Consider the following 56106-nt stretch of genomic DNA (forward strand, 5'->3'; position numbering starts at 1 on the left):
AACTGGCTGGATTTCTCTGCTCATCTGGCCTACTTATAGTTGATCACACACACTGTAACGGACATTCCTACCTGACCCGCCCATTCAGCAAGATCACGTACCTCCGTTGCATAAGTGGTCCACGACACCAAATATGATGGAAAATTCCCGAAGAACCTAACGGTGTCGACGACGCGTGAATAATGACCCTCTAGTGACGGATGAATATTGACCCCATATTCGTTCAAGCTAGGAGGCATGATTAGTATGGAAGATTGGGCAGAGATCCGTCGGCTGCATCGAGCCGAGGGCGTTGCTATTAAAGAAATCGTTCGAAGATTAGGGATCAGTCGCAATACGGTGCGCAAGGCGTTAGCCTCGGATGAGCCCCCGAGATACCAACGCAAATCCAAGGGATCGATTGTCGATCCGTTTGTGCCCCAGATTCACAAGTTGTTGGCTGATTCACCCAGGATGCCAGCCACGGTGATTGCCGAGCGGATCGGTTGGCAACGATCGATGACCACGCTCAAAGATAAGGTGCGCGAATTGCGGCCGTTGTACGTGGGGGTGGATCCAGCTGATCGGTTGGTGCATCGACCTGGTGAGGCAGCCCAAATGGACCTATGGTTTCCAGAACCGGTGATCCCTGTGGGGCATGGTCAGTCGCGGATGTTGCCGGTGTTGGTGATGACGTTGACGTTTTCTCGTTGGCTGGCAGCCGTGATGTTACCGTCGCGGCAGTCTGGGGACCTGTTGGCGGGTATGTGGCAGCTGATCTCACAAGTCGGGGCCGTGCCGAAATCACTGGTGTGGGATCGTGAAGCAGCCATTGCCCCCAAGGGCAAACCGTTGCCACCGGTGCAAGGATTTGCTGGCACCGTGGCGACGAAAATGGTCATTGCGCCACGACGGGATCCAGAATTTAAAGGCATGACGGAACGCAATAACCAATATTTTGAGACCTCGTTTTTACCCGGTCGGCGTTTCAGGTCACCTGATGATTTCAATATCCAAATGCGGGATTGGCTGGCCCAGCGTGCCAATCAGCGCAAGATCCGTTCATTGGGTGACCGCCCGACCAACGTGTTGGCAGCGGATCTGACAGCTATGACTGTGTTGCCTCCGCATCCGCCCTCGACGGGTTTCTCGTGGCAGATCCGGCTTGGGCGGGATTATTATGTACGGTTTGATACCAACGACTACAGTGTCGACCCCACGATGATCAGTCGGCTGGTGCAGATCACCGCAACTTTAGACCGGCTCATGGCCGTCTGTGATGGCACCGTCGTGGCTGATCATCCGCGCTGCTGGGCTCGTCAGCAGATCATTACCGATCCTGCCCACGTGACCACAGCCAAAGCGCTTCGGGCTGATTTCAATCGGATCCGCCGGCAACCCACCAGACCTGGCGAGGTGGTCTATCGACCGTTGAGTATCTACGACGAACTCTTCGGCCTCACCTCCACCACAGATGGTAGCGATGATGTTGGCCAGGAGAGCGCATGAACCAGCTGTCACCTGACGAAAACATTAACGCCACCCTGGCGCACCTTGCCAAGGCGCTCAAGACGCCAACCATTGGCCGGGTCTGGCAACAACTCGGCAACACCGCACGTGAACAAGGCTGGTCACACGAACAGTATCTGGCCGCTGTCTTGCAGCGCCAAGTCGCTGACCGTGAAGCCAACGGCACCGCACTGCGGATGAATTCGGCCCGCTTTCCAGCACGCAAGACTCTGGAAGATTTCAACCCCGATTACCAGCCAAGCCTGCGTCGAGACGTCTTAGCTCATCTGGCTACCACCAGTTTTATCCCTACCGCCGATAACGTGATCTTGTTGGGACCGCCCGGAGTCGGCAAAACCCATCTTGCCATCGGGCTAGGCATCAAAGCCTGCCACGCCGGTTACCCAGTACTCTTTGACACCGCAGCCGGCTGGATCACACGGCTTTCCGCCGCCCACGATCAGCATGGTGGCCTCGACAAAGAACTCAGAAGGCTCCGCCGCTACAAGCTGCTCATTATTGATGAACTGGGTTATATTCCATTCGATGCAGACGCTGCGAACTTGTTCTTCCAACTGGTGGCATCAAGATATGAACAAGGCAGTCTGCTGATCACCTCGAACCTGGCCTTCAGCCGCTGGGGCGAGATCTTTGCCGACGATGTCGTAGCCGCAGCCATGATCGACCGACTCGTCCATCACGCTGAGGTCATCTCACTGGACGGGGATTCCTACCGCACCAGAACCAGACGGGAACTCCTCGAAACAAACACCACCAAGAAACTATAACCAGCACAAGGGGGTCAATTTTCAAACGTCTAAAAGGGGTCAATTTTCACGCGTCGTTGACAAACGGCCCTGTTGCCTTGCATATTGGCCATTATCCCGCGTGCTGCCGTCATTAATTTGATGACGTACGTGATCAAATTCGTGACACAATAGCACGCCATACGCGCTCCATCAGACCTCTCGTGACCGTGTTACCTCTAACTCACAAGTGGATGAGCACGCCCGTACCAAAGACACCCTGAGCGGCGATAATGCATCCGATTTCGATCAACATGCCGAGCCCCATGGACCTAAATACAGCAATCGAGGCCTACGAGGCTACCAAGGGGACGCGGTGTCGATAGTATTCCGCGCCGCAGAGCACCGCGGTGAAGCCAATCAAGATCCCCAACAAGAAAAATGATGTCCAGATCGCCGATGGCGGCCAGTAGGGAGCGTATTAGGGATTTGTTGGTGACGCATGCTGCGACCGGAATAGCAGCGAGGCAGTCTAGCCGTGCCCTCCCCGTGTGCGCAGCCAGGCGACCTCTCAAGTGTTTCTTCCGGCTACTCGATGCGATTTTCTTTTGGTCCAGAAAAGCCCTTGGCCGGACAAATGCTGGTCTAAAACACGATTTGGTTACATCAGCCAAGGAAAAACTGAGTGTTCTTTGTTCGGGTAAATTATCCTAACGAGGACAATACTCCGACCACGATAATGATCCCAACCACCAAAATAGGTAACAGAAGCTGACGTAGCCCCGGCTGATCGGTTCTATTATCCTGCGCCGTAGTGAAGCCTGTCGATCGGGCATTATAGTTTGGGGATTCCACTTGGTGAGGATATTCCGATACTACATCGTTGAAGTGCGGATAATTCTGGCTTGAAAGGGAACCACCAGTATTTAAATCGGCATGCTGTCCCTCGTGGGTACTACCGGAATAGTAGTCCCATGCAGTGCCAGAGGTTACGTCGTCGTTGAAACGCGGCTGAGTGGTCTGGCCCTGATACGGCGTTCTGCCTAGGCCATAGGTCTCGGAGTTATTCGGCGGGTTTGGAAGCTTCTGGTTCGTTCTGGATCCGATATCGATCTTCCCGGAAGAATGGTCTCGGCTATTACTCGTTGATTCAGACTGCGCGGTTTGCCCGTCGGCATCTAGGTTGAAATCAATGCTGATGCGGTTGCGTTTCCGTTCCTGCGCGCGGTCTATCTCGTTGCGAGGTTTTGCCCATTGCATTGCTGGACCGATCCGGCGCTTCTCTACCGGTTTTTTATCACGTTGCATTCATTACCTCTAAAGACTTGTATGATGCCATTCTTCAATCTAGCTGGTGCTTAGGCAACCCTCCGCCTCTTGGGTACGGTAGTTAAACACTTGAGGGCCTCGGCCAAAAGGCTGAGGCCCTCAAATACAGAGGATAGGCACTACTGTTTAGTGCTTGTGTTCTCCCTTGGAAAATTCAAAGACCCAACCGGTCACGAAGAACATTCCGAGGAAGATACCGATGATGAAAATCCACCAATCGATAGCGACACCGAGAAATACGACGGCTACCGCAGCGCCGAGGCCGAGTGGCCACCAGCTCCATGGTGCGAAGCGGGTATAGACTCCGGCATATTCTCTAATTTCGCCGTCGTCCTGATCGTCAACACCTGTCTTGTATTCCTTATCCACGAGGCGCAGGTAGTACGCGATCATGAACTGCATAGCGGCCAGAGCAAAGAGGCCGGGAATACCAACCCATTCGGTTCCACGAGTCCACACCGTATAGGCAAGTGCTACAACGACGAAAAAGATTCCTAGAATCGTAAATAGTTTGACGCTAATTTTCATGCTAGACCCCTGCCTTTGTTGTCATCTGTTCGCGACGTTCGAGCGGAATGAGTTCTGGGTGGTGTAGATCCAGAGCTGGGCGTTCCGAACGAATTCTTGGCAGTGCATGGAAGTTGTGACGAGGTGGTGGACAAGAAGTCGCCCACTCGAGTGAGCCACCAAAGCCCCATGGGTCGTCCACGGTTACCTTCTTGCCATAGCGTGAGGTGTAGTAGACATTCCACAAGAATGGGATAATCGCCGCACCGAGCACCATTGAGGAAACTGTGGAGAACTGGTTCATCGCAGTGAAACCGTCTTCAATCATGTAGTCGGCGTAGCGACGTGGCATACCCATGACACCGAGCCAGTGCTGGACCAAGAAGGTTCCGTGGAAACCGAGGAACAGCATCCAGAACTGGATTTTGCCCCAGGTTTCGTTCAGCATCTTTCCGGTGAATTTAGGCCACCAGAAGTAGAACCCGGCGAACATTGCAAAGACTACGGTACCGAATACAACGTAGTGGAAGTGTGCAACAACGAAGTACGTATCAGAGACCTGGAAGTCCAGTGGTGGTGAAGCCAGGATAACACCGGTGAGGCCACCAAACAGGAAGGTCACCATAAATCCGAGGCTCCACAACATTGGAGTCTCGAAGGCAATCGATCCTCGCCACATGGTACCGATCCAGTTGACGAATTTCACACCTGTGGGCACTGCAATGAGCATAGTCATCAGGGAGAAGAACGGCACGAGGACGGACCCGGTGACGTACATGTGGTGAGCCCACACAGTCATGGAGAGTGCTGCGATCGCTGCGGTCGCAAATACGAGCGACTTATAACCAAAGATTGGTTTACGAGAGAAGACCGGGATGATTTCCGAAACAATACCGAAGAACGGCAGAGCGATGATATAAACCTCAGGGTGTCCGAAGAACCAGAACAGGTGCTGCCATAGAATGGCTCCCCCGTTTTCTGGGTCAAAGATATGTCCACCGAAACGACGGTCAAGTCCGAGTCCGAACAATGCCGAAGAAAGCGGGGGGAACGCCATCAGCAGGAGAATACCGGTGATCAGAGTGTTCCAAGTGAAGATCGGCATGCGCCACATGGTCATACCTGGTGCACGCATCGAAATGATGGTCGTGATCAAGTTGACACCACCCAGAATCGTACCGAAGCCCTGAAGGCCAAGGCCGAAGACCCAAAGGTCACCACCGATTCCCGGGGAATATGTTGCGTTAGATAATGGCGCGTATGCGAACCAACCAAATGATGCTGCACCCTGCGGGGTGAGGAATCCTGCAACGGCGATCAATGAGCCGAAGAGGAAGAACCAAAACGCGAGAGCATTCAGACGTGGGAAGGCCACATCAGGTGCCCCGATTTGTAGTGGCATGATCACATTTGCGAAACCAATAAACAATGGTGTAGCAAACACGAGCAGCATCAGTGTGCCGTGCATCGTGAACAATTGGTTGAACTGCTCTTTGGTCTGCAGTACCTGCATACCTGGAGAGAACAGTTCCGCGCGAATCAGCAACGCCATGACGCCGGCGAGGCCGAAGAAAATAAACGTCGTGATCAGGTACATGTACCCGATCGTCTTATGGTCAGTCGAGGTCAACCAGTTGACGATAATACGGCCCTTTGAGACCGGTACTACCTGTGGTCGAACACGCGACTGAGAGTCGTCTTGTGTGTATTCGTAAGTAGTCATGTACTTTTACTCCTCGATCCGTTGTGGATCGCCCAAAGGTACCTCTTGGTCCTGCTGACCATCTGGGTTTTCGTTCGGGTTACGGTTGAGCTCGGAACCCGAGAGTCCTTCTGGAAGCTGACGAATTTCATTCAGGAATTCGTCTTCTTCAACGATTTCTACGTTGAAGAGCATTTCAGAGTGGTATTCACCGCAGAGCTCGGCACATTTCCCTTGGAAGTGTCCGGTCTCCCCCGGGGTGAGGTACATACGGTTTGTCTGTCCTGGAACGATGTCCAGCTTCTGTAAGAATGCTGGTACCCAGAACGAGTGGATGACGTCGCGTGATTTCAGCTGGAATTCAACTGGTACATCGACGGGAAGGTACAGGGTTGGCAGTGTATCTTCTACGCCCTCTTCGCCGGTCAGTTGTCCTTGAATGCCGTACAGGTGACGTTCTTCACTCTGTCCATCTGGGGTGGTGTACTCGTAGTCGAAGTCCCATGCCCACTGCTTACCGTGAACGGTGACAGTCAATGGTGAGTCTTCAACGGGTGTTCCGATTTCACGCTCGACGCGGTCGGCAAAGCCCCACAGTGTGAGCACCAAAATAATTGGAATCACCGTGAACATGGTTTCCATTGGCATATTGTAGGCGAGCTGACGTGGGTAGCCTTTATCGCCTTTGCGACGGCGGTACGCCACGATGACCCACAGCAGCAGAATCCACGTAATCACACCAATAACGAGTGCAGCGACCCAGGTGCCTACCCAAAGATTGGTGAGCAGCTCGTTGTGATTGGTGGTCTCGTTGGACCCGGGATACCAGCCTCGTTTGGCTTGCTCAGAACACGCAGTTAGAACAAGCAATGCCGTGGCGCCAATGACTCCCCCCTTTAGGAGTCTCTTGCCGCGGCTGCCGGCTTGTTTTAGTAGTCTCACAGACGGCCCTTCCTCTTCTTTTTCCAGTGCGAGTGTTTTGCGTGAAGTCTACAGACTGTTCTCATGACGCTCTGAGAATAAGCACAGCAAAACAACTTTGGCTGAACACTAGCTTAGTGCTTTTTTATCCTGAAATGTGGACCATGACAGCAAAACGGCGAGTCAGCATCGTATGTGACGCCAACTCGCCGAGTGCCCAAAAATTTGTATGATCTACGTCTAGTGGAAAGAGTCCCCACAGGCGCATGAACCTGCTGCTTGCGGGTTGTCTATCGTGAAACCAACCTTTGTGATGGAGTCCTCAAAATCAATTGAGGCGCCGGACAAATACGGCACTGACATTTTGTCGATAATGACTTCGACGCCGTCATAACTATTCACAGCGTCACCATCCAAGACGCGTTCGTCGAAATACAGCTGATAAATCAGCCCAGAACACCCACCTGGTTGCACGGCAATCCTTAGACGGAGGTCTGGACGGCCTTCTTGCTCGAGCAAGTCGCGAACTTTTCCGGCGGCCACATCCGACAGTGCGACTTCGTGGGAAGCTAGTCCTTCGGCTGGAGCTGCTTGCGGCAGCTGGTCGGCGATACTATCTGTCTGTGACATCGTTTTCTCCTCAGTACATCTAACACCAGCGGTCAACAGGGTGGACACGCCAGAGGCTATTTCTATTTCACCTGGTAAAGGCCATTCTGGCAAGTACCAGTACCTGTGCTTCAATCGCATGGCGTAATACTGACAAGTCTAACGACTCATTTGGCGAATGTGCCTTGGTATCGGGATCTTCAACACCGGTCAGCAGAATACTTGCGTTGGGGAAGGCGTCCACGAGATCAGCGACGAACGGAATTGACCCGCCCAGCCCGGTCTCGATCGCAGCGGTCCCCCACGCGTCCGATAGCGCGTGCTTCATCATGTCCGTCGCTCGAACATTCGGTTCGACGACAAATGGGCGTCCGACTTCGCCCGGATGCACCTGGACTTCAGCGCCCTGGACGTCCAGGGCGCCGATGTGGCGGCTCACCGCTTGCATCGCCTCGTGTGGATCCATCCCCGGCCCCAGTCGCATCGAAAAGCGGGCCTTCGCGGTAGGCACGATGGCATTGGCGGACTCTGGGATCGGCGTGGCATCGATACCGATGATATTGAGGGCTGCTTTATTCCAGAGCCGGTCTGCAAGATTTCCGGTGCCGGCGAGTTTGAGCCCTTCTACTGCACCGGTTTGATTTCGAAAATCATTCTCGTCATAGGTAACGTCTGCCCACCGTTGTTGTTTCAGCCCTTCAACGGCAACGTCGCCGTCGGCGTCATGCAGGGATGCTATAACCCGAGACAGAACGGTGATGGCATCAAGCATCGGTCCCCCAAACAGTCCCGAGTGCACCGGGTGGTCGGCTACTGTGACCTCTATGACGCCGTCTATCATGCCGCGCAACGAGGTCGTCAGGGCCGGAACATCAACCGACCAATTGGAAGAGTCGGCGACAATGATCGTATCGGCGGCTAATAAGTCTCGGTGATTCTGCAAGAACTGGGCGAAAAATGGTGACCCAATTTCTTCTTCACCCTCAATAAACACGGTCACTCCGAGGCCGTGGTCTGCGCCAAGTAGATCATTGAGCGCCTTGACCGCCGCGTGATGGACAATAATCCCCGCCTTATCATCAGCTGTACCACGGCCATAGAGCCGTCCCTGTCGCTCGGTGGCAACCCAGGGATCGGTGTGCCAAGCGCTCAGATCCCCCACCGGCTGGACATCATGGTGGGCGTATAACAACACCGTTGGCTTGTCACCGGATGCGGGTATACGGCCGATAATGGCTGGACCAGAAGTGTGGTCAGCATCGTCGATTTCTGTCACCTGGTGTAATTCTTGCAGTCCAACATCACTAAAGAGTTCTGCAATAGCGTCGGCAGAAGCGTGTAGTGCGGCCCTGTCATACCCGTCAAAAGCTAGTGACTGATGCGCAACCAGTTCGGCGAGTTGAGATTGGATGGATATGAAGTGCTCGTCAACCCAATCTTTGACCGCGGAAATGAACTCCGAGGAGTATGGATCTGGTTTTTTGCCGGGAAACAGTGAAGCGTTCATGCTCATTAGAGTAGTCGGAGTGACAGCCCTATTTGAAGTCTTAGAATAGAGGCAACAATCATTCGACCATGTTCTAGCAGAAGAGTAGCAATGACCGAAGAAGACCAGGGTATTGGCCAGCAGTCCGAAAGGAAAGGTCGTCCAACGCCAAAGCGACGCGACCAGGAAGCGGCGAATCGGCGTCCGCTTATTTCCGATGACCGGAAGGTTGCCAAACAGCAGCACAAACAGGCTGTTGCCGAAGAACGCGCCCGGATGCGCCGTGCTCTCGATACCGGAGAGGAGAAATATCTACCAGCTCGCGATAAGGGACCCCAGCGTCGGTACGTGCGCGATTACGTGGATGCCCGTTGGGGTGTCGGTGAATGGTTGATTATCGGCGTGCTGGTCTTTTTAGGCCTAAGTTTCGTTCCCGTGCCTGAAATGCAACTCATTTCGACCATAGGCATGTTAACTTTTGTCTTCCTCGTGATTTTCGAAGGCTTCTGGGTTGGTTTCCAGGTCAAGAAGCGCTTGGAAGCAAAATTCGGCGCAATGGAACCGGGCTCACGTTGGTATGCGGCCATGCGAGCCACACAAATGCGTCGGATGAGGCTACCAAAACCACAGGTCAAGCGCGGTCAGTTCCCTGAGTAATGCCCCTCCAGGGCAGCGTTGATACGTCCTGCCCATAGCGGCCCCTCATAGAGGAAGGCGGTGTAGCCCTGCACCAGGGTGGCACCAGCTTCCAACCGATTCAAAACGTCGTCACCGGTGGTCACACCTCCGACCGAAATAATACTGGCATTGGTGAGATGGCGAGCAAGCAGTTCTAAGACGGCGAAAGACCGATCTGCTACTGGTGCTCCGGAGACGCCCCCAGCACCCATGGCATCAATCTCGCTTGGATCGAGGGTCAGTCCCTCACGGGAAATTGTTGTGTTCGTAGCGATGACGGCGTCCAAGCCAAGATCTGTGACCATATCGGCGACCGCAACGACGTCGTCGTCAACAAGATCCGGCGCAATTTTTACGGCTAACGGCACGTGCCGACCGGTCACGGCATCGGCGGTTTTCGACACAGCAGACAACAGCGGCGCAAGCGACTCGATGGCTTGCAATTGTCGTAGGCCCGGAGTGTTAGGGCTAGAAACATTGACCACCAAGTAGTCAGCGTGACGGGCCAAGAGACGGGTGGACACCAGATAGTCTTCTATGGCGTCGTCGAGCTCGACGACCTTGGTTTTGCCAATGTTAACGCCCAAAATAGGGCGGTGCTGGCCGAATCGTCGGGTCAGGATATTGCGTGTTTTGGCCAGTCGAGGTGCAATGGCTGCGGCACCGTGGTTGTTGAATCCCATGCGGTTGATCAGTGCACGGTCCTGCGGGATGCGGAATAAACGCGGCTGTGGGTTGCCTGGCTGCGATTGCCCGGTAATGGTGCCAACTTCAATATGTCCAAAACCCAATTCGGCTAGGGCACTGGTACCGATACCAGCCTTGTCGAATCCTGCTGCCAGGCCAAAGGGCGAGGGAAAGCTCAGCCCCATTGCTTCGGTTCGAAGACGCTCGGCTGGTTTAAACGTTGCGCGCAGAAGTCGTGAGGCCCCAGTTTTGTCGGCAGTCCGGATAGCACCGAACCCAATCTCATGTGCCCGTTCGGCGTCCATATTGGAAAAAACAGCGTCAAAAATTCGAGGATACAGCAATGGCGTCTGGCCCGCGAGGCGTGCAGCGATTAGGTTGGTCATAGGTGGTAGTCAACCATAATCGTGAGCTGTACTCGCAACTATTCACGCGTCTTGTCACATGTTTAGGGGGCCTGAAATGCATTACGGATTACTTGAAGATGCCCCGCCAGACACGTGGGTACCGGACGTACTGCCCGGTTTCTCACGACGTACGCTGTCGCTAGGCCAGGACGCCGAGGGCCCCGTGTCAGCCACCCTGGTACGGTATGATGCGTCAAAAGGGACACCGGTGTTGTATCTTCACGGGTGGTCAGACTATTTCTACAACACTGAGCTCGCCGCTGCCGCGACGCAACGTGGTTATGCTTTCTATGCGCTGGACTTGCGCAAATATGGCAGGTCGCTGCGCCCAAAGCAATCTCCCGGATATATCGATGATCTCGCCCAGTACGACGATGAGATTGGTGCAGCCCTCGCGCTGATCAAGTTGGACCATCCCGGTACTCTCCCGGCGATCATCGCCCATTCGACAGGGGGGCTTGTCGCCGCGCTGTGGGCGGAGAACCATCCCGGACAGATTGGTGGGCTGGTGCTCAATGCGCCCTGGCTGGCTTTACAAGGTAACGAATGGTTGCGCGGGTTTGCCACCACAGTAGCAGCTCCGATTTGGCGGTCCGCCCCCGAACGGAAGTTGATACTTCCCAAATTCGATTTCTTCTACCGTTCGATTTCAGCCAACGAACACGGAGAATGGGTCTTACACCCGCTGTGGCGGCCCAGATATTCATTTGATATTCAAGGCGGGTGGCTAGCAGCAATCTTAGCCGGGCATACTCGAGTACGACAGGGATTACACATTGATGTCCCGGTGTTAACCCTGACGTCGACCAAATCGCATTTCAGCACAAAATACTCCACAAAAATGCAGCACGCTGACTCAGTGTTAGATGTTCAGGCAACAGCTCACCGAGCAGTACAGCTGGGCAACCGTGTGATGGTCCACAAGATCCCCAATGCCCTCCACGATGTGTATGCGTCGCCGGAACCTATACGAAACAAGGCTTTTGACGCCACATTCGCATGGTTGGACTACTTCAACGACTTGTAACCGACTTATCAATTGCTCCGCCATATCGGCGATCCCGCGATGCATAAATCTCGACGGCGTCCCAGAGCGTTTTCCGATTCACATCTGGCCACAGCACATCCAGGAAGACCAGCTCGGCGTAAGCGGATTGCCACAGCAAAAAATTCGATAGGCGCTGCTCACCGGAGGTACGCAGGAACAGATCTACATCTGGCACATCAGGTTGCCGCAAATGCTGCGTCACAGTTTTTTCAGTAATTGCCTTGGGCTTCAATGTGCCGTCTGCGACCTGCTGAGCAATGTCCTGAACGGCGTCGACAATCTCAGCGCGGCCGCCATAATTCACACACATGATTAAATTGGTACGGTCATTATCTTTCGTCAATTCTTCGGCGGTCTGTAATTCCTTGATGACTGATTTCCAGAGTCGCGGAGTACGCCCATTCCAACGCACCCGCACTCCCCAAGCATTGAGTGTGTCTCGTTGTCGACGTAACACATCGCGAGAGAAACCCATCAGAAACGCCACTTCGTCGGGTGAACGCTTCCAATTCTCGGTGGAAAATGCGTAGACGGAAACGTACTTGATGCCCATCTCGACCGCGCCGGCCATGACGTCCAGCAGGGCGAGTTCTCCGGCGCGATGGCCTTCGGTCCTTGGGAGCCCGCGTTGGTTTGCCCATCGCCCATTGCCGTCCATCACAATACCTACGTGTTGTGGAATGAATTTCTGGTCGATGTGGGGCATCACGAAACCATCCGGATGTGGGCCCGGATTTTCGTATGGCATATGTGTGACTCCTGTGGTGTTTAGCCCTGGTCCATCACGGAAAGTGACTGCAGATTCTTTTCTAAATGGTACTGCAAATATTCGGCCACAAAGCTGGTTGCTTGCCGACTGTGTCCCGATTGTGCTTGATCGACTTTCGGCCAGTCTCCCGCGAGCAGGGCTTCCAAGAGCGTTACAACGCCGTCGGTGACATAGGTAGTTTGCGGCGGGGCACAGTCGTTACAGACCACTCCTCCCATGGGTACCGAGAGCCAGTTATGCGTCCCATCGATCCCGCACCGACTACATTCGCTAAATCTTGGCGCCCAGCCAGCGACTGTGAGCGCACGTAATAAATACGAGGTCAACAGCATCATAGGGGCGGCAGCTCGACGCGCAAGTGCGGCGATCGCACCGTGGAGCAATCTATACTGCGTAGCGCCATCTGCTGCGTCGTCATCACGGGTCAGTTGTTCTGCGGTTTCGACCATGGCCGATGCGGCACCGAACGTATCGTAATCGTTGGCTAACATCATGCCGTAGGAGTGAATCGTTTCCGTTTGGGCAATCACGTCCATACCGCGTCGGGGAACTAGCTGTAGTCTGGTGTGCATGAATGGTTCCAGCATGGAACCAAATTTTGACGTTGTCCGGCGAACACCTTTGGCTACCGCACGGATCTGACCGTGATCAGCGCTCAGTACGACAATAATACGGTCGGCTTCGGCCAACTTATAGGTGCGCAGAACAATCCCGTGGGTCCGGTAACTTTGGGCAATATAAGTTCCGGAGCCACGGGATTTCTTACGCGGTGTCTTATTCAGTTGCTTCTTCAACCTCTTCATCACGCAGGTACCGGTTGACGGCGGAGGTAACTGCCTGTAGGGAGGCCGTGGAGGTATTGTAATCCAGCCCAATACCCCACAGGATGCGCTCGCCGATCGCTGCTTCCACGTAGGCTGCAGCCATCGCTTCGCCACCTTCGGTCAAAGCATGTTCAGCATAGTCAAGGACTCGAATGTCGATACCGGCCTGGTTGTACATTGCCACCAGAGCTGAAATCGGGCCGTTTCCAGTAGCCGATCGAGTGATGGTTTCACCTTTGCGGTCCATCTGGACCTCCATGGAAAATTCGCCCTGCTCAGTGGTTGAGGATGTCGACGACACCAGGTGATAATGTCCCCAGCCATCTGCGGGGTTTTCCGTGGGCAGGTATTCATCAGAGAACACGTGCCACAGCATGTCTGAAGTGATCTCTCCACCATGGGTGTCGGTGTGCTCCTTGACGACCGCTGAGAATTCGACCTGGGCACGACGTGGCAGGTCAATCTTGTGATCCGTCTTCAGCATGTAAGCAACGCCACCCTTGCCAGACTGGGAATTGACGCGGATAACCGCTTCATAGCTACGACCGATATCTTCGGGGTCGACCGGCAAATATGGGACGCCCCAATCGAGCTCCTCGGTCGTGACCCCGGCATCGGCGGCGCGGGCACTCATATCGTTGAAGCCTTTGTTGATAGCATCCTGGTGCGAACCAGAGAAAGCGGTGAAGACGAGCTCCCCGGCCCACGCTGAACGCTCATGCACTTGCATCTGCGTGGCGTATTCGTAGACTTCTTGGATTTTGTCCATATCGGAAAAATCGATTTCCGGGTCAACACCTTGCGTGTAGAGGTTCATCCCCAGTGTGATCAGATCAACGTTACCGGTGCGCTCGCCATTGCCGAACAAGCAGCCTTCAATCCGGTCGGCACCGGCCATATAGCCCAGTTCAGCTGCGGCGACGCCGCTTCCTCGGTCGTTATGCGGGTGCAGCGACAGAATGATCGAGTCTCGGTTTTCGAGGTTACGATGCATCCATTCAATCTGGTCGGCATATCGGTTTGGCGTCGACATTTCGACTGTTGCCGGTAGGTTCAGGATCATTTGGCGATCCGTTGAGGCTTCCAAGACATCAGATACCCGGTTGGAAATTTCTGCAGCGAATTCCAGTTCTGTTCCGGTAAAGGATTCCGGTGAGTATTGATAGACAATCTCTGTTCCGGTGAGCTGTTCTTCGTACTTTCGGCACAGCATTGCGCCGCGGGTGGCGATATCGATAATGCCGGACTTTTCTTCACGGAACACGACGCGCCGCTGCAAGACTGAAGTCGAGTTGTAGAGGTGCACAATAGCGCGTGGGGCACCTTCCAGCGCTTCATAGGTGCGTTCGATCAGATGCTCGCGCGACTGGGTCAGTACTTGTATATGTACGTCGTCGGGAATGTGACCTTCTTCGATCAGCTGCCGAACAAAATCGTAGTCGGTCTGTGATGCTGCCGGGAAGCCAACTTCGATCTCCTTGTACCCCATATTTACCAGGAGCTGGAACATCCGCAATTTGCGTGCGGAGTCCATGGGGTTTACAAGTGCTTGGTTGCCGTCTCGAAGATCTACCGCACACCAGCGTGGGGCTTGGGTAATGATGTTATCGGGCCAGGTACGATCCGGCAGATTTACTTCGATTTGTTTTTCAAATGGCACGTATTTACTGAAGTTCATACCAGATGGTTGCTGAAATTTGCGCAAAGTTTTTCCTCAATCTTTGACTGCCTGGTCCTGTTGTTGAGTGTAGTGGACCGCTCGTGACATACCGGTGTTTTAGAACTCATGTCTCACCGGTGGCAGACCGTGTCTTTGGCTCCGTAGCGGGGTCCGGTCCTACCTAGTGGCAATTCACAGCACGTGCTTGAGAATGCTAGGCCCCGCTACGGCACGGTAGAAGTAGGCCTAGAAGGGCACCAAGAAATACACGGTTGTCACCGTGACGTGGGGTGCCCTGGATGCGATGCATGCCTTTAGCCTAACACCGAGGGTTTAGAAACCCAACCGATTCATGTGCTTTGGATTACGCTGCCACTCTTTGGCAACTTTGACGACGAGGTCGAGGCGAACCTGGGTCCCAAGCAAGCGCCGAATACTTTTGCGTGACCGCTGTCCGATCGTCCGCAACTGGGCGCCGCCCTTGCCTATGATGATGCCCTTTTGGCTGTCACGTTCCACATAGATTTCGGCGTAGATATCGGTAATGGCCTGTTCACCAGGTTCACCGTCGCGTTCGGTCATTTCGTTGACGACTACGGCCAGCGAGTGGGGTAGCTCGTCGAAAACATCTTCCAGTGCGGCTTCGCGGATCAGTTCGGCCACCATGATGTCATCGGGCTCATCAGTGATCTCGCCGTCGGGGTACAACGGTGGAGATTGTGGGAGGTATTTGGTCAGCACTTCCACGACGGTATCGACTTGAACATCACCCTTGACCGAGACGGGCACAATTTCTGCGAAGCCTTCGCCGTTATCGGGAGTGAGTCCTTCCTCGCCGAGTTGCTGTACTGCAATGAGCTGATCAGCCAAGACTCCCCTGGTCACGGTGTCAACTTTTGTAACTAATGCGATGACGGGAATTTTGTGCAGTTTGGCGAGCTGTTCGGTGATGAAGCGATCACCGGGCCCGATTTTCTCATTTGCTGGAATACACATGGCCACGGCGTCCATACCAGATAATGTTTCTGCCACAAGGTCATTCAGCCGCTCCCCTAACAATGTGCGGGGCCGGTGGAGACCGGGGGTATCGACCAATATCAACTGATGATCTTCAGCCGTGACAATGCCGCGTATGACGCGCCGAGTGGTTTGCGGTTTGGACGAGGTGATGGCCACCTTGGTGCCAACCATGGCATTCGTCAGTGTCGATTTCCCTGCATTTGGCCGGCCTACTAGACTGACAAACCCAGACCGAAAATGCTCTGGATATTCGGTTGGGATCATAGCTTAGGCTCCTGGGTGGTTGTCTGGGTAGTCACACGTATGGTGTCGACGCGGTTGCGTCTCCCTGTGAGTGTCTCAACGGTCAATGTGAGGTTCTCAACATCGGTCGCCGATCCTTTGATAGGAATCTTACCCAAACTCTTGGCTAGTAGACCGCCTACCGTGTCGACGTCCTCGTCATCGTCCAACAGCAGACCGAAGGCTTCCGAGAAATCTGAAACCGACATGGACGCTTTAACAACGTATTGACCGTCAGGTTGTGGAATGACATCTGCAATCTCGGCATCATCGTATTCATCTGAGATATCGCCCACGATTTCTTCGATGAGATCTTCCAGCGTCACGAACCCTGCAGTGCCACCGTATTCATCGACGACTACTGCAGCATGGATGGCTTCACTTTGCAGTTCTTGAAGCAAGTCCCACACCGTTTTGGACTCCGGCACGACGCGTATCTCTCGCGCGATCAAGTTGACCACATCATCTGAAGTGAGCTTGTGCATATGCAATGCTCGGATAATGTCTTTGAGGAAAATGATGCCTAAAACATCGTCTGGACTGTCGCCAATCAACGGTATTCGTGAGTAGCCCGAGCGTATGAACACCTCGGTTGCGGTGGCTAGCCTGGTACCTGAATCCAGCCAGACCACATCAGTGCGGGGCACCATAATGGCCCGGACCAATGTGTCATCCATGTCAAAAACAGATTGGATCATATCTGCTTCGTTGTCTTCGAGCACGTCCGCGGCCGAAGCTCGGGAGACGTATGCACGAAAGTGCCGTTCTTCGAGATCGTCGTCGTCATTTTCATCGTCCTGCTCGTTTTCTGTTTCGGCAATAAACAACCGTGGCAGTGGACCGAGCAATGCAGCGAGCGGACGTACCAACCACGCCGTAAAGCGAGCTGATAATTCGTAGTGTTTGGCGCCGATACGACGGGGACTACGCGCCGATATAACGAGGGTAAGGACGGCCATGACCGCGATGCCTCCGGCAGCAGCGAGCCAGACGTTACTGACAAAATGGTCAATGAACACCGTAATGAGGACCGCACTGGAGGCGAGGAAGACCGTATTCCAAAACCGGGTTGCTAATTGGTGCTCGGCCAACCGCTCCATAATGTGGACGATGGGATTGGTTGGATGTTGCGCCACAATTGCTTCAGCGTCGCGAAAGGACAGGTAGTCCAGAGCGGTTTCCGCCAATGTGAGAACCCAGGTGAGGCTCAGAGCAATAAGAAATAAGAGTACTAGGACAATGGGTGCGACCATTTTGGCTACTTCCCGGTGTCGGTCAGTTGAGGCGGTGTATACCCCAAGAACTGTTCAAGTAACTGATCTTGGGTGCTGAACATTTTATGTTTTTCGTCTTCGTCGTGGTGGTCAAAACCTAGCAGGTGCAGCAATCCGTGGGTGACAAGCAACGCAATTTCATCGGCAACTTTATGTCCACCCTGTTCGGCGTGCTCCGCAGCAACGGTGGGGCTAATAACTATGTCACCTAAAAGACCTTCTGCGGGAGCTTCGCGTGTACCTGGACTCAGCTCGTCCATGGGAAAACTCATCACATCCGTTGGGCCGTCAAGTCCCATCCATTCCTTATGGAGGAGGCTCATTGCATCGTTATCAATGAAGACAACGGCGACCTCCGATTCTGGGTGAATGTGTAGGCCTTGATACAAGTGCTGGCCAAGGCTCACCACTCGCTGAATATCGATGTCTTTGTCGGTTTCATTCAGTACTTCGATTGCCACGTTGACCTATCGGTTTCGGTTCCGGCCCGCCCGCTGCGGGCGGGTGGGTTCTGGTTGGTGTCGATCGTATGCATCCACAATTCTTGAGACCAAGTTGTGGCGCACGACGTCGGATGATTTGAGCTTGACGATGGCGATATCGTCTATGCCTTCGAGGTAGTCAATGGCTTGGACCAAACCCGAATCTGTTCCACGCGGTAGGTCTACCTGAGATGAATCGCCGGTAATAACCATGTGGGAGTTGAATCCGAGTCGAGTCAGAAACATCTTCATCTGCTCGGCTGAAGTGTTCTGCGCTTCGTCAAGGATGATGAAGGCATCGTTGAGTGTCCGCCCACGCATATAGGCCAACGGCGCGACCTCGATGGTACCGACTTCGATCAGATGTGGGATGGTCTCGGGTTCAATCATTTCGTGCAGCGCATCATAAAGCGGTCGCAGATACGGGTCGATCTTTTCACTGAGGGAACCTGGCAGATACCCTAGTGATTCGCCTGCCTCGACCGCTGGCCGAGTGAGGATGATGCGGTTCACCTCGCGAGCTTGCAGTGCTTGAATAGCTTTGGCCATGGCGAGATACGTTTTGCCGGTACCAGCCGGTCCGACACCAAAGACGACCGTATTGTTATTAATCGCGTTAACGTAGACCTTCTGGTTCTCGGTTTTTGGCCGAATCTTTTTGCCTTGTGACGCGACGATCAGCTCTGCTGGACCACTTATTGAGTTGGTGTCTTGGAAAGTTCGCACACCGGCGATACTTGCCTCGATTACCTCTGGGCCAACTGTTGTTCCAGCACGGGCAACAGCTTGGAGATCATTGACGATCTCGACTGCTGCAGAAACATCGTCAGTGTGGCCTTCTAAATCAAGCTGTTGATCACGGACTAATAGTTTCAGGCCGGGATAGACTCCCTCGACAACACGCAGCAGCATGTCCGAGGGACCGAAGGTTTGCACCATGTCACTCTGGGAGCTAAATGTGATGGTCTGTCGACTCATCCGGTTGGCTTCGCTATGTTCTGTCAGGTTGACTCCATTACTCAGTTAATTTTATGCCACCCAGTCTAGTGCTTGGCAATCAAGCAGGTCCACGGTAATACACTCATCCCGCTGCACCCGCTAGCTTTGCTGGATTACCAGCGGTTGAAAAGCTGATTCAGTAACGCGACGGCGATCGGTCCGGCTGTGGAGGCTCGCATCACATTAGAACCGATTTTGACTGCGGAACCGCCCGCAGTAAGGACGGAATGAAGTTCTTCTGGTGAGACTCCTCCTTCAGGACCTACCACCAGGTGAAGAGTATTGATTGCGTGTAGGGATTCCGCGATGTCGAAGAGGTTTTCATTTCCATCCTCGTGAAGCACGACCACATAGTGGCCGTCCTGCGGAGAATGGAGGCTCGCGATTTCCTCAGCAAACAGCGGTTGTCCTAACGTTGGGACATACGCCCTACGCGCTTGCTGTGCAGCGGCTTTGAGCTTAGATTCCCATTTGGCCAGGGTTTTCGTAGCCCGTTCGGGCCGTAAGCGCACGATGGAGCGCCGAGCCTGCCAGGGTGTGACCCTGTCAACGCCGACTTCGGTAGCCATTTCCGCGGCTAATAAATCCCGGTCACCTTTGGCAAGCGCTTGGACGAGATTGACCTGTACCTCAGGCCGCTGCGACACCGTCACCTTTTGGACACGTATGGTGGTGCGCTGCGGGCTAGCGTCCTCAAGTGTGCCTTCAGCCAGAGTTCCCAGACCATCGGAGATCAACACCTGGTCATTGGTTGCCAGCCGCTGGGAGCGGATGGCGTGACCGGAAGCAGCTGCATCCAAGCTAACCACTTGTTCAGCGGTCAGGCCCGTTACTTCGGGACTATAAAATAGCGGAGCCGTCACGATTCGTCGTGCGAAAACATGTTATCGAATCCGGTTTTTAGACGAGAAAAGAAGCTGCGGGATTCGATCTCTCCGTTAGCTACGTCTTCCGCGCGGAGTTCGGCCAGCTGAGTCATGAGTTCACGTTGTTCGTCATTGAGCTTGGTTGGAGTGGTGACGTTCAGCATGATCTTCATGTCCCCACGGCCGCTGCCCTGGAGACGATGGGCCCCCAAGCCCTTCATGGTGATCACATGGCCCGATTGAGTACCGGGTTCAACGGTGAATGTTTCTTCACCGTCAAAGGTTTCAACTTTAATCTTCGTACCCAACGCCGCAGCAGTCATAGGGACGGCCATTGTTGCATGGAGGTTATCGCCTTCACGCGTGAAGACATCGTGATCACGAACGCGGATTTCTAGATACAGGTCACCATTTGGACCGCCTGCAACACCTGCTTCACCTCGGCCGGCAAGTTGGATACGAGTACCATCGCGAACGCCTGCTGGAATTTTGACGGTGAAGGAAACACGTTCACGAACGCGGCCTTGCCCGGAACACTTGCCACATGGATCGGTGATGACATCGCCGAAGCCACGACAAGTTGGGCAAGCCTCAGTGGTCATCATGCGCCCGAGGATGGAATCAACCGGACGAGAGATCTGCCCAGCTCCACGACACGTCGTGCAAGTCTCTGGGTGTGTTCCCGGCTCCATAGCAGCACCATCACAGCGGTCACAGCGCACGGCCGTTTCAACGTCGATCGTTTGCTCAGTTCCGAATACGGCGTCCTCAAGATCGATATGCGTGGCGATCAGCGCGTCCTGGCCACGTCGGGCTCGAGACATTGGGCCGCCTCCGCCACCGCCGCCGAAGAAGGTTTCGAAGATGTCGGAGAACCCACCGAAGCCACCACCGGCACCGGCTCCGCCAAATCCTGCACGCCGTCCATCCTCGTGGCCGGTTGCATCATAGTTACGACGCTTCTCCGTATTCGACAGGACCTCGTAGGCATGGGTCACGGTTTTAAACTGTTCGGCCGCTTCTTCAGACGGGTTATGATCCGGGTGCAGTTCGCGGGCCTTTTTGCGGTAGGCCTTTTTGACCTCTTGTGCTGTGGCGTCACGTTCAACACCCAGGACCTGATAGTAATCTTGTGCCACTTGTTGGTCGTATTCCTTTCAGTTCAAGCGTTCGGTGCTTGAAACCGTGTTGTGGTCAAAGTCCATTATCTTGGCTAAGGCTAGCTCGTCAAAATCCTAGAGAGATAGCGCGCAATGGCACGCACCGCAGACATCGTGGATGGATAGTCCATACGGGTGGGCCCGACGACACCAATTTTTGCGGTGGCCCCAGGGCCGTAGCCGGCGGCAACCACCGAGGCATCCCCCAGTGAGCCGAAGTTTTCATCACCAATGCGCACTGATAAACCGTGCGCATCCTGCTCCATTTCGGTCAACAGTTTCAGGAGCACGACTTGTTCTTCTAAAGCTTCAAGAATCGGGCCGATTGAATGACTGAAGTCCTGTGGAGACCGTGCCAAGTTTGCCGTCCCGGCTAACAAAATACGATCCTGGTGTCCGGCTTCAGCCAACAATTGCAATGCGTTACTTAATGACGCCGCCAACGTTTGATGTTCCTGCGGGATAACGGATTGCATCTCCGTGAAGGCCTGCGGCAAATTATAAGGACTCACGTTATCCAAGTACTGCATGAAGACTTGTGCGAGCACATCGAGGGACGGCTGATCAACAGGCTCATTCATATAGACAACGCGTTGGTCCACACGACCGGTCGATAAAATCAACACCACTAGAAGCCGGTGTTCTGACAGCACCACAAATTCGACACGTCGTATAACTGACGAGTCCAACTGAGGGTACTGAATCACAGCAACTTGACGAGTAAGCTGCGATAGCACCTGAACCGTGGCTCCCATGATGTCATCCATATCATCGGAATTATCCAGCAAAGTTCGTACGGCTCGACGCTCTGCAATCGATAATGGGCGCACTTCTGAGATCCGGTCGACAAAGTATCGGTAGCCTTTGTCCGTGGGGATTCGGCCAGAAGAAGTGTGCGGAGCAGCGATGAGTCCATCATCTTCGAGATCGGACATGTCATTGCGCACCGTAGCTGAAGACACTCCGAGGTTATGACGCTCGACTAGGGCCTTGGAACCAACAGGCTCCCGGGAAGCAACATAGTCTTCGACTATGGCCTGCAAAACTTTCATCCGACGTGGTTGATCAGTCATCTACCCTCCCCACAAAAAATTAGCACTGTCGCCAGCTTAGTGCTAATCGTAGCTGGTGTGGCATTATTGATACAGAACCTACAGCGGGTTCTTCGCTGTCGACTGATCGTCCTTTGGTAGCCTCTGATAAGACCGCACCAGAAAGGCGTGAAAAGACGATGAATTGGGACCAGTGGGGCCCGGCGAACGTGACAGGCCAAAGGCCAAGCACGAAGCCAAGAAAAGTGGCCGCGAGTAGAGGCCTAGTGATTGAGGACGCGACTTCAGGCTTTACGGGCGCAATTACCCGCATTGAAAAATCCGGGGGTATCCATCTGGTGGTTCTGGAAGGTCGCAAAGGCGCTACGCGTTCATTCCCTCTGGGATTGGGATTCATGATCGATGGACAAGCTATCGAGTTGTTGCCACCGCAGCGGCAGAAGACGCAACCCGCCCAGCAAAGGACGGCATCGGGTTCTCGTGCGGTAGGAGCCCAGGCGGCACAGGTGGCTAAAGCTTCTCGCATTTGGGTAGAAGGCATTCATGACGCCGAACTTGTCGAGAAGATCTGGGGAGACGACCTGAGAGTCGAAGGTATCGTCGTGGAACCACTGCACGGCATTGATGACCTTGCAGGTGCTGTCGCAGCATTCAAACCACAGCCGAATAGACGACTTGCAGTCTTACTGGATCACCTTGTGTCAGGGTCCAAAGAAGAACGCATTGCCGCTGAAGCCATGAAAGCGCCCGGCGCTCAAGATAACGTTCTGATCGTTGGTCACCCGTACGTAGACATCTGGCAAGCTATCAAACCGGAAGTTATCGGTATCCAGGCCTGGCCACAGATACCACGCTCAGAAGACTGGAAGACCGGAATGTTAGCTCGACTCGGTCTTCCGAACCAGACAGCACGAGACATCGGGCTGGGCTGGAAGAAGTTGCTTTCAAAAGTCAACAAATTCTCAGACCTTGAGGCAACGCTCCTGGGACGCGTGGAATACATGATCGATTTCGTGACTGTACACGATTAGCGGAATTTCCTCCGAACCACGCCGATGTACCCCGTCCAGACACAGAACGGGTCTAGACTGTTAACGTATTGTCTGTATCAGCAAATTTTCATGCAGCTGAATCGACTGTAAAGGAAGCATAACGTGGCACAAACCCCTGGCGCCTCAGGACAAGGCAGCGAAACCATCTCGCGCAGCCCGCTGACGCCATCGGAGGACCGTCAATGGGCTACCATCGCCCATTTCGGCGCGTTTTTGGGCTTCATCCCCTCACTGGTCATATTCATCGTGTTCCGTTCACGAGGGCCGTTTTCGGAACAAGAGTCCAAAGAGGCGCTAAACTTCACGTTGCCTTTGACCGTTGTTGGGGTGGCCATGAATATTCTGGCCTTTTTGCCGATTATGGGCGCGATCTTCGGTGTCGTTGCAGTCTTATTGTGGGTATTTATGACCATCTCTGGCGTCATTGCCGGCATCGAGGTCAATAAAGGCCGACCATACCGGTACCCATTTAACTTGCGTATCATCCGCTAGCAAAATTTGAATCGTATTCTAAAAACCTGCAAGCCTACGGGTAATGGCGTCGTCTAAAAGACGTCCTTTGAGGGTCGGCACGATCTTGCCGTGTTCTAAAGCTGCCGGCTCGATTAATCCCTGGGTGGCCAACACGTTGGCTTCGCGTCGTGCCTGCATCGCAGCGTCTTTGTCCTGGGCTGCTAGAACGTCAAGGTCGAGGCCCTCTGCGAGGCGTACACCTAGCATGATTTTCTCTAGCAATCTGGCATCGTCGTCGGGGATCTCTTGGCCAATAGCTGGCGAAATATTATCCAGCATACGAGACGCATATGCTGCTGGATGTTTGGCGTTCCACCATCGTAAGCCTGCCATATGTGAGTGGGCTCCTGGTCCTATCCCCCACCAATCCTGGTCACGCCAGTACGCTAGGTTGTGCTGGGACTGATGAAGGCCCTCATTGTGTGGATCATGAGCCCAGTTGGAGATTTCATACCACCGATAGCCCGCGGCATCGAGGCGCTCTTCGGTTAAGAGATACTTATCAGCCTGATCATCCGGGTCGGTGTTCGGATATACGCCACGTCGAATTTGGGCGGCAAGTTTAGTGCCCTCTTCCACAATCAGCCCATACGCTGAGACGTGATCAGGTTGCAGCGCTAGGACAGCATCCAGGGAGCGTTCCCAATCTTCCAGGGACTCTCCTGGAGTACCAAAAATCAGGTCCAATGACATATCGAGTCCAGCTTCACGGATCCACTCAGCGGCAATATCTACATTGTCAGGGTTGTGGGTCCGTTCTAAGACTTGCAGAACATGGCTGACAGAGGACTGCATCCCCATAGAGACCCGGTTAAACCCGCCATCGGCGAGTCCCTGCACGGCTTCTCGACTCAGCGAATCTGGGTTAGCTTCAGTAGTAATCTCTGCGGTGTCATCAATACCAAACAACCGGTCCGCGCGTTTAAGAATGCGGGTCAGATCAGTGGACGGCAACAACGTTGGCGTGCCACCGCCAAAAAATACGGAATGCAACGGTTTCGGTTGAACACCTGATTTCTCCATCGCGTCAGCCGCGAATTCCAGTTCCTTAATGGCGGTATCAGCATAACTCTCATGTGATGCCCCAGGACCCAGGTCTGGGGAAATGTAAGTGTTAAAGTCGCAGTACCCACAGCGGCTACTGCAAAACGGTACGTGAACGTACAGCGAAAACGTCCGATCGCTGCCATTGACTGCAGCCGCAACAAAATCGGGAAGAATGCCGGTGCCAGGTGGTGTATCAATTTTGTTCAAGATCGGTTAGGTGTCCGTATCTGTCGAGAGTGCTGCGATAAAGGCTTCTTGCGGAACTTCGACGGTACCCACCATCTTCATACGCTTTTTACCTTCCTTCTGCTTCTCGAGCAACTTGCGCTTACGAGAAATGTCACCGCCATAACACTTGGAAAGCACGTCTTTCCGGATCGCACGAATGTTCTCTCTGGCAATAATGCGAGAACCGATAGCAGCCTGGATGGGAACCTCGAATTGCTGCCGCGGAATAAGTTCCTTGAGCTTTGCAGTCATTTTCACGCCGTAACCATATGCACGATCACGGTGGGTGATGGCAGAGAACGCATCAACGGCATCACCCTGCAGCAGGATGTCGACTTTTACCAGATCAGCAACTTGGGAGCCGTCACGCTGCCAATTCAACGAGGCATAACCCTTGGTGCGAGACTTCAAGAGGTCGAAGTAGTCGAACACAATCTCTGCCAGAGGGATCCAGTAGCGAATTTCAACACGCTCTTCTGACAAATAGTCCATGCCGCTGAGTTGGCCACGTTTGCCCTGCGATAGCTCCATCACCGAGCCGATAAATTCTGATGGCACGATCACAGTTGCCATCGCCATGGGCTCATCTACCTCGGTTATTTTTCCTTCTGGGAATTCCGATGGGTTCGTGACACGAACGAGGGTGCCGTCTTCGGTGGTGACGTTATAAATAACGTTGGGTGCAGTCGAAATCAGATCCAAATTATATTCACGTTCGAGACGTTCACGCACGATCTCTAAGTGGAGCAGGCCCAAGAATCCGACACGGAAACCGAAGCCAAGTGCAACGGAAGTTTCAGGTTCATAGGTCAGGGCAGCATCATTGAGCTGTAACTTTTCTAGCGCTTCACGAAGCGCCGGATAGTCGGAACCGTCCATTGGATAAAGTCCTGAGAAGACCATCGGTCGAGGCTCACGGTAACCACCGATTGGCTCTTCAGCAGGATGCTGTTTCGATGTGACAGTATCGCCGACCTTTGACTCAGCGACATCCTTGACCCCAGTAATCAGGTAACCAACTTCACCCACACCCAGGCCCTCGCTAGGGATAGCGTCCGGGGAATAGATGCCAGATTCCTGCAGCTCATATGACGATCCGGTGGCCATCATGCGGATACCTTGGCGAGGCTCAAGTTTGCCATCCACCATCCGAACATAGGTAATAACACCGCGGTACGTATCATAAATGGAGTCGAAAATCATAGCTCGAGCCGGAGCATCTGCATCGCCTGATGGTGCTGGGACGTCTCTCACGACGCGATCCAAGAGGGCTTCAACACCTTCACCTGTCTTGCCAGAAACCTTGAGTATGTCATCAGGGTCAATGCCAATGAGATTTGAAATTTCTAACGCGTAGCGTTCTGGCTCTGCAGCTGGGAGATCGATCTTATTCAAGACCGGAATAATTTCCAGATCATGTTCCATAGCCATATATAGGTTCGCCAAGGTCTGCGCTTCGATTCCTTGGGCAGCATCCACCAACAGGATCGCGCCCTCGCAGGCTGCCAAGGAACGCGAGACCTCGTAGGCGAAGTCAACGTGGCCAGGCGTGTCAATCATGTTCAAGACATAGTCTTCGTTATCAACTTGCCATGGCATACGGACCGCCTGGGATTTAATGGTGATCCCGCGCTCTCGCTCGATATCCATGTTGTCCAGGAACTGGCTTTGCATCTCACGAGGTGTCACGACATTGGTGCTTTGTAGCATTCGGTCAGCAAGCGTCGACTTGCCGTGATCGATATGCGCGACAATACAAAAGTTCCGAATCACAGATGAATGAGTAGAACCTGGCTGAGGCGGATTGGACGCCACTGGCGACACGTGCACCATCCTTAGATATCTTCATAGCTTGTAAGATCAGTAAAACTCTGGCATTCCAGCAGCTTTTATCGTTGCTCTATTCTTTCACGTTTCAGAACGTTGGGCGACTACATATCGCGCCAATACGCCAGCGTCCGTACTTGGCCAACTAAAAATACCGAAACTGAACGATGGATTCGCCGTTCCCTCGAGATTTTGATAGACTGGGCGGCTGTGTGTCCGCGCAGGTCGACGGGCACTCTTGACCAGGCTTACCTAGGTACCCCCACACCGCTCAGTCGCTTGGGCAAGAATACCCCTCACCGACCCATAATTTTTAGAATGATAGGACCATACATTGGCTAATCTAAAATCTTCAAAGAAGCGCGCAATCACGAATGAGAAACGTCGTGAACGCAATACTGCAATTAAGTCTGAAGTTAAGACTGTACTGCGCAAAGTAAATAAGGCTGTTGACGCTGGCGATAAGGAAGCAGCTGTAAAAGCTCTTTCAATTGCTGACCGTAAACTCGACAAAGCCGTCAGCAAGGGTGCTATCCACCGCAACCAGGCTGCCAACCGCAAATCCGGTGTGGCAGCTCGTATAAACGCAATGGATGCCTAAGTTCTAACAGAACTTCAAGACTTATTTGAGGCCACTACGTTTGACGTAGTGGCCTCAAATATTTAAGGAATCGTTAGTGGCGTCCAGCCATACCGGCCACCTTGGTGACCATGCGTTCTACAGCAAACGCAGGATCCCGCGCCTGACCTTTGGCCTCGGCATCAGCACGTGCAATGAGTTCAATGGCCCCAGCAATATTTACAGGCGTCCAATGTCGGGCGGTCGCGACAACGCGTTGAACTTGCCAAGGCGCCATGCCCAACGCCGATGCAAGTTGTCCCTGGGATAGTTGGGCGTCCACTGCGCGTGCGACCTGCCGAGCTTTCATCGCAAACGACGCAGTAATGGCCACGGGTTGTACACCGGTCGCTAGCGCATGTCGCAATAGAGCTGTGGCTGGACCAAGCTGTCCTTCTAGCGCGCTATCGGCTACTTTGAACGCGGTAGCCTGGACCCGGCCGCCATAGTATTTTTCGACGATGTCCTCGGTGATCGTTCCTTGGGTATCCGATATGAGCTGCTGCGCAGAACTGGCGAGCTCACCAAGATTCTGCCCTATCGCATCGGCTAGCGCCCTGATGGCATCCGGCTCAATTCTACGACGAGCTTCGCGAAATTCTGCCTGCAGAAATTCCATTCTGTCTCGGTCGGATTTGATGGGTTTCGCTTCAATGTGTTGGCCAGATTTCTTGAGCACATCTAATAGCCGCTTACCTCGGTTACCACCGCCATGCAGACCGAGAAATGTTACATCTGGGTTCTGATATTGGATGTATTCCAGGCCGTCGACCAAGAACGCGTCGGTCATTTTATGCATTTCGTCGAAAACCAACAACTTTTTCTCGCCAAACAAGGAGGGGCTGGCCAAGACTTGTAGCTCGCCCGCTTGATACTCTGCTGCCGACAAATGATGAATCTCAGTATCTGGTTCAGCTTGTTTGAGTTGGGTTTTAATCGTGTCTGTCACCCTGGTATGGATATAGTCTTCACCACCTTGGACCAAAATAAATGGTGAAACGGTTACATCGCGCCAGGATGCTCCAGAGGTTTTTGAACGACGAGGGGAAGCCATAGTTTCGAGTCTATCGGTCCACGGCCATATAGGTTTGATTCTGTTCGAACGTCACTGAAAACGTGCCATCTAAGTCTGTTCGGCGAATTTCCACGTTGGCTCCCAAAGCGGACAAGATGTCATCGTGAGGATGCCCGTAACTATTTTCTGCGCCAACGCCGATCATTGCCACCTTTGGCGCGGTATGTTGGATCAGTTCTGTGCCGCCATTTTGAGCACCGTGATGTGAAAGTTTCAAAATATCGATATCCTCGGGCACAAGGTCCTGTGCGATAAGCTGGGCGGCTGCATCTTCCTCCAGGTCGCCTGTGAACAGCGCTTTGACTGTCCCACCGTGTCGGTAGATTTCCACTAGTAATACCATCGAGGCATTATTTTCGTTAGACGTCTGGGAGTCAGCCGACAGCACTGTCCACCGCACCTGTACCGAATGCACTCCTTGGTCAGCGGCATGGTCAATTACTTGAACTACGGGCTCCTTGACGTGCTGGGCGTCGTCCGGCAGGCCGGTTTCGGCAGCAGGATATGTAGGATCAGCCCCCGTGGAATACAGTACTTGAGCTGGTTGTATCCTTGCTGTGACTCCCCCAATGCCACCGACGTGATCTGCATGCAGGTGCGTGACCGCCAAAGCATCTATGGTCTCGATATTTGCGTCTGCTAGGCATCGCTGTGCTAATGCTTCGTCTGGTCCAGTGTCGATCACCATTGCTGATGCAGCGCCCGTGCGAATCAGAAACATATCGCCTTGACCAACATCGCAACCGATAATGTCCCAGTTGTCATCGACTCCTCCGCCGTTACTCGGCCAGAACACCGCTACGTGTGCGACGACAGCAATCACAAGGATCATGGATTGAACGACGCTGGTCACACCCTGGTGTTGTCGATATAGGCTGTGCATACTTCGACGCCATCTCGGCACACGCTCGTCAAGTTTGACAGGTGGTTTAGGTCGGCGCTGAGAGCGCAAGAGTCTCACTATGAAAATAGCGCAGGCTGCCCAGTGCAAGGTGATCAAGAGTACGCCAGCTATACCGTCGGGCCAGGCCAGCTTCGCACCGGGTAGATCTGTCACAGTAGTGGCAACCCATCCGATACCGGATGTTGGGATGGCAACCAGGTGCAAAATCGTTTGGGAGATAGCCGGTGCAACGACCGAGATTCCAGCCGCGAGTGTGCCGGGCACAGTAATCAGTGGCAGCAACGGTGTGGCAAGCAGGTTAGCCAGCAATGAATAGGGACTGATGTAGTCGATAAATGACAGCAAGATAGGTTGGCACGCAAGTTGCGCAGTCGTAGATATTGCCAGTGACGAGCTGAGCATTGACGCCCAGAAATCTGGTAGTACTTTATTTAAGTACCTATGCAGCCATCGCTCGAGTGGTTGCGCGCCCAACACGATCCCGGCAGTAGCAGCAACGGAGAGTTGGAAGCCCACTTCATGTACTAGCTCAGGCGAAATCGTCAGGATAACAATGGTTGATAGGGCAAGAACCGGTAACGCTTGCGAACCTCTCCCAAAGTACAGAGCCCAGGCACCGATAGCGCCCATCGTGGCAGCTCGAATGATTGATGGTTGCATACCGACGATCTGGACAAATAGCAGCAGCGTGCAGAAGAATGCCGCGATGACGATTGATCGGGGTAAGCGCAAACTTCGAAACAAGAGGGTAGCCGCCGCAGCGATCAGCGATGTATGGGCACCTGAGACGGCCGAGAGATGGCTCAGTCCAGATATTTTCATAGCTTCATCTAGGTGTTCTGACTGTTGTGATCGGTCCCCTAGGATGAGCCCGGGTAATAGTTCTGGCGCATAGGCGATGGTTTCAGCCGACTGATCCCGTAAGGTTGTCCGCATCTGATCTCGCCCAGTCGTGCTCTGAGTATGGTCGGGTCCCAGACACGTGCCTTGGTTTACTGCGCCCAATGCGGTGACAAATACACTGGATTCGTTATCGGAGACCCGTCCCATAAAACACCCATGATCTTCTGCGCTCAGATCTGCCCAAGTCTCATCACCTGAAACGACAATCTTGGCCGGGTGATCTGTGGGTACGAGATCTTTTCCAAAATGCTCTACTTTGGCGGTCACGAACCAGTTGGGACCAAATGGACTATCACGTTCGACGGGGTCAGTGACGAGTTGAACTGACATTCTGGCTGTGCCCAGATCTTCTACGAGTTGTAACCAACCAGAATCCTCCGCGGCTATACGCTGATGTTGCACAATACAGGCAGCAGGGGTGGCCATCCAACAGGCAATCGTGAAAATAAGGCCTAAATTTACCAAACGCCGTTTTTTCGATGAACGGAAGAACCATAGGACCAGCGCGGCTATGCCACCGATGAATGGCAAAGCAACGGGTATCCATCGAACCCAAAACATCGGAAGCATGGGTATGAGAAAGCAGACGCCTGCAGTCAGTGTCGCAGCTGGAATGAGTCGGATGTCAATGGGCGCTGCGATATCATCAGGCTTGATATGGTCGTGCTCAATCACCAACTCACCAATCCCTCAAGACGTTCGCGAGTTGCAGGACCGATACCGGAGACTTCTTCTAGACTGGCCAGATTTGTGAAGTCCCCATGTTGTTCCCGATGGGCAATAATCTGCTCGGCTGTGGCAGGGCCCACTCCAGGTAACGTTTCCAAAGCCGCGGTGTCGGCAGTATTGATATTTACCATGCCGGTTCCTACATCGGCCGAACCGTGTGTTGCCGCCGGTGAATCGGACCCAACGTTTGATCCATCGGCTTCGCGATTTGGGACCAGAATATAGTCTCCGTCAGAAGCCACAGCAGCCAAGTTGAGCGCATCTAGTTGCGCCTGTTCCGTAGCACCACCCGCTGCTTCGATAGCGTCAACGACCCGAGCATTTGCAGTGAGTTCTACTATGCCCGGATCGTGGACCTCACCGGCCACATGTACGATAAGTTGGCTATCACTGGAATCGTCAGACATCAAAACGTCGTCTTCGTGCTCTGTTGTCGGTTCCGCATCGGATTCAGATCCGGGTGAATCCTCTTGACTATTATTCACGGCAAGAGTGGTGTCTTGAGCACCGGGCTGCTCTGTAATCAGCCACCGAAATCCAAATATTGTTGCGATGACGATAGCAAGCATCAAAACAGCAGACAGTGCAACTTTTGTGCGCCAGAGTGGCGCCCGCGGTTGATGTTCGCCGGGCTCTGCCAAATGTTTAGCCATACCTACAGCATGTGACACGCATTCGGCTGCCTAGTGGCCCTCAAGCTACGTTGTGGATAACGTCTTTGTACGTTTCATGCTGTGGATACATCACACACCACAGAATTTCACCGGCCGTAGCACCTCTAGCGCGAGCGGCTCGGACATGTCGACTGCGACGTTGGTCAGAAGCAGTCCGACTTGCTAACACTTTCCAACCTGTGGTTTAGGGTCTGCCGTAGCCGGCGTAATCGAGAGCTGGGCTCATAGATATACCCAGCGCGCCTAACCCAAGGTGGGCTGCTAAAACTGCGGGAAGACGCAGCACCGGTACGGGCATCGATGAGTGTTCTTCTAGTGCTGCTGCTAGCTCGTGAGCGGTCTCGAAATCACCATAGGCTTGGACACTCAAGCGCACTGGCGTTTCTGCGGAGTTCGCGATCTCGGTGATCAGTGCAAGGGCCTTGGCCTGACTTCGAGGCCTGTCGAGGAGTTCTATGGCCCCATCTTTCAGATGCATCACTGGACGGACTTGAAGGAGCTGTCCAAGGAGTCCAGGTAACGCCGGTATGCGGCCACCTTTACGCAGCGCATCAAGGTTGGGCACAGTAAAAATGGTTTGGCCGACATCGGCCTGCCGTTGGGCGATATCCGCCAAAAAATCCGGTGAGAGCCCCAACCGGGTGCGCATCAGCGTGTCCAATACCGCATGGCCAAGTGACATGCCGGCGTTATAGGAGTCTAGGACCGTAACCGGTATTGGTGAAGATTGTGCGGCGATACGTGCGGCATCTGTCGTGCCTGATAGCCGTGACGACAGGTGGATGGACAAGATACGGCTGTAACCCTGTTCAGCCACGTGCTTATACGTGGCTGAAAATTGTCCGGGTGACGGACGCGATGTGCGCAGACTCGTTCCTGCAGCCAATGCGATGGAAAGATCGTGGTGCAGGACTTCGTCATCTTCATTATAAATTTGGTCGCCGATCATCACCGGTATCGGGATAATGAATAGCTCCGACCCATTGGGTAGCTGATATACCTCATCCGGTAGTGCGGCTGACGTGTCAGTAACGATGGCGACCCGATCCTTGCGGGCTGGCTTTATGTAGCGCGCCCAGCCGACCGCCTCGCTGCGTACATCACGCGAGGTGGCGGCCAGTCTGGCGATCCATGCTGCTACATCCGACATACTGCGATTAGCCAACTACGAAGTTGACGAGTTTGCCTTTGACCACAATGACTTTTCGGATCTCTTTGTCGCCAATGGAACGCTGGACATTCTCCGAGTCGCGGGCGACTTTTTCGAGGTCTTGATCCGAAATATCAGCGGGCACTTCAAAACGGTCTCGCAGTTTGCCCTGTACCTGGGCTATGACGGTGATCTTGTCTTCAACGAGCAACGATTCATCAACAGTCAACCAAGCCGAACGGGATACTGACGGCTTGTGTCCAAGTAGCGCCCACATATCTTCGGCTGTATACGGGGCGACCAGGGACAGCAGCTGTGCGATTACCTCAACGGCTTCACGTACTGCTGGACTGCCGGCACCTGCACCATTGTCGACCTCTTTACGTGTGGCGTTGACCAATTCCATGGTGCGAGCCACAACCACATTGAATTTTTGATCGTCAAGCAGTGATTCTGCTTCATGCACGACTTTATGGGTAATCTGACGCAGCGCCGAGTCCCCACCGGAAGGATCCGTTCCAGGCGTTGAACCCGATAAGTGTACGTCTTGGGCAAGCCTCCAGGCACGGGCTAAGAATTTGAGCGACGCGGCTGGTGACACATCGGCCCAGTCCACGTCATCTTCTGGAGGAGAAGCAAACACCATGGTCAGACGGATCGCATCAACGCCGAAGGCATCGAGTTGTTCACCGAGTGCTACACCGTTGCCTAAGGATTTTGACATCGCTTTGCCACCATTGAGGACCTGTCCCTGATTGAGCAGGCGGGTGAATGGTTCGGTAAAGCTCACCAAATCCATGTCGTAGAGCGCTTTGGTAAAGAAGCGTGAATATAACAGGTGCAAGATGGCATGCTCAACGCCACCGACGTACTGGTCGACTGGCCCCCAGCGGTCAAGTTTGTCGCGATCCCAGATCTCTTCGGAATTATTCGCCGATACGAAACGCATGTAGTACCAGGACGAGTCGACAAACGTATCCATCGTGTCGGTATCGCGCTGAGCCGGTCCATTACAGGTTGGGCACGATACATTGACCCAGTCTTCAGCGGCTTCAAGGGGGGACTTACCCTTGGGAGCTAGCTGCTGTCCATGTAAGTTTTTGGGCAGCTCGACAGGAAGTTGATCTTGTGGAACAGGCACTTCACCGCAGGTATCGCAGTGAATAATCGGGATGGGTGCACCCCAGAACCGCTGACGGGACAACAACCAGTCGCGTAAACGGTAGTTCACGGATTTAAAGCCTGTGCCCCTAACGTCCAACAGCTCGATTGCTTTATCGATGGCAGCCTGGCCGGTGAGACCATCGAGCTCGCCGGAGTTGATATTGGCACCGGTACCGGTTGTGGCATCTCCGGTGTCTTCTGGATTGTCTTCGCCGGTATCTACCACTGTTCGAACGGGCAGGTCCATTGCGCGAGCGAAGTCCATATCTCGCTGATCGTGTGCGGGCACAGCCATGATGGCCCCGGTGCCGTAATCCGACAGGACATAATCTGATGCCCAAACAGGGACTCGTTCGCCCGAGAGCGGGTTGATTCCGTAACGTCCCAAAAACACTCCGGTCTTTGGTCGGTCAGTCGACTGACGGTCAATATCTGAGACGTGTTTTAAATCGTCACGGTAGGTCTTGAGAGCTGCAGCCTGTTCTTCGGTAACGAGTTCTTCTGCAAGTTCTGCATCGGCAGCGACCACCATGAAGGTGGCGCCGTAGAGGGTGTCAGGGCGGGTCGTGTAGACCTCAATGGCCGGTCCGTCTTCAATGGCAAACGTAACGGTTGCACCGGTGGATTTACCGATCCAATTGCGCTGCATATTCAGGACGCGCTCTGGCCATTTCCCTTCCAGAGCGTCCATATCCTGTAAAAGTCGCTCGGCGTAGTCCGTGATCTTAAAATACCACTGCTCCAGGGCCTTCTTTGTCACCTCAGTGCCACAGCGTTCACAAGCGCCATCGACCACTTGCTCATTCGCCAGCACGGTTTGGTCTTTAGGACACCAGTTAACCGGCGAATTTTTTCGGTATGTCAGCCCGCGTTCGTAAAATTTCAAAAAGAGCCACTGGGTCCAGCGGTAATATTCTGGATCCGAGGTGTGCAGGACCGTATCCCAGTCTACGGAAATCGCATAGCGCTCAAATGATGATCGCTGGGTCGCAATATTCTCGTAGGTCCATTCGGCCGGATGCGCGTCTCGAGCGATCGCAGCATTCTCGGCAGGCAGACCAAAGGAGTCCCACCCAATCGGGTGAAGAACATCGTAACCGCGCAGCATCCAGTAGCGAGAGACCACATCGCCCATCGCAAAGGCTTCAGCGTGCCCCATGTGAAGATCACCGGACGGATATGGGAACATATCGAGCACATATTTCCGCGGCCGTTGACCGTCGTCTGCGGCTTGGAATACCTTGTTGTTTTCCCAATAGCCGGCCCAGCGCTGCTCAATGGCAGAAAATGAATACTCTTCGCGCCCGGTATCGGCCTGATTCGATGTGTTCGTCACGTTGTCCTGTCTACAGTTTCTACGAGAAGGTCAGATCTAGTGTCAGTCTAATATTCTAGCTGGTCTCATCAACCGGCCAGCCAATCGTGTGGTCGATTGCCGCACGCCAGCCTCGGACGAGACGACTCCGTTTTGTTGGGACGATCTGCGGATACCATACCCCACCGGATTGCCACAGTTCGCGCAGTTGCGCAGTGTTCTGCCATACCCCAATGCCGAGTCCCGCTGCATAGGCGGCACCGCGGGCGGTGGTCTCGATGTCAGCGCTACGTTCGACGACGACGTCTAAAATATCGGACTGAAACTGCATCAACTGGTCATTGGTGGTCATCCCACCGTCAACGTTGAGGCGCTGCAGCTGCTGCCCTGTATCAGTCTCTACTGCTTTCACCACGTCAAGAGTTTGGTAAGCGGTGGCGTCTAATGCAGCCCGGGCAATATGACCGGACGTAGCATAACTGGTGAGCCCAATGATCGTCCCCGAGGCATCGGAGCGCCACCATGGCGCAAAGAGCCCAGAAAATGCCGGTACGAAATACACGCCACCATGGTCCTCGACGCTGTTGGCGAGTGCTTCGATGTCTTTTGAACTGCGAATGATTCCTAATTGGTCTCGTAACCATTGGACCACCGAGCCCGCCTGAGCGATGGAGCCTTCCAGGGCATAGACGGGGGGCTCGTTCGGCAACTGATATGCAACGGTGGTGAGTAAGCCGCTGGTAGAAACAACCGGTTCGGTGCCAGTGTTATATAACACGAAACATCCGGTGCCATAGGTGTTTTTGGCTTCGCCTGCAGCAAAGATTGTCTGACCAAAGCTTGCGGCCTGCTGGTCCCCCAGCACCCCGGTAATGGATATCCCCGCAATAGCTAGCCCGTTAGCTACCGTGCCGAAATGGTGGACCGATGGGTAGATGGTCGGTAGCGACGACTCTAATACTTTGGGGGCCAGGCCAAAGATCTCACCCAGCGCTAGATCCCACTGCCCGGTGTGAATATCCATTAGGGAGGTCCGCGAGGCGTTGGTGATGTCGGTGGCATGGACTGCTCCGCCGGTCAGGTTCCAGATAATCCAGGAGTCGATGGTGCCAAAGCGTAAACGTCCGCGTGTGGCTAGTCGTGCAGCGTCTTCATTGTGATGCAGTATCCAAGCCATCTTCGAAGCTGAAAAATACGCTGACAGGTTCAGCCCGGTAGCGTGTTGAACCGAAGCGTTATGGCCAGCAGAGATGAGCTGTTCAACCACAGAGTCGGTTCGCGCATCCTGCCAGACAATTGCGCGATGTACAGGCTGTGAGGTGTCGGCATCCCAGGCCACAACAGTCTCGCGTTGATTCGTGATGCCAATGGTGATGATATCGGCCGCGGTGAGCTGGGCACGAGCTAGCGACAGTGCAGCCAGTTCGCGGATGTTTGCCCAGATCTCGGCAGCGTCGTGTTCGACCCAACCAGGATGGGGAAAATACTGTTGATGTTCCCGCGCCACAATGGTCACGGCATTCCCGTCGGTGTCATACAGGGCAACACGGGTCGAAGTGGTCCCGAGGTCTAACGACATAATAATCTGGGCAGTTGAATTGGCAGCCATAGGCGTTACTTAACCACACCTGTGTAGCATCGGTCACGCGGTCGCCCGGGTGAGCCCGAGTTTTTATAGACTGGTAGGTATGACATTTGGCATTTGGCCGCGTTTGCGACCGCAGCATCTCGTTCGAGACAGGGCTCTATTGACAGGCAATTCGCAGCGGAATCCAGACCGCTTCGGTATCGAAGTCACCGACCCTGTCAGCGGCGCCCCATTCGAAGTGACGGTCTTTGGCTACCCTGGCCCACCCGACAGTCGACAACTTTTGGCGATCCACGGTTTTCGCGGTGATCATCATGGTTTAGAACTTGTGATCGATGGATTATCTAACTGCGGAGTATGGACACCAGACCTGCCAGGTTTTGGGGCATCACCCGCTATGCCCGATGCTGAGCACACGGTCGAGAACCTTGCTCATGTCGTCAACCAGCTGGCCCAACGGTTAGACGCCCCGGCACTGTTGGGGCATTCCTTTGGTTCAGTCATCGCTGCATACGCAGTCCATCAACGACCTTTCGCATATCGTCATCTGGTGCTCTTGAATCCCATCGCCCGACCCGCCCTAGCGGCACAGTCCAGGATGGATCGGGCAGCCACAGCTGTCACCAACAGTTTTTATCAGGTAGCAGCGACCCTGCCACCAACCATGGGCCGCCAGCTGCTGAGCAACCGATTGATTGTCTGGGCTACCGGTGCGTTTATGACAAAAACCGATGACCCACGCGTGCTGGCCTACACTCACGACCAGCATCAAGCATATTTCTCCGCTTTTGAATCTCCCGAGGTGTTGTTAGAGGCCTATCGAGCGTCAGTACAGCACACGGTCTCCGATGTTGCACAGTCACTCAAGTTGCCGGTGACCCTCATCGGAGGCGAAGCTGACGAGCTGTCCTCACCCGACGACATTTCGGCGCTCGCAGACCAAATCGGAATCGTCAATGACGACGTCGAGACACATATTCTGCCGCGTACCGGCCACCTGTTGCACTATGAACGCTCAGCGGCAGTTGCCGCACTCATTACGTGGCGTCTCTAGAGCACATCCGTCGGATCAATTCGCAGCCGGACTGCCGTTGACTCACCCCGAGCTGACAGCTGTGCGCGGGTCGTCTTTAACGTTGGAATCACTTGATCTGCGACATGCTGCGGGAAAAATAGCAGCGCGCGGTGTGCGCGGTCGTCCACGACAACCGGTCCAATCCACGGGGATTCATCCGACTGATACGGCAACGGGGTATGTCGCATCATGCGTTGGATTTCATCGAGTGGACCGAGCAGCTCGGCTACCCTCATTGCCGGCGGTAGGCCAAGTTGTTGACGCTGTGCCAATTGCCGGTTCGCCCAGGCGATCGGATTCATTTGCACCAGCGATGCCACTGCGTCATCGTATTCAGCGGTGACCACCACGACTCCCCCGTCAGTTGCAGGTCTCACAAGGGTTGCGGCCCGCATCCAGTGACCGAGCACCTCTTCAGGTACATTGAGCCCTTCACGTTGCAGCTGTGCATCGCCGTCCAGCAGCAGTGCAGCCGCATATCCACCAGGAGCCACAGGCTCTGCCCCCGGGGTTGAAATGACGATCGCGGGACGGTCTTCAATGGTCACCAGCAAATGATCTGCTGACGACGACATGATTGGGATCATCGGAAAGGCCCTACCCAGTTCATCAGCGGTGCGGTGCACTCCTCTAGCTCCGGCTCGCAGTTGATTAGATGCACACTGGGCGCATGCGAAGTGTCGCTCTTTGATACCGCACCACCGGCATGTGGCCTCGTGTTTCTGGACCGCTAGACGGTCCGTATAGCCCAGCGGCCCCACACAGTGTCTACACCGTGCAGACTCGCCACAGCGTGCACAGAACAGGCCTGGGATGAAGCCAGCACGTGCCACCTGAACGAGCACCGGCCCGGCCTGACCGTGTTTGCCTTCGAGTGCTTCACTTGCGGCTCGATGGGCGTTGTGTGGAATTCGAGCGATTTGTGCAAGGGGGTCGCGTTCGGCGTGAAATGTGTCGGATGTCGCAACGACGCGTGGTGCGAGGGCATTGCGAACACTGCGGTCGACTCCGATTTGGGTGATCTCACCGTTTGCGACGAGATGTTGGATCTCGATGGCACGCGATGTCGATGCGAGCAATAGGCGCGCCCCGTGTTGTGTGGCCCGCAGCCGAGCAACGGAGTGCACATGAAAATATGGGGTGCGCGGTTCGATGAGGTGGTCGCTGGTGGGTTCCCACACGGCGACCAGGTCGATGTGTTCCAGCGGGGCCCAGATAGCTGATCGTGTTCCGATAACGATGCGATGCTGTCCGGTCAGGATTTTCAGGAATGTCCGATACCTGGCAGTGTTACCTTGTTCTCCGCTCAGGAGGCCGAAACCGTGTTTCCCGACCCGTTCCTCGAGTTGACGTTGTAACCGGGAAAGGTGTTTGTGATCGGGCACGATAAGCAGACTTATTTGGCCGGCTGCTGCCAAGCGTTGTGCGGCGTCGGCTAGAACACCCATGCTGTCCCAGCTGCCGAATGCTGAGGGCAGGCTCAGTGCATAATGCTCGGCATGTCCGGGGCTAAAGAGTTGATCCGCACCATCGATCAGGTCCCACCGAAATTCAGGGCCAGAACTCTCCGTGAGCGCTACATCGCCGGGGGGTTCAATAACGGGTGGTTTCGGGATCCGTCCGTCATCACGTTGTTGGGCTATTTCACGTTCGACGCCGGCCATGCGGCGCGGTATGACGGCTCGCAGAACATCTGCGGTGATCGATCCGTAGTGTTTTGCGACCTCCTGTGCCAAGGCAAGGACGTTGGGTTCAAGGACCGGCATAACCGATACCACTTTTTGGATGGTAGTGAGGCGGGATGCCGTGTCAATGGTGTCGGTACGTTGGATAAGCCAACCAAAGAGTTGTTGGTGTCCGAACCGCACTTTGACTCGCACCCCGGGTCGGGCTGCCTCGTCGAGTTCCTTGGAAATAAGATAGTCGAAGAGCCTGTCCAGATGCGGAACCGGTGTTTCCAACAAAATTTTGGCCACCGGTTGTTCTGGCCAACCATCGGGTGCCGGCGGTAACTTGGCACGCGACTCTGGAAGGTCGAAGAGAGCATCTGTTTCCGGCACGTCACCAGCCTACAGCGGCACGCAGCTGGTCTACCTTATCTGTACGTTCCCAGGTAAAGTCCGGCAGTTCCCGGCCAAAGTGGCCGTTGGCGGCTGTCGCTTGATATATGGGACGCAGTAGTTGGAGATCTTGGACAATTGCAGCCGGGCGAAGGTCGAAGACGTCGTTGATTGCTTCGACAATGTTCTTGTGACTGGTTTTTTCGGTGCCAAATGTATCAACATACAACCCGACTGGACGCGCCTTACCGATCGCGTAGGCAACTTGTACTTCAGCACGATCGGCTAGGCCCGCTGCGACAATATTTTTGGCAACCCAACGGGTAGCGTAGGCCGCTGAACGATCCACCTTGGAGGGATCTTTTCCGGAAAAGGCGCCGCCACCGTGACGTGCCATGCCACCGTAGGTATCTACGATGATTTTTCGTCCGGTCAGGCCTGCGTCACCCACTGGCCCACCAATCACAAAGGGTCCCGAGGGATTGATGATGATGTCGGCGTAGGAGTAGTCCAGGCCAAAGTTCTTCAGCACAGGTTCGATAACGTGTGCTCTTAGATCTTCGTGAAGTTGCTCCTGCGTGACGTCAGCGACGTGCTGTGTCGATACCACTACGGTCTCTACACTTTGTGGCACGTGATGTTCGTCGTATCCGATGGTGACTTGCGTTTTACCGTCCGGCAACAGGTACGGCATCGGTGAGTTCGGCTGCTGACGCACATTGGTCAAGCGCTCAGACAAACGGTGGGCAAGATAAATCGGTGCTGGCATTAACGCCGGGGTCTCATTCGAGGCATAGCCGAACATCAGGCCTTGGTCACCGGCCCCCTGTTTGTCGATTTCGTCGACGGATCCATCACGAGTTTCGAGAGAAGTTGAAACACCATCATAGATATCAGTGGACTGCTGGCCAATGGACACGTTGACGCCACAGGTTGCCCCGTCAAAACCATTGGCCGAGGAGTCATAACCAATATCCAGGATGGTCTTGCGTACGATTTCAGGGATCTCCACATACGCCGACGTACTGACTTCACCGGCGACTTGGACCAGGCCGGTCGTCACCAGCGTTTCGACTGCAACTTTGGCGTTGGAGTCTTTTGCAATGATCGCGTCGAGGACAGCATCTGAAATTTGGTCGCAGATCTTGTCTGGGTGGCCGGCGGTCACGGATTCAGAGGTGAACAGGCGGAGCTCGCCATCGCCGATGCCGGCGTAGGGCTCGTACAAGGATGAAGTATTTTTAGCAGTCACAGTAGGAGAGTTTACCTGCTGTGCGGCTGAAGGGCTCACTGCGGTTCACGGATCGTAAACTTCAGGCCAGTGCGCCAGCGAGTTGGTTAATAATCTCTTCGGCAACGAGGTCTTTAGAACCTTGCACCGGCACATCATCGCTGCCATCAGCGAAGATGATGGTTGCATCGTTATCGTCTTGTCCAAAGACTTTGCCAATACCAACTTCGTTAACTACAAGAATTTCGCAACCCTTGCGCTGCAACTTGGAACGCCCATATTCCAGCGGGGTTGTTTCTGCGTCACCAGTTTCAGCAGCAAACCCAACGATGACGGGTGGGAGCGGCTGACCAGCATCTCGTTGTTCGACGGTGGTCCGTAGAACATCCTCGGTTTGTTCCAGCACGATGGTGGGCGCGGAGTTATCGTCTTGTTTTTTGATCTTTTCATCGGTTGCAGCTGCAGGACGGAAGTCAGCGACCGCTGCAGCCATAATCAGCCCATCTTTACCTTCAGCGTGGTGCAGCACTGCGTCCAGAAGATCTCGGGTCGATTCTATGGATACCACGGCAATATTTTGGTGTTGGGGTGGTGCAATATCCATGGCTCCGGCAATCAGTGTCACGTCGGCACCAGCGCGGGCAGCGGCCAGTGCTAGTGCAACGCCCTGTTTGCCAGAGGAACGATTACCGAGGTATCGCACTGGGTCCAGTGCTTCGCGGGTGCCTCCGGCACTGATGACGACGCGCTTGCCTTCCAGCTTTCCTTGCGAGGGTGTTTCGGTGAGCAGGGCCTTGGTCTGGGACCAAATGTCATCGGGCTCTGGAAAGCGTCCCTTGCCGGTATCAACCCCGGTCAAACGGCCGACAGCTGGCTCAATCACATGCACACCGCGGCCACGGAGCGTTGCGACATTTGCTTTGGTTGCCGCGTTTTCCCACATTTCTGTGTGCATCGCTGGTGCCATAACTACTGGCACGGTGGCCGTCAGTAAAATATTTCCGATCAGATCGTCGGCCAGCCCGGTGGCCGCTTTCGCCAGCGAATTGGCGGTTGCCGGTGCGATGATCACCAGATCGGCTTGACGCCCCTGGAGCACGTGGTTGACTTCTTCAACTGCTTCGAAGGTGTCGTTGTAGACCGGTTGCCCCGAGAGGGCTTCCCAGGTGGCTTTACCTACGAAGTTGAGTGCGGAGTTCGTGGGGACAACGTGGACCTCATGTCCATCTTCGGTCATGAGACGCAACAGCAGTGCGGCTTTATAAGCAGCGATGCCTCCGGTTACACCTAAAACGATCCGCATGATGCCCCCAATCGAGCTAAATGATGCTTTATTCGTCGGTTGAACCTGCGGCGTCTTCGTCTGGCAGTGCAAACGGATCGTCATCATTTGACGGGAGTTCGAAAGTCGGGAACTCTTCGTCCAGCTCCTCTGCAGCGGCGGCCCGTACCTCTTCGACAGGTTTCATTTCCAGCAAACCTGCATCGACTTCGCGCAGTGCGATCGACATTGCCTTTTCGTTGAGCTCGGTATCTACGAGTGGTCCGACATACTCAAAGAGGCCTTCGTGCAACTGGGAATAGTACGCATTGATTTGGCGTGCGCGCTGTGCTGCGAAGAGCACGAGCGCATATTTGGAGTCAACCTTTTCTAGCAATTCATCTAGGGGTGGGTTGACGATACCTTGGGTATTTTGTTCAGTCACTGACTCTCCAATTAGTCCCCCGTAGCGACCGGGGATCGTGGATGTAATGTTCTATGCCATGGCTACTGCTGTGCAGATAACTGCATGACTTCAACCAGCCTGGAAGAAGCTTGTCCAACTGTATCGTTGACAATCACGGCGTCAAACTCTGGTTCTGCAGCCAGCTCTAGTCTAGCGGTTTCCAACCTTCGCTGCTGCTCTTGTCTAGATTCGGTCCCCCGGCCAACGAGTCGTCGCACGAGTTCGTCCCAGCTGGGTGGCGCCAAGAAAATAAACGTTGCTTCCGGCATCGTCTGCCGAACCTGTCTTGCACCTTGTAAATCGATCTCCAACAGGACGTGCTGACCATTGCGAATAGCGGCTTCTACAGTGTCCCTGCGAGTCCCGTACTTGTTTAAGCCATGGACCTCAGCCCACTCCAACATTTTACCCTGTTTTATCAACTCATTGAACTGGGCATGGGTGAGAAATGAGTAATGCACCCCGTCAATCTCACCGGGCCTGGGCTGTCGCGTGGTAGCGGAAACGGATAAGGAAACTTGTGGGTAGTGTTCGCGAATATACTGACTCACTGTTCCCTTACCAACAGCAGTGGGGCCAGCCAAGACAGTCACGGCGGGGACAGTGCCAGAGTGCTCAGGCCGAAGGGTCAATTCTCGTGGCCCGGGAATGACCGGTGGCTTCTGATCTGACAAAATCATCCTCAGCTGGCTGGGTTCAATACGACTGCAATTCCGCTATGGAGTAGGGTACCCCAATAGTAGTGCATACCCAAAAGCGTGAGAACGTTTACGCAGAATTTCGCCTAGCGGCCAAGGGCTTGAATCAACGCTTTACGCTGTCGATGCCCCAAGCCTCGCAGGCGGCGATTCGGCGAAATGTCACATTGCTCCATGATGCCCTGCGCCCGGATTTCGCCGATACCCTTCAGCGACGTCAATAAGTCAATGGTACGCATACGGGCGACGGCATCATCGATATCACTACGCTCGAAAACCTCTGCCAGGGACAACGATCCGCTTGCAAACTCCGTTTTTACTTTAGCGCGCTCAGTCCGGGCATCAAGCGCCTTTTGTCGCGCAGCTTGTCGTTCGGCGGGTGTCAAATCTTTAAGGACCATTGGTTCTGCCTTTCGCACCCAACCCTACCTTGCAAAAGGTAAGGATAGTCACCCCCTGGGGGTGAGTGACTACTCCGTGTATTGACCTACATATAGCCTAGTGAAATGTAGTCTACTTCACATCCAGGTCTTTCCGGGAGTGCTCAATCGCAGCGTGAAGAGCCGGAATTTGTGGGCCCTGCCGCAAAATCGCTCGAGACGAGTTGACTAGGACGTTGCCCCAAGCTGGACCGAATCCTTCACGGATTTCTGCAGCCTGTGCTCCTTGAGAACCATAGCCCGGGGCCAGGATAGGTGCATTGGCCCTCGCCAGGTCGATATTCAGTGCTTTTGCAGCACCGGTCACCGTGGCACCTACAACCAAGCCGACCGATCCCAGTTGTCCAACACCGGCGTTGTCTTGTGACGCAGCATCTACGATACGTTTTGCAACGGACTTGCCATTCTCCGCGGCATGTTGAACAGTTGCACCCTCCGGATTTGAGGTCAAAGCCAGCACAAAAACTCCGCGATTATTCGCAAGTGCGAGGTCAATAGCGGGACGTAATGATTCGTATCCCAAGTACGCAGACAGTGTCACTGCATCGGCAGCCAAGGAGGAACCATCCGCCAGCCAGGCCTGAGCGTAACCGGCCATGGTCGAACCAATATCGCCACGTTTCGCATCGGCGATAGTGACAATATTTGCCTGTCGCGCTAACTCCAGCGTCTCTTCCAACACGGAAAAACCCGCTGACCCAAATCGCTCATACAGTGCGACTTGGGGTTTCAGAGCAGCAACACCGGTCGTCTCGGCTGCAGCCTCGACAATAGTTTTCGAAAACGTTGCGAGGCCTGCGGGATCGTTAGTCAGGCCCCAAGCTTGCAGTAATTCAGTATGCGGGTCGATACCCAAACACAATGGTCCATGCTGGACCATTGATTCGGCTAAACGTGCACCAAATGACTGTGACATTGTGGTCCTACCGTTGGCTTTCAACCACTGCGGCAAGACGGCGATCGTGTTCCTGCAGACTCGTGACATCCCAGGAGTACTCACGCTGGGCTTGTATCGCTTGCAGTGCAGTACCGAAGGCTGCCAGCGTGGTCACTATAGGTACACCAAGTGAATTCGCCGCAGCCCGGATCTCGTATCCGTCTCCGCGTGCTTCAGAACCAGATGGAGTGTTGACGACCAAATCGACTCTGCCATCTTCGAGTTGATCGAGAATGGTTTCTCCCGGTAGGTCGGCATCGCTCGTAATTTTATCGACGGTTTCGGTATCGATACCGTTACGCGCCAATACATCGGCGGTACCGCCAGTTGAGACCAGCTCAAAGCCCAACTCTGTCAACCGTTTGGCATGTGCGACAATGCCACGTTTATCGCGGTTTGCCACTGAGATGAAGACACGACCGTCGGTCGGAAGCTTGCCACCAACTGCATCCTGCGACTTAGCATATGCGGTGTCAAAGTACTTATCGATACCCATGACTTCTCCGGTCGAACGCATTTCTGGACCTAGCAGTGAGTCGACCACACGGCCTTCTGGAGTCCGGAACCGTGTGAAAGGCAGAACTGCTTCCTTGACTGCAATTGGCGCACCAAGTGGCAACGACCAACCGTCATGCGTTGCCGGCAGGTCACCGGTTTCACGAAGTTCTGCGATGGTTGACCCGACGCCAATTTTCGCAGCAGCTTTGGCTAAAGCAACGCCGGTTGCTTTAGACACAAATGGCACTGTACGAGATGCGCGGGGGTTGGCCTCAATAACGTAGAGAATATCAGCGGTCAAGGCGAACTGGATATTGATCAAACCACGAACCCCGACGCCTTGTGCAATGGATTCTGTCGCTTCACGAACCCGAGCCAGGACATCTGGTGCCAGCGTCGTTGGCGGCAACACACATGCGGAGTCGCCAGAGTGAACGCCGGCTTCTTCGATGTGTTCCATGATGCCGCCCATGAATAACTCGTGACCGTCATACAGTGCGTCCACATCGATTTCAATGGCGTCGTCTAAGAATCGATCAACGAGCACGGGATGTTCTGCCGTGATTTCGGCGGTAGCGTTTTTGATGTAGTTCGACAGCTGCTCTTCACCGTAGACAATCTCCATGCCACGACCACCCAATACATACGATGGGCGGACCAGCACTGGGTAACCGATTTCGTCGGCGATGGCTTTGGCATCTTCGAATGATACGGCGGTCCCATTTTTGGGCGCAGCGAGGTCTGCTTGCTGTAGCACCTGTGCGAATAACCCGCGGTGCTCTGCCAGGTCAATGGCCTCAGGGGAAGTACCGAGAATTGTGACTCCGGCATCCGCAAGATCCTGGGCCAATTTCAACGGTGTTTGGCCCCCCAGCTGAACAAAGACCCCTTCAACCGGGCCAGTTTGTTCTTCCGCATGGATAATCTCTAAGACGTCTTCTAAAGTCAGTGGCTCGAAATAAAGTCGATCTGACATATCGGAGTCTGTCGAAACAGTTTCGGGGTTGCAGTTAACCAACACGGTGTCGTAGCCAGCTTGTTGCATCGCCATGGTCGCGTGAACGCATGAGTAGTCGAATTCAACACCTTGACCGATACGGTTTGGACCGGAGCCCAGAATCACCACGGTACGGCGTTGGTGCTCTGCAACTTCGCTTTCTTGACCGTCATAGGACGAGTAATGGTAGGGGGCCTGGGCTATATGCTCACCGGCCGCTGTGTCAACAGATTTATAGACTGGACGAACGCCGAGGGCGTGTCGTACTCCGCGCACCACCGCTTCATCCATGTGGCGTAATTCACCGATCTGACGATCTGAGAATCCGTGACGCTTGGCACAACGAAGAAGATCTTTAGTGAGCTCCTTCGCGGTGCGGAGCTCGGTGGCCACCTCATTGATCAACATCAACTGGTCGATAAACCACGGATCGATTTGAGTCGTTGCGAAGATCTGCTCTGGCGTCGCGCCGCCCAGCAGGGCACGCTGAACCTGTCCCAGTCGCGAGGTTGTCGCTGTTTTGGAGGCTTCCAATAGTTCGGCAACTTCGGCACCGTTTGGCACGGTGAAGTCCAGTTCCGCATCGTTGTCTTGTTCGAGAGAACGCAGCGCTTTTTGCAGTGCTTCAGCGAAGTTTCGTCCCATGGACATCACTTCGCCTACGGCCTTCATGGTGGTGGTCAGGGTCGCATCCGCTGCTGGGAATTTCTCAAAGGCAAAACGCGGGACTTTGACGGCTACGTAATCCAGTGCCGGCTCGAAGGCAGCGGTGGTGGTACCGGTGACGTCATTGGTGAGTTCATCCAGGGTGTAACCCAGCGAAAGTTTAGTGGCGATTTTCGCAATCGGGTAACCGGTGGCCTTGGAAGCCAGCGCTGACGAGCGTGATACACGCGGGTTCATTTCAATAACAATGATGCGGCCGTCTGATGGATCAACGGCAAACTGGATGTTACAGCCACCTGTTGCCACACCGACTTCTCGGATGATCTTGATCGAGATGTCACGCATCTTTTGGTATTCACGGTCAGTCAGTGTCACAGCAGGTGCAACAGTAATGGCATCCCCGGTGTGGACACCCACCGGATCAAAGTTTTCGATCGAGCACAATGCGATGACATTATCGGCGCTGTCGCGCATCATTTCGAATTCGTATTCTTTCCATCCCAGGATGGACTCTTCTAGCAAGACCTCTGAGGTTGGCGAATACTGCAGGCCGGCACCGGCGATGCGGTGCAGGTCAGCTTCGTCATAGGCCATACCGGAACCAAGACCGCCCATAGTAAACGATGGACGTACCACCATGGGATAACCGAGTTCATGGGCAGCGTCGAGTGCCTCGTCCATAGTGTTGACGATGACCGAGCGCGCCGACTCTGCACCGCAACGTTCGACAACGCCTTTAAACGCTTCTCGGTCTTCGCCCAATTCAATTGCCGCAATATTGGCACCGATCAGCTCGACACCATATTGTTCTAGTACGCCGCGCTCATCTAGTTGAATCGCAGTGTTCAACGCAGTCTGACCCCCCAGAGTGGGCAAAATGGCATCGGGGCGTTCAGCCGCAATAATTTTTTCGACAACGTCGGCGGTGATGGGTTCGACGTAGGTCGCATCGGCCATTTCGGGGTCAGTCATAATCGTGGCCGGGTTGGAATTGACCAACACCACTCGAATGCCTTCCGCTTTGAGCACTCGGATGGCTTGGGTTCCTGAATAATCGAATTCGGCAGCTTGGCCGATAACAATCGGACCGGAACCGATGACTAATACGGATGTGAGATCTGTGCGTTTTGGCATGGTCTGGAATTCCTTCGTCTTACTCGCCGGTGGCCATCAGGGTTGCGAATCGGTCAAACACCGTGTGTGGCTCATCAGTTTCTAGTGCCGAGTTTTCTGGGTAGTACTGCACGGTGACAACAGGGAGGTCGGTCAGTTCCAAAGATTCGACCGAATTGTCGTTGAGGCTGTACTGGGTAACGGTGACTTGCCCGTAGTCGGCGTGGGGCGCCGCGTGAGTGCCCTGTTCGGCCTGCAGCGCATATGCATGGTTTTGAGAGGTGATGAGGCTCTGGCCCGAAGCGACGTCATAGACCGGCTGGTTTGGACCTCGTTGAGCCTGCGGCAGCAAGTAGGTTTCAAAACCTAGAGCCAATCCGATCAGTTGATGACCCAGACCAATGCCTAACAGTGGGGTTTTCGCATTGAGCAAGGCCTGAGCAAGGCCAATATGGTCCGCCAAGTCTGCAGGGTTGCCCGGCCCAGAGGAGAGGACGACCCCGTCAACACCAGCTGCAGCGATATCGGCTGCGGTGGTGGAGGCTGGCATGACCTGTACGGTGTTGCCACGTTCTACCAACTGGTTGATCGTTGCCTGACGAACACCGAGGTCAATGAGCGCCACGGTGGCTTGAGCGTTGTCCGCTTCGACAGCATAGGTCTTGTGAGTCGAGACAGTGTCCACCAGCGTTGCTGCCGTGGGTTGAGTCCAGTCTCGAACCTTGGCGATAAGGGTTTCGTCCGAGTCTGCGGCGTCCTCACCGGCAAAAATTCCGGCGGTAACTTGTCCCATCGCCGCGATGTGTCGAGTCAGAGCGCGGGTGTCGACACTGGCGACACCCACAACGTTGGCTTCGGTTAGGACCTCGTTGAGGTCACGTTCGGCCTGCCAATTCGATCGGATGCGGGCTGGATCGCGAACGACGACGCCACCGGGCCAGTAGTGTTCTGATTCGGCATCGCCGGCGTTGACACCGACGTTACCAATGTGAGGGAAAGTAAACACCATGATGGTGGCAGCATTGGAGGGGTTCGTGAGGCTGTGCTGGTATCCGGTCATGGTGGTGTCGAAAACCAGTTGGCCAAATACGCTGCCGGTTGCGGCGTAGGTGGTCCCGGCGTAGATGGTGCCATCCGCCAGGACAAGTTTGGCTGATGTGCTCATGCTGTCTGCCTTCCGTTGGTGAGGATATCAAGTTGTGTGCGAAGTTCTTGGTGCTCCGCGATAGTTCCGGCGCGGAAACCGGTGGTGACGTCGACTTCACCGAGGTTCCAGGTGATGGCCAAGATGCCATCTTTTTCGACAAATTTTCCGGCCATCCCAGAGATGGTGGTGGCACCGGTAATGTCGTGTACGGGAATGAAAAAGTTCGGCTCTCCGGCGCGGAGCACGGCCACTCCGGTCTTGTGCACTTCGACCTGTGCTCGGCCGCGATTCCCCATATGGTGGGCCGTAACTCGCTCGAGAAGTTCTTGGCCGAGTACGGTCGTAACGTACGTGCCTTCGGCTGCGCCCATGGGCTGCTGAGTCAGCAAGGTTTCTGGCACGTCAGCTGGTACAGGGATGTACTGTTGCCGTTTCGTGCGGTTCCGGAAACCAACGATAATACCGACGACGATCCCTGCAATGAGGATTGCGCTCAGCGTTACGGTGAATGTTGTCTCGTCCAAGTGTGGGGATCTTTCCTTATCGGCTGTGTTGAAATGGTGTGGTCACGCGTGCATCAGCTACGACCTGATGTCCACGATAGAACACGTCGGTAACTTGGCCTGATAATTCCATGTTTTTATAGGGTGAGTTTGCTGACTTTGAATCGTGTTCTGTCGGGTTGACCACGAACTTATGTGACGGGTCGTAGACGGCGATATTCGCCACAGCTCCCTGGACCAGCCCGCCGGTGTCGGTCAGCTGCCCCTGATCCGTATGGCGATAGATGCGTGAAGGATTGGCCGACATCACGCGGGCGACGTCGTGCCAACCGATCAAACCGGTATCGACCATGGTGTGTTGGATGACTGGTAATGCGGTTTCCAATCCGGTCATCCCCATCGCCGCCACAACCCATTCACACTGTTTGGTTTCTTCAGTGTGCGGGGCATGGTCGGTGCCCACCGTGTCAATGGTGCCATCAGCCAGGCCTCGCCGCAGTGCAAGCACATCGGAGTCTTTTCTCAGCGGTGGGTTGACCTTATATACGGGGTCGTAGGTTTTGACATAGTCTTCGGTCAGTAACAGGTGATGCGGGGTGACTTCTGCGGTCACGTTGATGCCTTGTGATTTTGCCCAGCGAATCAGTTCTACTGAGCCAGCTGTCGAGACATGGCAGATGTGTACCCGCGAGTCCACGTGCTGTGCGAGCAGAACGTCTCGGGCAATGATAGATTCTTCAGCAACGGCCGGCCAGCCTGTGAGGCCAAGTTCCGAAGACAGCGCCGATTCATTCATCTGGGCGCCTTCGGTCAAACGGGGTTCCTGTGCGTGTTGGGCGATAAACCCGTCAAAAGATTTCACATATTCCAGTGCACGTCGCATCAACACCGGGTCCCAGACGCAGATCCCGTCGTCGGAGAACATCGTCACGTTGGCTGCGGAGTCATGCATGGCGGATAATTCGGCTAGTCGTTCGCCAGCCAATCCCACTGTCACCGCTCCCACCGGATGAACATCAGTCCAGCCGGCCTGTTTGCCAAGGCTAAAAACCTGTTCAACCACGCCGGCGGTATCGGCTACGGGATTCGAGTTCGCCATGGCGTGGACTGCGGTAAAGCCGCCTTTAGCCGCTGCTCTTGTGCCGCTTTCAACGGTTTCCGCATCATTATTGCCGGGTTCGCGTAGGTGGGTGTGCAGATCCACGAGGCCCGGCAGCACAATTTTGTTCGTCGCGTCGATGACGACGGACTCTTCTGCTCTAAGGTTTTGGCCAAGTTCAGCAATAACGCCGTCTGAGTCGATGGCAATATCTGTTTGGACGCCGTCTGGGGTGGTGCCACCCGTGATGAGGTAGGTGATGGTCATAGTGTGGCCTTTCATTGCCCTGGTTGACCTGCAAGCAACAGGTAGAGGACTGCCATACGCACGGATACGCCGTTGGCAACTTGTTCAAGTGCGGTATTTTGTGCGGAGTCGGCAGCAGCCGCGGAGATTTCCAGCCCGCGATTCATCGGTCCGGGGTGCATAATGAGCGTGCCTGCGCCCTCAATGGTCTTGTACCGATCATTGGTGAGTCCCCAACCGCGCGTGTATTCGGCAGCAGAGGGGAAGAAGTCCCCTGACATCCGCTCGGCTTGAACGCGCAACATCATGATCGCATCGGGCTGCTGTGTCAGAAGGGCGTCCAGGTCGTAGTTGATCTCAACCGGCCATGTGGTGACACCGACGGGCATCAGCGTTGGTGGCCCAGATAGGGTGACCTTGGCGCCGAGTGTATGCAGCAACCAAACATTTGAGCGGGCGACTCTCGAGTGCAAAATATCGCCAACAATCACCACGTGGAGCCCGTTGAGGTCTTTACCCGACGCCTGCAGGCCGTGTAACCGGTGACGCAGTGTAAAGGCGTCTAGGAGGGCTTGCGTTGGGTGTTCATGCGTTCCGTCTCCGGCATTGATCACAGCGGACGATGACCATCCGAAGTTTGCCAGTTGCTGGGCGGCTCCAGAGGCCCAGTGTCGCATAACAATTGCATCACCGCCGATGGCCTCGAGTGTTTGGACGGTGTCTTTGAGGGACTCCCCCTTAGACACCGATGAGGTTTTGACGGCGAAGTTCAAGACATCGGCTGACAGTCGTTTGGCCGCAGCTTCAAATGAGGTCCGGGTCCTGGTGGAATCTTCAAAGAAGAGATTGACCACCGTCTGCCCGCGCAGAGTCGGCAGTTTTTTGATGGAGCGAGCTGAAACGGTTGCCATTTCTTGAGCAGTGTCGAGAATCGCCATGGCGTTGTCGTACGACAGATTTCGTGTCGCTAAGAGGTGGCGCATTAGTGCATCACATCCACGATTTGTACTTGGTCCGACGTATAGTCGTCGTCGCCACCGTCAATTTCTGCCAATTGCACCATCACACGTTCCGAGGATGCGGTCGGCAGGTTCTTCCCAACATAATCCGCGCGCAGCGGCAGTTGACGATGTCCGCGGTCTACGAGAACAGCTAACCGGACAGTCCGAGGACGGCCTATGTCGGCAAGTGCATCGAGTGCGGCTCGAATTGTTCGCCCGGAATACAGCACATCATCGACCAATACAACGACGGCGTTATCGATACCGGCCGGTGGGATGATGGTTGTCGCGGGAATCCGTGACTCGGCTCGTGCCAGATCGTCGCGGTAGAGCGTGATGTCGAGTTGACCGGTACGTTCCAGCACAACATATTCTGGCTCAATTTCTGCCAGTTTTTCTGCCAACCGGTTTGCCAGTGGGACGCCACGGCGCGGGATGCCAAGAAGCATAAGATGTTCAACACCGCGGTTGGCTTCTAGAATTTCATGGGCAATGCGAGTCAAGACCCGGTGTATATCGGACTCGGACATCACAGTGCGTGCTTTGCGCACGGGTTCTTGCACCACGATGATCTCCTTTCCCGCCTCACTGGACGGAGCATTAAAGGATCTGCGGGATGTGTGGTGTTCCCGTCAGTTTCACTGAACCCAACTGTAGCATCGGTTGGTCACTACGGGCGGTCAGTTACAGAAACAGCGTCGGTTTAAGTTCTTGGAGTCGGCCTAGCACGCCGTTGACATAAGTTGGTGAGTCATCGTTGGAATACTCACGAGCCATGTTTACGGCTTCATTGACGGCAGCGCCGTCAGGCACTTCCTCGTTGAACAGCAATTCCCAGGCGCCCAATCGCAGGATGGACTTGTCCATCGGTAGCATGCGTTCCATGGTCCAACCGTGGGCATACTGAGCGAGGAGTTCATCAATTTGTTCTTGATGGGTAATCACCCCGTCAAGAATGTTCGTAGTGTAGGGATTGATGGTTTGTTCAGTGTAATCGCGTCGACGCTGCAGGGCCTCGAGCGGTGGGGTGTTGCGATGTTCGGCTTCGAACAGGATTTCTAGAGCACGACGACGCGCCCTTCCTCGGGAGCCGATCTTTCGTGACTGATCTTTTTGATTCTTAGACAATGTGGTGATGCTCCGTGCCAGCGTTATTCTGTCGCCCGGCCTTGGTATTCACCATTACGGGTGTCTACTTTAACCTTGGTTCCAACTTCCATGAACAGCGGTACCTGAATTTCGTACCCGGTTTCCAGCGTTGCTGGCTTTGTACCGCCCGATGAGCGGTCGCCCTGCAGACCAGGCTCGGTGTATGTGATTTCTAGAACCACCGATGGCGGAAGTTCGAGATACAGTGGCGTACCGTCTGAAATAGCAATCTGCGCTTTGTCGTTTTCGAGCAAGAAGTTCGCGGCATCGCCAACGACGTTTGCTGGCACCATGATCTGGTCAAAGGTGGTCAGATCCATGAAGACAAATTCATCGCCATCACGGTACAGGTACTGGTACTCCGAACGGTCTACGCTGGCAAATTCGAGTTTAGCGCCGGCGTTCCATGTCCGGTCGACGATTTTATTCGAGGTCAGGTTTTTGATTTTGGTGCGGACGAATGCCCCACCTTTACCTGGTTTGACGTGCTGGAACTCTTGGACCTGCCACAGTTGGCCGTCGACGACGACAACCGAACCGTTTTTAATGTCGTTACTGGTGAGCATAACCATGAGGCGTATTCTCCGTTGAAGTTTTATGATAGGTACATATTCTGGCAGATTCCAGGCGCGGTCGCATAACTTGACCTTGGTCTAGTGTAGACCACGGCCGAAATTATGCGGTGATCTAGTCTGCGATTTCTTGGTAAGCCGCAAACAACAGTGACTCATCTGGCACGTCGTAGATGATCGGTGAACCTTGAGATTCGAGCAGGATGAAGCGGAGTTGCTCGCCGCGGTTCTTCTTGTCTCGACGAATACCGTCCAGCAGCGTCGCCCAGCGGTCGCCGTGATACGAAGTCGGAAGGCCTATACCTTCGAAGATGTTCTTGTGCCGTTCCACCGTCGCGTCGTCGAGACGTCCAACGGAACGAGCCAATTCTGCAGCAAAGACCATGCCTACAGCTACTGCAGCGCCGTGACGGTACTGGTACCGCTCTGCCAGTTCAATCGCGTGGCCCAGGGTGTGTCCGTAGTTCAGCATGTGCCGCTCGTTGGACTCTTTCAGGTCCTTTGTGACGACGTCCGCTTTGACTTGTACGGCGCGCTCTATGAGTTCTCGTAAGACTGGCGAGTGAGGATTCGTGACTTGGCTCTGATGTTCTTCAATGAGGTCCAGAATGCGCCCGTCCGAGACGAAACCGCACTTGACCACTTCTGCCAGACCTGAAATGATCTCGTTTTTCGGCAGAGTGAGCAAAGTATCGAGATCTGCTAGGACCCCTGCGGGTGGGTGGAATGACCCCACGAGGTTTTTGCCTTCTGCTGTATTGATACCGGTTTTACCGCCGACTGCAGCATCCACCATACCTAATAACGTCGTGGGCATATGAACCACACGTACACCACGCAACCAGGTGGCTGCGACAAATCCGGCCAGGTCTGAAACTGCTCCCCCGCCAACCGACACAACGGCGTCGGAGCGGGTGAAATCACTTTGCCCTAAGACTTGCCAGCAGAACGAAGCGACTTCGATGTGTTTGCCCTCTTCCGAATCTGGGATCTCTACCAGAATGGCGTTATAGCCGGCTTCATCGAGTGCTGATTTCACCACGTCACCGGTGGCCCGCAACGCACGGGGCAGGATAATCGCTACGCGGTACGGATGGGGGCCCAGGATGGCCGGCAATTTGGACAATAATCCACGACCAATGACGACATCGTAGCCTCCGTTGATTTCATTTGCTCCTCCGCCGGAGACGGGAATCACGGTGGGCTGGTCAGTGCTATCAGTTGTCGTGTTTTCAGGCATAGAGGTAATCGTTTTCCTTGACAAAAATTGTTGGTGTCCGTCGATAATCTTAGTAGCCACGTCATCTACGTCTAATCCGGTCGTGTCGATCACGTCGTGGGCTGTTGCTTGGAACAGGTCGAGTCGTGCGGTACGAATTCGTGACCAATTACGGGCCGGATCCCCCGCCAACACTGGCCGAGCGGAGGCATCGCCGAGCCGTTCTAATGCCTGTTCTTCGCTAACGTCTAAAAATACAACGTACCCACGGCCGCGAATAATTTCGCGATTAGCACTCCGAAGTACCGCGCCTCCACCCAGCGACAGCACCCCGAGATCTGTCGTATCTACGACTTCCGCGATGATGTCCTGCTCTGCGTCGCGAAACGCCGGTTCCCCATGGGCCGTGAAGTATGTGCCAATTACGCCGTGACGTTCGACGAATAGCGCATCGGTATCGGTGTACAAAGCGCTCAGTCGTTGTGCTAGATGTTGCCCCACGATGGACTTACCAGAACCCATGGGACCGATCAGAATGATCGGAGTTGACTGGTCAGACATGGTTATAACGGGTCACCCATATCGTCGTGAGTTGCTACGTCTTCGGCAGGTTCAGGCACGGGTTTCAGGGCACCGATGAAGGCCTGCATATTGCGGCGAGTTTCTTCAACAGAATCGCCCCCGAATTTCTCCAGCACTTCTTCGGCGACGACGAGTGCGACCATGGCCTCGGCGACGACGCCGGACGCTGGAACAGCTGTTACATCAGAGCGCTGATGGTGCGCCTTGGTGGCATGACCGGTTGCAAGATCAACGGTTTGCAGCGCCCGCGGGACAGTAGCGATGGGCTTCATTGCAACGCGCACGCGGATTGGTTCACCGGTGGACATCCCGGCTTCAATACCCCCGGAACGCTGGGTTGTTCGGGCTACTGAGCCATCAGA

At 54.5% G+C, this 56106-nt stretch carries 50 protein-coding genes and 1 pseudogene; 8 read left to right on the plus strand and 43 right to left on the minus strand.

The annotated features are described in order from the left end of the window. Positions 1-237: 237 nt before the first annotated feature. Together istA and istB are read left to right on the plus strand one after the other, a co-directional pair. Positions 238-1488, plus strand: a complete 1251-nt coding sequence (istA, locus tag L0H14_RS01615; protein ID WP_301416482.1) for an IS21 family transposase — start codon at positions 238-240, stop codon at positions 1486-1488. Then, the gene (istB, locus tag L0H14_RS01620) at positions 1485-2276 is read left to right on the plus strand and encodes an IS21-like element helper ATPase IstB (RefSeq protein WP_301416484.1); all 792 of its coding nucleotides are present in this window, start codon (positions 1485-1487) and stop codon (positions 2274-2276) included. The genes istA and istB overlap by 4 nt, the downstream gene beginning before the upstream one ends. A 663-nt stretch (positions 2277-2939) precedes the next feature. Here istB and L0H14_RS01625 read toward each other — a convergent pair. The 6 genes from L0H14_RS01625 to L0H14_RS01650 form a co-directional block, all read right to left on the minus strand. After that, positions 2940-3542, minus strand: coding sequence for a hypothetical protein (locus L0H14_RS01625; RefSeq protein WP_301416485.1), 603 nt, complete (start codon positions 3540-3542; stop codon positions 2940-2942). Positions 3543-3689: 147 nt separating this feature from the next. After that, positions 3690-4091, minus strand: coding sequence for a cytochrome c oxidase subunit 4 (locus L0H14_RS01630; RefSeq protein WP_301416488.1), 402 nt, complete (start codon positions 4089-4091; stop codon positions 3690-3692). A gap of 1 nt (position 4092) precedes the next feature. Further along, entirely contained in the window at positions 4093-5793 is a 1701-nt protein-coding gene (gene ctaD / locus L0H14_RS01635) for a cytochrome c oxidase subunit I (RefSeq protein ID WP_301416490.1), read from the minus strand. Positions 5794-5799: 6 nt separating this feature from the next. After that, complete coding sequence (gene coxB, locus L0H14_RS01640; protein WP_301416492.1) at positions 5800-6714, minus strand: cytochrome c oxidase subunit II; 915 nt, start codon at positions 6712-6714, stop codon at positions 5800-5802. Positions 6715-6933: 219 nt separating this feature from the next. Beyond that, positions 6934-7323 carry an iron-sulfur cluster assembly accessory protein gene (locus L0H14_RS01645; RefSeq protein WP_301416494.1) on the minus strand — a complete coding sequence of 130 codons (390 nt, stop codon included), beginning with the start codon at positions 7321-7323 and terminating at the stop codon, positions 6934-6936. A gap of 67 nt (positions 7324-7390) precedes the next feature. Continuing rightward, the gene (locus L0H14_RS01650) at positions 7391-8809 is read right to left on the minus strand and encodes a M20/M25/M40 family metallo-hydrolase (protein ID WP_301416495.1); all 1419 of its coding nucleotides are present in this window, start codon (positions 8807-8809) and stop codon (positions 7391-7393) included. Between the two features lie 90 nt (positions 8810-8899). Here L0H14_RS01650 and L0H14_RS01655 point away from each other — a divergent pair, with 90 nt between their 5' ends. Continuing rightward, positions 8900-9445 (plus strand): DUF3043 domain-containing protein, encoded by a 546-nt coding sequence (locus L0H14_RS01655; RefSeq protein WP_301416497.1) that lies wholly within the window; start codon positions 8900-8902, stop codon positions 9443-9445. On the opposite strand, the gene L0H14_RS01660 is transcribed toward L0H14_RS01655, so the two are convergent. After that, a complete protein-coding gene (locus L0H14_RS01660; protein ID WP_301416499.1) occupies positions 9430-10539 on the minus strand; it encodes a quinone-dependent dihydroorotate dehydrogenase in 1110 nt (369 codons plus the stop codon). The genes L0H14_RS01655 and L0H14_RS01660 overlap by 16 nt on opposite strands. A gap of 76 nt (positions 10540-10615) precedes the next feature. Between L0H14_RS01660 and L0H14_RS01665 the strand changes: the two genes are divergently transcribed. Next, complete coding sequence (locus tag L0H14_RS01665) at positions 10616-11587, plus strand: alpha/beta hydrolase (protein WP_301416501.1); 972 nt, start codon at positions 10616-10618, stop codon at positions 11585-11587. Here the strand turns inward: L0H14_RS01665 and L0H14_RS01670 are convergent. From L0H14_RS01670 to hrcA, 10 genes are all read right to left on the minus strand, one after another. Then, on the minus strand, positions 11574-12356 hold the full coding sequence (locus L0H14_RS01670; protein ID WP_301416503.1) for an isoprenyl transferase: 783 nt from the start codon (positions 12354-12356) through the stop codon (positions 11574-11576). The genes L0H14_RS01665 and L0H14_RS01670 overlap by 14 nt on opposite strands. Before the next feature lie 20 nt (positions 12357-12376). Next, positions 12377-13171 carry a DNA repair protein RecO gene (gene recO / locus L0H14_RS01675; RefSeq protein WP_301416505.1) on the minus strand — a complete coding sequence of 265 codons (795 nt, stop codon included), beginning with the start codon at positions 13169-13171 and terminating at the stop codon, positions 12377-12379. Further along, complete coding sequence (leuA, locus tag L0H14_RS01680) at positions 13152-14879, minus strand: 2-isopropylmalate synthase (protein WP_301416597.1); 1728 nt, start codon at positions 14877-14879, stop codon at positions 13152-13154. Before leuA ends, recO begins: the two co-directional genes overlap by 20 nt. 315 nt (positions 14880-15194) lie before the next feature. Then, a complete protein-coding gene (gene era, locus L0H14_RS01685) occupies positions 15195-16145 on the minus strand; it encodes a GTPase Era (RefSeq protein ID WP_301416507.1) in 951 nt (316 codons plus the stop codon). Then, positions 16142-17416, minus strand: coding sequence for a hemolysin family protein (locus tag L0H14_RS01690; RefSeq protein WP_301416508.1), 1275 nt, complete (start codon positions 17414-17416; stop codon positions 16142-16144). The genes era and L0H14_RS01690 overlap by 4 nt, the downstream gene beginning before the upstream one ends. A 5-nt stretch (positions 17417-17421) precedes the next feature. Beyond that, positions 17422-17898 (minus strand): rRNA maturation RNase YbeY, encoded by a 477-nt coding sequence (gene ybeY / locus L0H14_RS01695; RefSeq protein WP_301416510.1) that lies wholly within the window; start codon positions 17896-17898, stop codon positions 17422-17424. Between the two features lie 6 nt (positions 17899-17904). Further along, positions 17905-18897, minus strand: coding sequence for a PhoH family protein (locus L0H14_RS01700; protein ID WP_301416512.1), 993 nt, complete (start codon positions 18895-18897; stop codon positions 17905-17907). Positions 18898-19031: 134 nt separating this feature from the next. Further along, positions 19032-19781: a 16S rRNA (uracil(1498)-N(3))-methyltransferase gene (locus L0H14_RS01705; protein WP_301421334.1), complete on the minus strand. Its 750-nt coding sequence runs from the start codon at positions 19779-19781 to the stop codon at positions 19032-19034. Continuing rightward, on the minus strand, positions 19778-20923 hold the full coding sequence (gene dnaJ, locus L0H14_RS01710; protein ID WP_301416516.1) for a molecular chaperone DnaJ: 1146 nt from the start codon (positions 20921-20923) through the stop codon (positions 19778-19780). The genes L0H14_RS01705 and dnaJ overlap by 4 nt, the downstream gene beginning before the upstream one ends. 80 nt (positions 20924-21003) lie before the next feature. Beyond that, positions 21004-22017 carry a heat-inducible transcriptional repressor HrcA gene (hrcA, locus tag L0H14_RS01715; protein ID WP_301416518.1) on the minus strand — a complete coding sequence of 338 codons (1014 nt, stop codon included), beginning with the start codon at positions 22015-22017 and terminating at the stop codon, positions 21004-21006. 158 nt (positions 22018-22175) lie between these two features. On the opposite strand from hrcA, the gene L0H14_RS01720 reads away from it, so the two are divergent. Continuing rightward, positions 22176-23027 (plus strand): DUF3097 family protein, encoded by an 852-nt coding sequence (locus tag L0H14_RS01720; RefSeq protein WP_301416520.1) that lies wholly within the window; start codon positions 22176-22178, stop codon positions 23025-23027. 123 nt (positions 23028-23150) lie between these two features. Further along, the gene (locus tag L0H14_RS01725; RefSeq protein WP_301416522.1) at positions 23151-23540 is read left to right on the plus strand and encodes a DUF4870 domain-containing protein; all 390 of its coding nucleotides are present in this window, start codon (positions 23151-23153) and stop codon (positions 23538-23540) included. An 18-nt stretch (positions 23541-23558) separates the two neighbouring features. Here the strand turns inward: L0H14_RS01725 and hemW are convergent, their stop codons facing one another. Continuing rightward, a complete protein-coding gene (gene hemW / locus L0H14_RS01730) occupies positions 23559-24815 on the minus strand; it encodes a radical SAM family heme chaperone HemW (protein WP_336621685.1) in 1257 nt (418 codons plus the stop codon). A 6-nt stretch (positions 24816-24821) separates the two neighbouring features. Beyond that, positions 24822-26660, minus strand: coding sequence for a translation elongation factor 4 (lepA, locus tag L0H14_RS01735; protein ID WP_301416524.1), 1839 nt, complete (start codon positions 26658-26660; stop codon positions 24822-24824). Positions 26661-26997: 337 nt separating this feature from the next. Between lepA and rpsT the strand changes: the two genes are divergently transcribed. Then, positions 26998-27264: a 30S ribosomal protein S20 gene (rpsT, locus tag L0H14_RS01740; protein ID WP_301416526.1), complete on the plus strand. Its 267-nt coding sequence runs from the start codon at positions 26998-27000 to the stop codon at positions 27262-27264. Between the two features lie 73 nt (positions 27265-27337). On the opposite strand, the gene holA is transcribed toward rpsT, so the two are convergent. From holA to glpK, 6 genes are all read right to left on the minus strand, one after another. Further along, the gene (gene holA / locus L0H14_RS01745) at positions 27338-28336 is read right to left on the minus strand and encodes a DNA polymerase III subunit delta (RefSeq protein WP_301416527.1); all 999 of its coding nucleotides are present in this window, start codon (positions 28334-28336) and stop codon (positions 27338-27340) included. 10 nt (positions 28337-28346) lie between these two features. Then, positions 28347-30839, minus strand: a complete 2493-nt coding sequence (locus tag L0H14_RS01750) for a ComEC/Rec2 family competence protein (protein WP_301416529.1) — start codon at positions 30837-30839, stop codon at positions 28347-28349. Further along, positions 30836-31546: a ComEA family DNA-binding protein gene (locus tag L0H14_RS01755; RefSeq protein ID WP_301416531.1), complete on the minus strand. Its 711-nt coding sequence runs from the start codon at positions 31544-31546 to the stop codon at positions 30836-30838. Before L0H14_RS01755 ends, L0H14_RS01750 begins: the two co-directional genes overlap by 4 nt. Before the next feature lie 205 nt (positions 31547-31751). After that, positions 31752-32717 carry a DegV family protein gene (locus L0H14_RS01760; RefSeq protein WP_301421335.1) on the minus strand — a complete coding sequence of 322 codons (966 nt, stop codon included), beginning with the start codon at positions 32715-32717 and terminating at the stop codon, positions 31752-31754. 7 nt (positions 32718-32724) lie between these two features. After that, on the minus strand, positions 32725-35217 hold the full coding sequence (leuS, locus tag L0H14_RS01765) for a leucine--tRNA ligase (RefSeq protein WP_301416535.1): 2493 nt from the start codon (positions 35215-35217) through the stop codon (positions 32725-32727). Positions 35218-35272: 55 nt separating this feature from the next. Then, positions 35273-36805, minus strand: a complete 1533-nt coding sequence (glpK, locus tag L0H14_RS01770; RefSeq protein ID WP_301416537.1) for a glycerol kinase GlpK — start codon at positions 36803-36805, stop codon at positions 35273-35275. Between the two features lie 139 nt (positions 36806-36944). Here glpK and L0H14_RS01775 point away from each other — a divergent pair, with 139 nt between their 5' ends. After that, positions 36945-37838 carry an alpha/beta fold hydrolase gene (locus L0H14_RS01775; RefSeq protein WP_301421336.1) on the plus strand — a complete coding sequence of 298 codons (894 nt, stop codon included), beginning with the start codon at positions 36945-36947 and terminating at the stop codon, positions 37836-37838. Here L0H14_RS01775 and L0H14_RS01780 read toward each other — a convergent pair. From L0H14_RS01780 to L0H14_RS01865, 18 genes and pseudogenes are all read right to left on the minus strand, one after another. Continuing rightward, a complete protein-coding gene (locus tag L0H14_RS01780; RefSeq protein WP_301416558.1) occupies positions 37835-39919 on the minus strand; it encodes a primosomal protein N' in 2085 nt (694 codons plus the stop codon). The genes L0H14_RS01775 and L0H14_RS01780 overlap by 4 nt on opposite strands. Position 39920: 1 nt before the next feature. Continuing rightward, entirely contained in the window at positions 39921-41126 is a 1206-nt protein-coding gene (gene metK, locus L0H14_RS01785; RefSeq protein WP_301416601.1) for a methionine adenosyltransferase, read from the minus strand. 106 nt (positions 41127-41232) lie between these two features. After that, a complete protein-coding gene (gene coaBC / locus L0H14_RS01790; RefSeq protein ID WP_301416560.1) occupies positions 41233-42453 on the minus strand; it encodes a bifunctional phosphopantothenoylcysteine decarboxylase/phosphopantothenate--cysteine ligase CoaBC in 1221 nt (406 codons plus the stop codon). Positions 42454-42481: 28 nt separating this feature from the next. Then, on the minus strand, positions 42482-42856 hold the full coding sequence (gene rpoZ / locus L0H14_RS01795) for a DNA-directed RNA polymerase subunit omega (protein ID WP_301416562.1): 375 nt from the start codon (positions 42854-42856) through the stop codon (positions 42482-42484). Between the two features lie 62 nt (positions 42857-42918). Next, a complete protein-coding gene (gmk, locus tag L0H14_RS01800; protein ID WP_301416602.1) occupies positions 42919-43527 on the minus strand; it encodes a guanylate kinase in 609 nt (202 codons plus the stop codon). A 134-nt stretch (positions 43528-43661) separates the two neighbouring features. After that, complete coding sequence (gene mihF, locus L0H14_RS01805; RefSeq protein ID WP_301416564.1) at positions 43662-43976, minus strand: integration host factor, actinobacterial type; 315 nt, start codon at positions 43974-43976, stop codon at positions 43662-43664. A 112-nt stretch (positions 43977-44088) separates the two neighbouring features. Next, the gene (gene pyrF, locus L0H14_RS01810; protein WP_301416566.1) at positions 44089-44931 is read right to left on the minus strand and encodes an orotidine-5'-phosphate decarboxylase; all 843 of its coding nucleotides are present in this window, start codon (positions 44929-44931) and stop codon (positions 44089-44091) included. 7 nt (positions 44932-44938) lie between these two features. Continuing rightward, positions 44939-48247, minus strand: a complete 3309-nt coding sequence (gene carB / locus L0H14_RS01815; RefSeq protein WP_301416568.1) for a carbamoyl-phosphate synthase large subunit — start codon at positions 48245-48247, stop codon at positions 44939-44941. 19 nt (positions 48248-48266) lie between these two features. Then, entirely contained in the window at positions 48267-49391 is a 1125-nt protein-coding gene (locus L0H14_RS01820) for a carbamoyl phosphate synthase small subunit (protein WP_301416570.1), read from the minus strand. Continuing rightward, positions 49388-49897: a hypothetical protein gene (locus tag L0H14_RS01825; RefSeq protein ID WP_301416571.1), complete on the minus strand. Its 510-nt coding sequence runs from the start codon at positions 49895-49897 to the stop codon at positions 49388-49390. Before L0H14_RS01825 ends, L0H14_RS01820 begins: the two co-directional genes overlap by 4 nt. A gap of 16 nt (positions 49898-49913) precedes the next feature. After that, positions 49914-51242 carry a dihydroorotase gene (locus tag L0H14_RS01830; RefSeq protein ID WP_301416573.1) on the minus strand — a complete coding sequence of 443 codons (1329 nt, stop codon included), beginning with the start codon at positions 51240-51242 and terminating at the stop codon, positions 49914-49916. Positions 51243-51253: 11 nt separating this feature from the next. Next, positions 51254-52204 carry an aspartate carbamoyltransferase catalytic subunit gene (locus L0H14_RS01835; RefSeq protein ID WP_301416575.1) on the minus strand — a complete coding sequence of 317 codons (951 nt, stop codon included), beginning with the start codon at positions 52202-52204 and terminating at the stop codon, positions 51254-51256. After that, on the minus strand, positions 52204-52785 hold the full coding sequence (gene pyrR, locus L0H14_RS01840) for a bifunctional pyr operon transcriptional regulator/uracil phosphoribosyltransferase PyrR (RefSeq protein ID WP_301416604.1): 582 nt from the start codon (positions 52783-52785) through the stop codon (positions 52204-52206). The genes L0H14_RS01835 and pyrR overlap by 1 nt, the downstream gene beginning before the upstream one ends. A gap of 121 nt (positions 52786-52906) precedes the next feature. Next, positions 52907-53317, minus strand: coding sequence for a transcription antitermination factor NusB (nusB, locus tag L0H14_RS01845; protein ID WP_301416606.1), 411 nt, complete (start codon positions 53315-53317; stop codon positions 52907-52909). Positions 53318-53373: 56 nt separating this feature from the next. After that, positions 53374-53937, minus strand: a complete 564-nt coding sequence (gene efp / locus L0H14_RS01850) for an elongation factor P (protein ID WP_301421339.1) — start codon at positions 53935-53937, stop codon at positions 53374-53376. 121 nt (positions 53938-54058) lie between these two features. Continuing rightward, on the minus strand, positions 54059-55183 hold the full coding sequence (gene aroB, locus L0H14_RS01855; protein WP_301416610.1) for a 3-dehydroquinate synthase: 1125 nt from the start codon (positions 55181-55183) through the stop codon (positions 54059-54061). Between the two features lie 51 nt (positions 55184-55234). Further along, a pseudogene (locus tag L0H14_RS01860) lies at positions 55235-55723 on the minus strand (shikimate kinase); the annotation flags it as partial. 2 nt (positions 55724-55725) lie between these two features. After that, a partial coding sequence (locus L0H14_RS01865; protein ID WP_301421337.1) for a chorismate synthase occupies positions 55726-56106 on the minus strand: 381 nt, incomplete at its 5' end.

This window comes from Yaniella sp. (assembly GCF_030453185.1).
Classification (GTDB): Bacteria; Actinomycetota; Actinomycetes; order Actinomycetales; family Micrococcaceae; genus Yaniella.

Excerpts from the sequence above, each read along its gene's own strand:
- L0H14_RS01645 (WP_301416494.1), bottom strand. The coding sequence starts at position 7,323 with ATGTCACAGACAGATAGTATCGCCGACCAGCTGCCGCAAGCAGCTCCA.
- L0H14_RS01625 (WP_301416485.1), bottom strand. The coding sequence starts at position 3,542 with ATGCAACGTGATAAAAAACCGGTAGAGAAGCGCCGGATCGGTCCAGCA.
- leuA (WP_301416597.1), bottom strand. The coding sequence starts at position 14,879 with ATGAACTTCAGTAAATACGTGCCATTTGAAAAACAAATCGAAGTAAAT.
- L0H14_RS01700 (WP_301416512.1), bottom strand. The coding sequence starts at position 18,897 with ATGAGTCGACAGACCATCACATTTAGCTCCCAGAGTGACATGGTGCAA.
- L0H14_RS01630 (WP_301416488.1), bottom strand. The coding sequence starts at position 4,091 with ATGAAAATTAGCGTCAAACTATTTACGATTCTAGGAATCTTTTTCGTC.
- L0H14_RS01665 (WP_301416501.1), top strand. The coding sequence starts at position 10,616 with ATGCATTACGGATTACTTGAAGATGCCCCGCCAGACACGTGGGTACCG.
- ctaD (WP_301416490.1), bottom strand. The coding sequence starts at position 5,793 with ATGACTACTTACGAATACACACAAGACGACTCTCAGTCGCGTGTTCGA.
- coaBC (WP_301416560.1), bottom strand. The coding sequence starts at position 42,453 with ATGCGGATCGTTTTAGGTGTAACCGGAGGCATCGCTGCTTATAAAGCC.
- L0H14_RS01720 (WP_301416520.1), top strand. The coding sequence starts at position 22,176 with ATGAATTGGGACCAGTGGGGCCCGGCGAACGTGACAGGCCAAAGGCCA.
- L0H14_RS01660 (WP_301416499.1), bottom strand. The coding sequence starts at position 10,539 with ATGACCAACCTAATCGCTGCACGCCTCGCGGGCCAGACGCCATTGCTG.
- holA (WP_301416527.1), bottom strand. The coding sequence starts at position 28,336 with ATGGCTTCCCCTCGTCGTTCAAAAACCTCTGGAGCATCCTGGCGCGAT.
- istA (WP_301416482.1), top strand. The coding sequence starts at position 238 with ATGATTAGTATGGAAGATTGGGCAGAGATCCGTCGGCTGCATCGAGCC.
- L0H14_RS01650 (WP_301416495.1), bottom strand. The coding sequence starts at position 8,809 with ATGAACGCTTCACTGTTTCCCGGCAAAAAACCAGATCCATACTCCTCG.
- L0H14_RS01830 (WP_301416573.1), bottom strand. The coding sequence starts at position 51,242 with ATGACCATCACCTACCTCATCACGGGTGGCACCACCCCAGACGGCGTC.
- L0H14_RS01670 (WP_301416503.1), bottom strand. The coding sequence starts at position 12,356 with ATGCCATACGAAAATCCGGGCCCACATCCGGATGGTTTCGTGATGCCC.
- pyrF (WP_301416566.1), bottom strand. The coding sequence starts at position 44,931 with ATGTCACAGTCATTTGGTGCACGTTTAGCCGAATCAATGGTCCAGCAT.
- L0H14_RS01820 (WP_301416570.1), bottom strand. The coding sequence starts at position 49,391 with ATGAGCACATCAGCCAAACTTGTCCTGGCGGATGGCACCATCTACGCC.
- glpK (WP_301416537.1), bottom strand. The coding sequence starts at position 36,805 with ATGGCTGCCAATTCAACTGCCCAGATTATTATGTCGTTAGACCTCGGG.
- L0H14_RS01835 (WP_301416575.1), bottom strand. The coding sequence starts at position 52,204 with ATGCGCCACCTCTTAGCGACACGAAATCTGTCGTACGACAACGCCATG.
- aroB (WP_301416610.1), bottom strand. The coding sequence starts at position 55,183 with ATGCCTGAAAACACGACAACTGATAGCACTGACCAGCCCACCGTGATT.
- L0H14_RS01760 (WP_301421335.1), bottom strand. The coding sequence starts at position 32,717 with ATGTCGGATGTAGCAGCATGGATCGCCAGACTGGCCGCCACCTCGCGT.
- L0H14_RS01755 (WP_301416531.1), bottom strand. The coding sequence starts at position 31,546 with ATGGCTAAACATTTGGCAGAGCCCGGCGAACATCAACCGCGGGCGCCA.
- L0H14_RS01655 (WP_301416497.1), top strand. The coding sequence starts at position 8,900 with ATGACCGAAGAAGACCAGGGTATTGGCCAGCAGTCCGAAAGGAAAGGT.
- hrcA (WP_301416518.1), bottom strand. The coding sequence starts at position 22,017 with ATGACTGATCAACCACGTCGGATGAAAGTTTTGCAGGCCATAGTCGAA.
- L0H14_RS01690 (WP_301416508.1), bottom strand. The coding sequence starts at position 17,416 with ATGGTCGCACCCATTGTCCTAGTACTCTTATTTCTTATTGCTCTGAGC.
- mihF (WP_301416564.1), bottom strand. The coding sequence starts at position 43,976 with ATGGTCCTTAAAGATTTGACACCCGCCGAACGACAAGCTGCGCGACAA.
- efp (WP_301421339.1), bottom strand. The coding sequence starts at position 53,937 with ATGCTCACCAGTAACGACATTAAAAACGGTTCGGTTGTCGTCGTCGAC.
- era (WP_301416507.1), bottom strand. The coding sequence starts at position 16,145 with ATGATCCCAACCGAATATCCAGAGCATTTTCGGTCTGGGTTTGTCAGT.
- istB (WP_301416484.1), top strand. The coding sequence starts at position 1,485 with ATGAACCAGCTGTCACCTGACGAAAACATTAACGCCACCCTGGCGCAC.
- carB (WP_301416568.1), bottom strand. The coding sequence starts at position 48,247 with ATGCCAAAACGCACAGATCTCACATCCGTATTAGTCATCGGTTCCGGT.